This window comes from Ruegeria sp. BG11 (assembly GCF_056538565.1).
In genome coordinates this window covers 230,307-287,977 of record NZ_JBQFTH010000004.1, presented here as the reverse complement: position 1 = coordinate 287,977, position 57,671 = coordinate 230,307, and the positions used below count along the sequence as shown (strand labels likewise).

Here is a 57,671-nt window from a genome sequence, read left to right as displayed (position 1 = left end):
AATGTTGAGCTGAAGCAGGCCTGTTATTCTGCCACCGCTGCATTGCAAATGGCCTGTGCCCATGTGGCACGCAAACCTGATCGTAGGGTGCTTGTGATCGCCTCAGATATCGCGCGCTATGATCTGGACAGTTCGGGCGAGGCGACGCAGGGGGCCTCGGCCGTTGCGATGCTGGTGACGGCCGATCCGACACTATTGGAAATCGGAACAGTCTCGGGCCTGTTTACCGAAGACATCATGGATTTCTGGCGTCCCAACCACCGGCGTACACCTTTGGTTGACGGTAAATACTCGGCGCTGCGCTATCTCGGGGCGCTGGTGGAGTCCTGGCGCGATTATCAGGCGAATGGCGGCTTGCCCTACGATGGGTTTGCGCAGTTCTGCTATCACCTGCCATTCTCGCGTATGGGCGAGAAGGCGCATCTGCGTCTGGCGAAAGAGGCAAAAGCCGAGGCCGATATGCAGGCCGCTTTGCCGGGGATGATCTACAATCGTCAGGTCGGGAACAGCTATACTGCCTCGATGTACCTCGCGATCCTGTCAACGCTGGAGAACAGCGATAGCGATCTGACGGGCAAATCCTTAGGGCTGTTTTCCTATGGATCCGGCGCTACTGGCGAGTTCTTTGACGCCAAAGTGGTCGAAGGCTACCAAGACCATCTGTTGGCACCCCGCCACCGGAAAATTCTGGAGGACCGGACCGCCGTCTCATATGATGAATATGTTGCCCTTTGGCACGCGAGGAATGGCGAGGACGGGACAGATACGCCCATGCCCGATGAGGCAAAAGGGCGCTACAGATTGGCAAGCATTGACGACAACAAGCGCATCTACGTTGACCGGACCGCATGATAAAGTCTGGGCCCACGCGCCCGGAAAGCTGATCCTGTCCGGAGAGCATTCGGTTCTGTACGGCATGCCCGCGCTGGCAATGGCCGTTGCCCGCTATACCGAGGTGTCGTTTCAGCCGCTGGGCTTGGGTGAAGGTTTGAAAACCGCGTTTGAGAACCTGTCGTCAGGCGAATACTACCCTCTAAAATTGTTGTCTCAGTTCAAATCGTCTCTGGATCAGCGCTTTGATCAATTCACGCGTGGTGAGTTGGATGTCCACAAGATCCTCACGCGTCCCGATGATCTGGCGGTCTATACGCTTGCCTCGCTGTTGCATGAAAACCTCGCGACGCCCGGATCTGCGATTCCCGGCATTGGTGCGATGAACAGCAAACTGGCCCCCGGACAACTGTCCAGCCGTTCAGATCTGCCGATCGGCGCGGGTATGGGGTCGTCTGCCGCAATCGTCGCGGCAACAACGGTGTTGTTTGAAAACCTGCTGGAGCGGCCCAAAACGCTTGAAGAAAGGTATGAGCGCGTTCGGTTTTGCGAACGCCTCAAGCATGGGCGCGCGGGGCCGATTGATGCCGCCGCAGTTGTCCGAGGCGGCCTTGTGTGTGCAGGCGAAACAGGTATCGCGGCGCCGGAGTTACCGTCGGATCATGGTTTGCTGACGGGTAAGGGGTGGTATTGGGTCCTGCACGGAAGGCCCGAAAGCAGCACAGGCGAATGTGTCAGTGCGGTCACGGCCAACTACGCGCAGAACGACGCACTTTGGCAACGTTTTGGCGACTGTACGACCGCTTTTTTGACCGCGATCGTCTCGGGGCATGACCCGGACGACGCGATTTCCGAAAACCAGCGATTGTTGGAGGTGATCGGCGTCGTGCCGGACCTGTGCCAAACGTTTATCAGACAGATCGAAGGCACTGGCGGCGCGGCCAAAATCTGCGGTGCGGGGTCTGTACGCGGTGATTTCGGCGGGGTGGTTCTGGTACACATGGAGGACCACGACAAAATGGCCGATTTCATGTTGGACTATCCTCAGATGCAATGGTCCGCGTTGCGTCTGGCCTCGACGGGAGCAAAAATGGGCAAGGCCCCTGACCACAGCCCAGACGGGGCCAGTTCATGATACGGGCCAGCGCACCGGGATCGGTCATGATTACCGGAGAACATGCAGTCGTTTATGGCTCCAGAGCCATCGTGGCCGCCATTGAACAAAGACTGACGGTCACGCTGCGCCCGCGCACCGATCAATTGCTGCGTCTCTCCTCCGAGATTGCCGAAACGCAAACTGTTGACTTGGATCGGCTACAGGCAGTGGGGCCGTACAAGTTTGTCCTCGCTGCAATCGCCATGCACAGGGGTGCGATTGACGTCGGGACGGATATCTCGATCTCGTCGGAGATTGACCCGACGCTTGGGCTGGGATCATCCGCCGCCGTGACCATTGCCGCTCTGGGGGCCGTTCTAACCGTCACAGGGCAGCCGCTGAACGGTATTCACTCCATGGCCTACCAGATCATTCAGGACATTCAGGGCCGTGGCAGCGGAGCCGATCTGGCCGCCAGCTTGCAGGGCGGTATGCTGGCTTACCGCGCTCCACCAAACCCAGAGATGGTGGCACTACCTCACCCGCCGGCGATCAGCTTGCGATACTGCGGCTACAAGACCCCCACCTCGGTTGTGTTGCAAAAGGTTGCGGAACGGATGATCGGAAGAGAAGCCGAGTTCAAATCACTTTATGCGGCTATGGGCGGCTTGGCCGATCATGCCATCAGTGCCGCGAAGGACCAAGATTGGGTGGCGTTCGCAGACGACCTGACACGCTATCAAACCCGGATGGAGGATTTGGGCGTGAGCGACGAAACCTTGAACCGGATCATCAATTCGGCCCGGCAGGCCGACGGTGTCATGGCGGCCAAGATCTCCGGCTCTGGGTTGGGCGATTGCGTTCTGGCCCTGGGAACGCCGCCTGACGGGTTCACTCCGGTGACACTGGCCAGCGAAGGACTGATCATACATGACTGACGCCGTTCAGACCTTCATTGACCAAGCGATGCGAGACGCGGACGAGGTTCAAAGCTTCAGCGCCTATGCCCCAAGCAATATCGCGTTGTCGAAATATTGGGGCAAACGGGACAGAGCGTTAAACCTGCCGCTCAACAGTTCCTTGTCGATCTCGTTGGCGGAGTGGGGGTCCCACACAACTGTCGAGCCATCCCAGAGCGGGTCGGATCAGGTCTTGCTGGACGGTCAGCCTCTGCCGCCGACCTCGGAGTTCGCGTGCAAGGCGCTTGCGTTTGCGGATTTGTTTCGCGGCGGCCGCGATGTTCCGCTGATGATCTCGACCAGAAACACGATCCCGACGGCGGCCGGTCTGGCATCTTCTGCCTCCGGCTTTGCGGCTCTGACCCGTGCGCTCTGCGGCAGCTTCGGCTTGGACCTGCAAGCACAGGACATGAGCCGGATCGCCCGATTGGGCAGCGGCAGCGCAACCCGTTCGCTTTGGCATGGGTTTGTGCGCTGGGACAAGGGCGTGTGCGATGACGGTGGCGACAGCCACGGCGTGCCGCTTGATCTGGTATGGCCTGAATTCCGCATCGCCATTGTCGAGGTGGACACAGGCCCGAAACTGCACTCGTCCCGCGATGGAATGAACCACACGGTTGATACCAGCCCTCTGTTTTCCAGCTGGCCCGAGATGGCCGAGCGGGACTGCAAGACCATCGAGCAAGCGGTCATTGAGAGAGACTTTCAAACTCTGGGCCAAACGGCCGAGGCAAATGCGTTGGCCATGCACGCGACCATGCAAGCCGCACGCCCCGCGCTGACCTACCTGACAGATCAAAGCTGGGTGATCCTGCAGCGACTGTGGCAGGCCCGCACAGAAGGACTTGCAGCCTATGCCACGATGGATGCTGGGGCGAATATCAAGCTGGTTTTCCTGAAAAAAGCTGAGGCAGATGTTCTGCAGGCATTTCCTGACGCCCGCGTGATCTCCCCGTTCGATTGGCCAAACGCATAAGAAGCCGCAGCGTATCACTGAGCGGCCGCCTCTACCGCACTGTCACGCTCTGGAAGGATAGCCCGAAACGGCCGCGTGCGGTCCAATGCACGTTCATCAGGCGTTGGAGGTTGGCAATGCCCTCAACTCTTCCTGCTCTTTGGTGGGCAATAGACTTTCGCCAAAGGCTTCGCTATCCAACTTGCAGGCTCATCGCCTTGCCGAACAGGCTCAAACACTTGTAGCAAGGGCAGTGGATATGACGGCCAACCCAAACGACAGAGCCTCTATTATGAAACTCACGCAGGATCCTCATTCGATCCGGTCCGGTGACCGGGAAAAGGTTCTGGAAGTGGCCATCGGTCGCGAGGTTCGGGCCTTTCGCAAGCAACAGAACACTACTGTTGCCGAGTTGGCGCAGATTACTGGCCTGTCGATCGGGATGCTGTCCAAGATCGAAAACGGCAACACGTCGCCTTCGCTAACCACGCTGCAACTGCTGGCCGATGCGTTGTCGGTTCCGCTGACCAGCTTTTTTCGCCGTTTTGAAGAACGTCGCGACGCTGTCCACACCAAGGCCGGTGAAGGCGTCGAGTTAGAGCGTGAAGGTACGCGGGCGCATCACCAATACAACCTTCTTGGCCATTTAGGCGCCAATGGTTCGGGTGTAATTGTTGAGCCTTATCTGATCACTCTGACAGCGGAATCGGATGTTTTCCCAACCTTCCAGCATGGCGGGATTGAAACGATCTACATGCTAGAGGGTGAGGTGGACTATCGCCATGGGGAGCAGGTTTATCCGTTGAAACCCGGTGATACTCTGTTCTTCGACGCGGATGCGCCGCATGGACCGGAGCGACTGGTCAGCCTGCCAGCGCGGTACCTGTCGGTGATCAGCTACCCTTTGACAAGCTGATCCGCTTTTTATCAGAGTGCTGAAAATCAATTCGCTAGGCCTACAGCTATGTTGGCCGGGCTATTTTGCCGTGCGTAAACGTGAGCGCCCAGAAATTGGGCAAAATTTGCCTGTTAGGAAAAAACATTTCCTCTAGTTATTGATGATCCCGAGTTTTGTTGCTAGCGTACACGCGCAACGAAACACGCAAGGAGAGCTGTCTGCCATGTGCGGAATTGTCGGACTATTCCTTAAGGATCAGTCACTGTCGCCCAAGCTGGGTGAGATGCTGACGGATATGCTGATCACTATGACCGATCGTGGCCCTGACAGCGCTGGTATCGCGATTTATGGCGATCCAACTCAGGGCACTACGAAAGTCACCGTTCAGTCTGCAAACCCCGAACAGGACTTTGCCAGTCTGGCGGATGAGCTGGGTCAACGGCTGAACACGTCCGTGACCCAGACGATCAACGACACCCATGCAGTACTGGATATCCCAGGCGATCAGTTCGAGGCCGCGCGTGCTGCGCTGGCCGAAATCCGCCCCTCCGTCCGGATCATGAGCCGCGGAGAAAGCCTTGAGATCTACAAGGAGGTCGGTCTGCCCAAAGATGTTGCCGCTCGTTTTGAGCTGAGCGGCATGACCGGAACGCATGGGATCGGCCACACGCGAATGGCCACTGAATCAGCGGTGACCACGATGGGTGCGCACCCGTTCAACACTGGGGATGACCAGTGTTTGGTGCATAACGGATCGCTGTCCAATCATAACTCGCTGCGGCGCAAGCTGCGCCGTGATGGAGTACATATCCAGACTGAGAACGACACCGAGGTGGGCGCCGCTTACCTGACGTGGAAAATGATGAATGGCGCGTCTCTGGGCGAGGCGCTGGAAAGCAGCCTTGAGGATCTGGATGGGTTCTTCACATTTGTCGTTGGCACCAAGGACGGGTTCGGCGTGGTCCGTGACCCGATTGCCTGCAAACCGGCGGTCATGGCGGAAACCGATCAATATGTGGCCTTCGGCAGTGAATACCGAGCCTTGGTGAACCTGCCCGGCATTGAAGATGCCCGCGTGTGGGAGCCGGAGCCGGCGACGGTCTACTTCTGGTCCCACACAGACTTTCCCAACAAAAAGGCCGCGTAAAATGCAGACCTACGATCTTGAGGCCGACGGCCTGCGCGGGCTGAACGCGTCCTTGCAGGAGCAAAGCAAAGAGACCAACCAGACCAGCTGGGAGGTGGTGAATCCCAAGGGCAGCCACGCCATCGCGGTCGGGTTGGACGCACCGATCGAGGTGACGGTGAAGGGCTCAACCGGGTACTACTGCGCGGGCATGAACCAGCAGGCCACTGTGCGGGTCGAAGGCTCGGTTGGGCCGGGTGTGGCCGAGAATATGATGTCGGGTCAGGTCATCGTCGATGGCGATGCCAGCCAGTACGCTGGGGCCACGGGCCATGGTGGATTGCTGGTGATCAAGGGCAATGCCAGCTCGCGCTGCGGAATCTCGATGAAGGGGATCGACATCGTGGTGCATGGCAATATCGGCCATATGTCGGCCTTCATGGCGCAGGCGGGCAATCTGGTGGTTTGCGGTGATGCTGGCGACGCGCTGGGGGATTCCCTCTACGAGGCGCGGCTGTTCGTGCGCGGCTCGGTCAAAAGCCTCGGCGCGGATTGTATCGAGAAAGAGATGCGCCCCGAACATCTTGAGATCCTTAAGGATCTGCTGGACCGTGCAGGCAGCGACGCCAAACCGGAAGAGTTCAAACGCTATGGCTCGGCCCGGCAACTGTATAACTTCGACGTCGACAACTCGGCCGCTTACTAGGGATGAAGGGTATGAAAGATATGGACGATCAGACCCCGCGCACCGCGCCGATCCAGTCGGCGACCTTTTCCAACCCGATCAACGCCGAGATCCGCCGCGCGGCGGCCACCGGTATCTATGACATCCGGGGTGGAGGCGCCAAACGTAAGGTGCCGCATTTTGACGATCTGCTGTTTCTAGGCGCATCGGTCAGCCGATACCCGCTGGAAGGCTATCGTGAGCGCTGTGACACCTCGGTGACGTTGGGCACGCGTTTTGCCAAGAACCCGATCCAGCTGGATATCCCGATCACCATCGCAGGGATGAGCTTTGGTGCGCTCTCCGGCCCCGCGAAAGAGGCCTTGGGCCGCGGCGCTTCAGCGGCCGGCACTTCGACCACGACTGGCGATGGCGGCATGACGCCCGAGGAACGCGGTCATTCCAGCAAACTGGTCTATCAGTATCTGCCCTCGCGCTATGGCATGAACCCTAACGACTTGCGCAAGGCCGACGCGATTGAGATCGTAGTGGGGCAAGGCGCCAAACCCGGCGGAGGCGGCATGCTTCTGGGTCAGAAGATCAGCGACCGCGTGGCCGAAATGCGGACCTTGCCCAAAGGGATCGACCAGCGCTCGGCCTGCCGACACCCGGACTGGACCGGGCCGGATGATCTTGAGATCAAAATCCTCGAACTGCGTGAGATCACCAACTGGCTGGTGCCGATCTACGTCAAGGTCGGCGCGACACGGCCCTATTATGACACTGCGCTGGCGGTGAAGGCTGGGGCGGATGTTGTCGTCATGGACGGGATGCAGGGCGGTACGGCGGCCACGCAGGATGTGTTCATCGAACATGTGGGCATTCCGACGCTGGCCTGTATCCGACCCGCCGTGCAGGCGCTGCAGGATCTGGGGGTGCATCGCGAGGTGCAGCTTGTGATCTCGGGCGGCATTCGCACCGGGGCAGACGTGGCCAAGGCGATGGCGCTTGGCGCGGATGCGGTGGCGATTGGCACGGCGGCTCTGGTTGCCCTTGGCGACAACGACCCGAAATGGGAAGCCGAGTATCAGAAGCTGGGCACCACAACCGGGGCCTATGACGACTGGCACGAAGGGAAGGACCCCGCGGGCATTACCACTCAGGACCCAGAGCGTGCCGCACGTCTTGATCCGGTCGATGCCGGGCGACGGCTGCGCAACTACCTTAAGGTCATGACGCTAGAGGCGCAGACCATCGCGCGGGCCTGCGGCCACAATCACTTGCACAACCTCGAACCCGAGGACTTATGTGCCCTGACGATGGAGGCGGCTGCGATGGCAAAAGTGCCCCTGGCAGGCACCGACTGGTATCCGGGCAAGGCCGGGTTCTGATCTGACATTCGAAAGGCGCGGCCCCACGGGGCTGCGCCTTTCTTGTATTGGGATTGATAAACAGGGAAAGGAAGGCCGACCATGACGACAGATCTGGCAGCTTTCGCCAAGGAAAAAGGCGTTAAATACTTCATGATATCGTTCACCGATCTGTTCGGTGGACAGCGGGCCAAACTGGTGCCCGCCCAGGCCATTGCAGAGATGCAGGAAGAGGGCGCCGGTTTTGCCGGGTTCGCCACGTGGCTGGATATGACCCCCGCGCATCCCGACATGCTGGCCGTGCCAGACCCGTCCTCGGTGATACAACTGCCCTGGAAGCCCGAAGTCGCTTGGGTTGCTGGCAATTGTGTGATGGATGGGCAGGACGTGGCCCAGGCCCCTCGCAACGTGCTACGCCGTCTGATCGACGAGGCCGCCGAGATGGGCCTGCATGTAAAAACCGGCATCGAAGCCGAGTTCTTCCTGCTGACCCCCGATGGCGAGCAGATCAGCGACCCGTTCGATACCGCGGAAAAACCCTGTTATGACCAGCAGGCTGTAATGCGCCGCTATGACGTGGTGCGCGAGATCTGCGACTACATGTTGGACCTTGGCTGGGGCCCGTATCAGAACGACCACGAGGACGCCAATGGCCAGTTCGAGATGAATTGGGAATTCGATGATGTTCTGAGAACCGCCGACAAGCATTCCTTCTTCAAGTTCATGACCAAATCCGTGGCCGAGAAGCATGGGCTGCGTGCCACCTTCATGCCCAAACCGGTCGAGGGGTTGACGGGCAATGGCTGCCACGCCCATATCTCGGTTTGGGACGCCCTGGGCGCGGATGCGAAGACCAACGTGTTTGCGGGCGAAGGCGACGGCCCGACCGGAGAGGTTGGTCTTGGCGAGCAGGGCAAATACTTCCTCGGCGGCATCATGAAACATGCCAGCGCGCTGGCGGCGATCACCAACCCGACGGTGAACAGCTACAAACGCATCAACGCACCGCGCACCATGTCAGGGGCCACGTGGGCGCCCAACACCGTGACATGGACAGGCAACAACCGAACTCATATGGTGCGCATCCCCGGCCCGGGCCGATTCGAACTGCGCCTGCCCGATGGGGCGGCGAACCCATATCTGCTGCAGGCGGTGATCATCGCCGCCGGTCTGTCGGGCATCCGAAAAAAGGCTGATCCGGGACCGCGCTATGACATCGACATGTATGCCGAAGGCCACACGGTCACCGACGCGCCCAAACTGCCGTTGAACATGCTGGATGGCCTGCGCGAATACGACAAGGACGCCGAGTTGAAAGAGATGATGGGGCAGGAGTTCTCCAGCGCTTTCCTGAAGATGAAGCATCAGGAGTGGAACTCGTTTGTATCCCACTTCTCGAACTGGGAAAAACAACATACTCTCGATATCTGAGAGCAAAAAGAGGCCGCAGCAAATGCTGCGGCCTTGGTCTTTTCGGCCACGGCGTTGGTGCACAGAGCCACGCGCTAGATATGCTTATCTGTGTGGAGAAATTGGCGGCACTACAGAACCCTGAATAGGTCCTGCGCCTAAGGTTCGACGTCCTGCAAAACCGGGACCGAATGCTTTTCGAGCAATCCTGCCAGTTCCGGGCGGCATGAGCCACAGTTTGTACCCGCCTGTAATAGCCTGCCGATTTCATCGACATCACCGATGTTCTGGGCGCCGATGGCCCGGACGATCGTATTGAGTCCGACCCCAAAACAGGAGCAGACGATCGGCCCGCCATCCTCGACGCCGTTTGCGGATCGTCCGGAGAGGAGCTGATGAGGCTCGGCATCGGGCAGGGTTGCAAGATACTCCCTCATCAAGGTCACAGGTTCCCGAGATACATAGAGAACGGCAAGAACGCGCGGACCGTCTGATAGAGCGATCCTAAAAGACCCTCTCTTGGGGTCTTCGACCGATGTGGACAGGGCGTCCGGTAGGTGGAACCAGTCACGGGCCACTTTCTCCCAATCTGAGGGCATCTCACAGCCCGCCAGCTCTGTTCTGTAGCCGTTTACGGTTTTCGCCGTTGCCCGATACTCTGCCGCCGGTGACGGAGGTGTCGCGGAGACTGCAAAACCGTACCAGCCGGCCTTCATGGGTTGCAGGGACACGGCAGCGGCTTTGCTTTCGGGTTGGCCTGACACAGGATCTGTGACGCCGGGTATCAATGCATCGACACGGGCCGAGGGGGCCGTTTCGCCTGTCCAGTGGATCGGCGCGAACACCTGTCCGGGCGCGACGGCATCGGATGTATTTAGTCGGAAGATACACGCGCCCACCGCGCTTTTGACCTCGACCAAGCTGTCGGGCTCTAGCCCGAGACGATCGGCATCCTTGGGGTGAACCTTAATAAAGGGCTCAGCAAGATGCGACGACAGGCGTGGTGACAGGCCAGTGCGGGTCATGGTGTGCCATTGGTCCCGCGTACGCCCGGTGTTCAGAAGGAACGGGTAGCGGTCCGAGGCCTTCGCCTCGGGCGGTATGTGGCTGACCGGGATCAGGCGGGCTTTGCCGTCAGGGTGGAAGAACTGCCCGTCGCCAAAGAACCTCCCTCCAGTGCCGTCAGGCGTCACCGGCCAGCGGGTTGGTTGCAGCTCGGCATAGTCGTCGTCCGACAAGTCAGCATATCCAGAGATGTCGAAATCGCGCCCAAAGGGTTTGGCCACCAATGACAGGGCAGCGTATTCGCGGAAAATCTGCGCAGGCGAGGTATAATTGAACGCCTCTTGCCACCCCATACGGCGGCCCACCTCCGCGAGGATGTCCCAATCGGCCCGCGCATTGCCCGGAGGAGTCAGGACGGCGCGCTGGCGGCTGATCGTGCGGTCCGAGTTGGTGACGGTGCCGCTTTTCTCGCCCCATCCAGCTGCGGGCAACACCACATTTGCGACGCGGGCTGTGTCTGTATGTTCGGTCAGATCGCTGACAACCGTGAAGGGACAGGTTTTGATGGCGGCCTGCACCCGGTCGGCCTCGGGCATGGTGACGGCGGGGTTGGTATGGATCACCCAAAGGGCTTTGATCTGCCCCTTCTCGATCTCTCGAAACAGGTCGACGGCTTTCAGCCCCGGTTTCTTGGGCATGTTTGGTGCAGCCCAGAACTTCTGAACCGCCGCGCGGTGGCTTGTGTTTTCGATGTCCAGATGACAGGCGAGCATGTTGGCTAGCCCACCGACTTCTCTCCCGCCCATGGCGTTCGGCTGCCCGGTGACAGAAAACGGCCCCATGCCGGGTCGACCGATCCGGCCCGCGGCCAGATGGCAATTCAGGATCGCGTTGACCTTGTCCGTCCCGCTGGAGGATTGATTGACACCTTGGCTAAAGATCGTAACCACGCGCTCGGTCCCGATCCACATGTCACAGAAGGCGTCGAGGTCTTTTTGATCAAGATCGGTCGCCGCCGGGTTTTCCTTTTGCGCGGCAGCCAATGCGTCCGTGAACCCTGTCGTATGACTCAGAAAACCCGCGTCGACCTGTCCGGTTTCGTGAATGCGGCCAAGCAGATGGTTGAACACGGCCACGTCGCTGCCCGGTGCCAGAGGTAGATGCAGATCAGCCTCATCGCAACTTGCTGTTCTGCGCGGGTCAATCACGACGATCCGGGTCCCCCGCGCCTGACGTGCCGCCATGAGCCGTTGGTAAAGAACCGGATGGCACCAAGCGAGGTTTGAGCCGACCAAAACGACCAGATCGGCTTGATCCATATCCTCATAGGTTCCGGGCACGGTATCCGTGCCAAAGGCGCGTTTGTGCCCGGCCACGGTGGATGCCATGCAGAGCCGCGAATTGGTGTCGATATTCGCCGATCCGATGAACCCTTTCATCAGCTTGTTGGCGACGTAATAGTCCTCGGTCAGCAATTGCCCCGAGACGTAGAAGGCAACACTGTCCGGCCCGTGCGCCTTGATCGCAGCCGAGAACCGATCCGCGACCAGTTGAAGGGCGTCATCCCAGCCGACATCCTGACCAAACGCACGCGGGTTTCGCAGGCGGTGGTCGAGGCCGACGGTCTCACCCAAAGCCAAGCCCTTGGAGCAAAGCCGGCCATGGTTTGCCGGGTGGTCCGGGTCACCGCGCACGGCCAACCCTCCGGCCCCGTCGGGGCGCAGCAGGACGCCACAGCCAACCCCGCAATAAGCGCAGGTCGAGCGGATCTCGGGTAGGCCGGTGCCGTCCATCAGGCGGCGCTCCGGTGAGAGACTGTGCTGGCATCCAACAAGATACGCCCGCCTTCGAGACGCACCGGATAGGTGGCGATCTGCCCCTCGTCAGCGCCCTGTGCTTGGCCCGTGTTCAGGTCGAAGACCCAGTTGTGCAGAGGGCAGGTGACCGATTGCCCATGCACGATACCCTCGGACAGCGGCCCGCCTTTGTGGGGGCAGCTGTTGGTGGCGGCGAAGACCTCGGCCTCGGCGGTGCGGAAGACCGCGATACAGCCGATATGCGTTTTCACCAAACGCGCGCCGCGCAGGGGGATGTCTTCGATATGTCCGATGTCAATCCAGCTCATTCCGCGGCCTCCAGTGTGAAATCTGCGATCGGCGCATAGGTCTGCGCCTTGTCCTTGACGTGTTCCGCCCACGGGTCCTTCCGGTAGATGCTTTGGGACAGTTCGAACCGTTCGACCAGAGCGGCGCGGTTCTCCCGGTCCTCCACGACCTGAGCCTTGACCCAGTCCATGCCCACCTTGCCCAGCCATTTATACAAGCGGTCCAGATACTTGCCGCCTTCGCGATAGGCCTGAGTGACGGCCATCACGACTTCAATCGCTTCGTCTTCGGTTGGGACCTGACAGAGTAATTCAGTTTCTTTCACATCCATACCGGCGGCACCGCCGATGCTGATCTGGTAGCCAGAGTCGACGCAGACCACACCGATGTCCTTGCAGGTCGCCTCGGCGCAGTTGCGCGGGCACCCCGACACCGCCAGTTTCAACTTGTGCGGTGTCCACGACCCCCAAAGGATTTTCTCAAGCTTAATGCCAAGGCCGGTGCTGTCTTGCGTGCCAAAGCGGCAATGATCGGTGCCGACGCAGGTTTTGACCGTCCGCAGGCCCTTGGAATAGGCGTGGCCAGAGACCAGACCGGCCTGGTTCAGATCCGACCAGATGGCGGGCAAATCTTCACCTTTCACGCCCAACAAGTCGATGCGCTGACCGCCGGTGACTTTCACCGTGGGCACGTCGTATTTGTCGGCTGCATCCGCGATGGCACGCAATTCTTCGGGGGTGGTGATGCCACCCCACATACGCGGGACAACGCTGAAAGTGCCGTCTTTCTGGATGTTGGCGTGTTTGCGTTCGTTCACGAACCGGCTTTGCGGGTCGTCTTGGTATTCCAGCGGCCAGTCGGCCAGAAGATAGTAGTTGATCGCGGGACGGCAGACATGGCAGCCGTTAGGCGTTGTCCAGCCCAGCTCCTGCCAGACGGCGGCCTGGCTTTTCAACTCCTGCCCTTTGATCAGACGGCGCACATCCTCGTGCGTCAGGTCGGTGCAGCCGCAGATGGGTTGCGCCGTTGGCATTTGGAACTCATCACCCAGAGTGACCTGCAAAACTTGCTCAACCAGCCCCGTGCATGTCCCGCAGGATGCGCTGGCCTTGGTGCTTGCACGCACGGCACCCAGATCGCTGGCACCCGCGTTGATCGCTTCGACAATGTCACCTATGCATACGCCGTTGCAGCCGCAAATCTCCGCCTCAGGCGGCAATGCTGCAACGGCTGAAAGAGGGTCCGCGGTATCGCCCCCCTGATAGGCGGGCCCGAAGATCAGCGTCTCGCGCATGTCTTCAACGCTGGTGCCGTCCTTGATCAGCCCGAAGAACCAGCTGCCATCGGCCGTGTCGCCATACATGACCGCGCCGATCAGACGATCCTCTTCAATGACCAGCCGCTTGTAGACCCCGCGCGAGGGGTCGCGGAACACGATATCCTCACGCCCTGGCGCGTCCGCAAAATCCCCCGCGCTGAACAGATCGCAGCCGGTGACTTTCAACTTGGTCGAGAGGGTTTTCTGAACAAACGCAGCTTCTTCGCCCAACAGCGCCTGCGCGGCGACTTTCGCCTGATCATAGAGCGGCGCGACAAGGCCAAAGACCGCCCCGTCATGTTCGACGCATTCGCCCACGGCGTAAACATCCGGGTCCGAGGTCAGCATCTGATCATCCACATGAATACCGCGCCCTGTGGCCAGACCAGCCTCTTGCGCCAGCGCCGTATTGGGTCGGATACCCACGGCCATGACCAACAGGTCACAGGGCAATTCGGTCCCGTCGTCCAGAAGCAGCGCGCGGACTTTACCATCTTGCCCGAGGATTTCTTTCGAGTTCGCCTGCAGGCAAATCTTGATGCCTTTGTCTTCCAGCGACTTCTTCAGCAGATACCCTGCGGCTTCGTCCAGTTGACGCTCCATCAGATGGCCCATGATGTGAACCACGGTCACGTCGACCCCATGCGCAGCCATGCCCGCAGCGGCCTCAAGCCCCAGTAGGCCGCCGCCGATAACGACAACCTTGTTGGCTGAGCCCATGCCCATCATCCGCTGGGTATCTTCCAGATCACGGTAGGCAATCACGCCCTCCAAATCATGCCCGGGCAGAGGGATGATGAACGGATTTGAGCCCGTCGCAACAATCAGCTTGTCGTAGGGCACATGACCATTTGCGCCCTCGACCACCTTCATCTCGCGGTCGATTTTGGCCACCTTCTCGCCAAAGCGGCAGGAGATACCGCGCTCGGCATACCAAGTGTCGTCATGGGTGACGATTTCTTCATAGGTCTTCTCGCCCGACAGGACCGGGCTGAGCATAATGCGGTTGTAGTTCCCGCGCGGCTCGGCGTTGAACAGGGTGATGTCGAACGAATCCGGCGCGGCGTCGGTCAGGTGCTCCAGCACCCGGCCCGAGGCCATCCCTGCGCCAATGACAACAAGTCTTTGCTTCATAGTTTCACTCCGCTGCAATCGCCTTGGGGGCGGGTGTTTTAGGCTTGGCGCCGTGTTCGTATTCTTCGAGGAAATCGAGGACCTCCTGCCGGTAGGCATAGTAATCCGGATGTTCCAGCAGGGCCTTGCGGGTGCGCGGACGCGGCAGGTCGACTTTGGTGATCTTGCCGATGGTCGCTTGCGGGCCGTTGGTCATCATCACCACGCGATCGGCCAACAGGATTGCCTCATCCACGTCATGGGTCACACAGATCGCGGTCACCTTGGTGCGAGACCAGACCTCCATCAGGACTTCCTGCAATTCCCAGCGTGTGAGGCTGTCGAGCATCCCGAAGGGCTCGTCCAGCAACAGCAGCTTGGGAGACAGTGCGAAGGCGCGGGCAATACCGACCCGTTGCTTCATGCCGTTCGAGAGATCCGAGGCAGATTTGTCCATCGCATCGGCCAGTCCGACGCGTTCTAGATAGTACTCTACCACGTCCTGCCGCTCGGCCATGCTGGCCTTGGGATAAACCTTGTCGACGCCAATCGCGACGTTCTCCTTGGCGGAAAGCCAGGGGAACAGGTTTGGCGATTGGAACACCACCGCGCGTTCCGGGTCGGCCCCTTCGACGTGACGGCCATCCAACTTGATCGCGCCTTTCGAGATGTCGTTCAGACCCGCAGCCATAGTCAAAACCGTGGACTTGCCGCAGCCGGAATGGCCGATCAGCGAGATGAACTCACCCTTGTCAATCTTCAGGTCGAAATCTTTGACCACGGTCAGGGGGCCTTTGGGCGTCGGATATACTTTGTGCAGCTGCGAGAAGTCGAGGAAGCGGTTCTCGATCATCCCCTTCTGCGCCTCGGCCACCGCCGTTGGAACCCCATGAATCGGGGTGACATCCGGCAGGATACGAGAGCCTTCGACCTTGGCTTCGATCCCCACATCCATCAGGTATTTGGTGACGTCGGCGCGGAGGCGTTTGAAGGTCTCATCGTTGTTCATCGCACCCCGATCGCGTGGGCGCGGGATCGACACGCGGAATTCCTGCCCCAGTGTGCCATCAGGGTTCAAAGCGATAATCCGGTCGGCCAGAATGATCGCCTCGTCGACATCGTTGGTGATCAGCACGCAGGTCTTTTTGTCGGCCTCCCAGATGTGTTCGATCTCATCCGCCAGATTGGCGCGGGTCAGCGCATCCAGCGCTGACAAAGGCTCATCCAGCAGCAGAACCTCGGGGTTCATCGACAAAGCGCGCGCCACGTTGACTCGCTGGCGCATCCCGCCCGACAGTTCCGCCGGGCGACGCGTCGCGGCGTGGCTGAGGCCTACCATTTTCACATAGTGTGCGACTTTCTCGGCTTTCTCCGCCTTGCTGAGGCCGGGAAAGACCGTATCCACCGCCAGCCCCACATTGCCGCTGACCGTCAGCCATGGCATCAGAGAGTAGTTCTGGAAAATCACGCCCCGTTCCGGGCCCGGCCCCTTGATCGGGGTACCTTTGAACGTGACCTCACCCTTGGTCGGCGTATCCAGTCCAGCCATCAAGTTGATTAGGGACGTCTTGCCAGTGCCCGAGAAGCCGAGGATCACCAGAAACTCACCCTCTTGCACGTCAAGGTCGATGCCTTTCAGCACATCGGTGCGTGCGGTGCCTTCACCGAAGGATTTCGAGGCGTTCTTGAAGCTCAGAATGCTCATCTCGATCACCGGTTATTCGTGAAGGTAAACAGGGATTGCAGCGCGTACATCACCCGGTCCAGCAGGAAACCGATGATGCCGATGGTGAAGACCGCAACCATTATCTTTGCGAGCGAGCTGGACGACCCGTTCTGGAACTCATCCCAGACAAACTTGCCCAGACCGGGATTCTGCGCCAGCATTTCCGCCGCGATCAGGACCATCCAGCCGACGCCCAACGACAGGCGCAGGCCTGTGAAGATCAGGGGCAGGGCAGAGGGCAGCACCAGTTTGGTGATCTTGGTATAGGTGTTCATTTTCAACACCTTGGAGACATTCACTAGGTCCTTGTCGATGGAAGCAACACCCAGCGATGTATTGATCAGTGTGGGCCACAGCGAACACAAGGTGACGGTGATGGCCGAGATCAGGAAGGATTTCGCGAACCAGCCGTCATTGGTGACGTAAACGGCCGAGACGATCATGGTGACGATCGGCAGCCAGGCTAGCGGAGACACCGGTTTGAAAATCTGGATCAGCGGGTTCAGCGCGGCATTGGCTGTCGGAGACAGGCCAGCCGCGATGCCAAGCGGCACGGCGACCACTGTGGCGATCAGAAAGCCGAAAAACACCGTTTTGATCGAGGTCCAGATTTGCTGGTAATACGAAGGCGCCCCAGTAAAGGCGACCTCTTTCACCTTTTCGGGCTGACCGGCATCAATGAACTTCTGATTGCGCTTTTCGACCATCGCTTCGAATTTCGCGCGCTTGGCGGCCTTGGCCTTTGCGTCTTCGTTCAGGCTGACCATCTCGCTCCAGACTTGCGCAGGTCCGGGGACAGCACCAAGCGAGGTCTGCACCTTGGGGGCCAATGTTGCCCAGAGCAGCAGAAAGGCACAGATCGACAGCAGTGGAACGATCAACAACCGCCAAATCTCGGTCATCTGCGCGCGTGGGTTGTCTCCGGCGGCGGCCTTTAGGACGGGCGTGGCCCAGCTAAGGCCCAACACCTGGAACCACTTGTCGGCTGCGTTGATACGGGTGAAAAGGCGGGCGCGACGTTCCTCTCGGGCGGCGTCTGCGTTGAATTCGGGATCGACCGTTGTCATCTGATGTGTCCTTGCGATGGCGGGGCACTTTGGGGTCCGCGCCCGACGAGGGCCGGGCGCGGCGTTTGGGGAATTAACCTTGTACGTCGGAACCGACGATTTTCTGCTCGCCCTTCAGACCGATGGAGAGGCTTTCGAGATAGGCGTTGGGGGTGCGGCCGTCATAGGCGATACCGTCGATGATATCCTCGGCCGGAGTCGGTGCTTTGTAACCGTCGCTGTCCCAAGGGAAATCAGCCTCGTTCGCCAGCCCTTCGTCGACCAGCAAGCGCGCGGCCTCAAGGTAGATCTCGGGCTTGTAGACCGACTTGGCGACTTCGTCATACCAGCTGTCGGGCTTGGCCTCGGCGATCTGACCCCAGCGGCGCATTTGGGTCAGGTACCAAATCGCGTCCGAGTAGAACGGGTAGGTCGCATTGTAGCGGAAGAACACGTTGAAATCGGGAACCTCGCGCTTGTCGCCCTTTTCGTATTCAAACGTGCCGGTCATCGAGTTGGCAATGACATCATAATCCGCGCCAACATATTCCGGACGGCTCAGGATCTCGACCGCTTCGGGGCGGTTGGCGTTGTCGTTTTCATCCAGCCACTGCGCCGCACGGATCAGCGCTTTGGTCACGGCCAGAGTGGTGTTTGGGTACTCTTCGGCGAACTCGGCGGTGATACCAAAGACCTTCTCGGGGTTGTTCTTCCACAGCTCATAATCGGTGATGACCGGAACACCGATGCCTTTGAACACGGCCTGCTGGTTCCAAGGCTCGCCCACGCAATAGCCATAGATCGTACCAGCCTCCAACGTGGCGGGCATCTGCGGCGGAGGGGTCACGGACAGGAAGACATCCGCACCGATTTGACCAGTCACGTTTTCGGGGCTGTAATACCCCGGATGCAGACCACCAGCGGCCAGCCAGTAACGAAGCTCGTAGTTGTGGGTCGAAACTGGGAAGACCATGCCCATGTTGAACGGCTTGCCTTCGGACTTGTATTTCTCAACGACCGGTGCCAAGGCCTCAGCACTAATCGGGTGCTGCGGGCGACCGTCATCCATCTTTGGGATATTGGGCTTCATTTCTTCCCAAATCTCGTTTGAGACGGTGATGCCGTTGCCGTTCAAATCCATCGAAAACGGTGTGATGATATGCGCCTCGGTCCCGTAACCGATGGTCGCCGCCAAAGGCTGGCCCGCCAGCATGTGCGCACCGTCAAGTTGCCCGCCAATCACGCCGTCCAGCAGCACTTTCCAGTTGGCTTGCGCTTCCAACGTCACGAACAGACCCTCGTCCAGGAAATAGCCCTGTTCATAGGCGACGGCCAACGGGGCCATGTCGGTCAGCTTGATAAAGCCAAAGGTCAGCTCGTCTTTTTCCAGTTCCAGCTCGGCCAATGCCGGAGAGACAAGCGCGGTAGACGCAATAAGGCCCAGAAGTAGCTTTTTCATCTCGATCCCTTTCGGTTCAGCCCAATCGCTTTGGGCAAACAAAAAAAGCCGCCGACACACACCGCCGGGAGGATTGGCGGGTGGTCGAGCGGCTCTGCTCTTGGTGGATGCCCATTTCGGCGGGCGAATTCTTACGGTGGGCGTCGTTGCCTGCCGTTGACCCGATTAAGCCTTGCCGGGCTTGGGTCGTCATCCTTTTTCTGCAATGCAGCACTACCGAATGCTGCGCTGCAAAAAAATTAGGCAATCTTAACCGGTCGGCTCGAAAATGCGCCGGTCGAAAAAGACATTCGGGGGCAGAATCAGGCTGCCATGGGTTGAGGCCACAGCAGTCGAATTGGGCAGCGCGCCCTCCAGTTTTTCCGAGGCGCCTGGTGATTCCACGCCCAAACCCTGCAGTTCACGACGATAAAGATCGCTGCGAAAGACCTTTGCGGCTTGACGCTCGGCGGTTGTGACATCCAGCCCGTTTCGCAGCGCCAACTGATGAGCCATCCATTTCGCCTGACTGCGCCAAGGGAAGGTGGCGGCTCCGTCAAAGAACTCGACGAACCCCTCAACATGGCGCTGTTCGCCACGGGCGGAGATCGTGAACTCTCCCATCAGGGCGCGGTCGATCAGTTCGGGCGAGACGTTGAGGTAGGATTTGCGCGACAACATCTCGGACGCGGTTGTGCGGCTGTCTTCACTTGAAAGCCAACGCCCGGCGCGCCAGACCGCCCGCATCAGGCTGCCAAGCAGATGCGGCTCGTTCTCGGCCCAGTCGTTGCGCACCGCCAGAACCTTTTCTGGAGCGCAGGTCCAGATCGCCTGGCCCGGTAGAAGGAGGGTACCGACATTGTCGTCGACCGCGAAGGATCCCCAGGGTTCACCCACGCAGAAGGCGTCTATCTCTCCACCGGCGAGGGCCTGCGCCATCAATGGCGGTGGTACGGTGCGTATTTCCACCTTTTTCGAGGCCAGCGGCGTTCCCGCCACCCAGTAGCGCAGTAGTTCGACATGCATCGAGAAAGGGAAGGGGACGCCAAAGACGAGAACGTCTCCGGCGGCTTTTGCCAATGCTGCGCCGGCTTTGGCGGCATCGGCGAAATCAAAACCAAATCCCTGATGTGCTAGCCGCCCGGCCAATTGCGTGCCAACGCCAATCACGGTTCCATTCATCGATAGCACGGACACGGCCGATAGCGGCGTCGCGATGCCGCCCAGACCCAAGGCCATCGCGACCGGAACCGGAGACAGCAGATGCGCGGCATCAACATGCCCAAAGGCCAGCATGTCGCGCAGGGACGACCAGGATGGGGCAGGGCGCAGATCCAACGAAACGCCCTCGGCATGGTCGAACCCCATTTCGCGCGCGACGATTAATGGGGCGGCATCGACCAGCGGCATGTAGGCTACGGGAAGGGTGACGGTCCTCATGACAACAACCCAGAGGCCGTAACCAAAGCCTCGGCGACCTCGGCCACCCTGCGGTTCTGGTTCATCGCGGTTTTGCGCAACAGGGCATAGGCCTCATCCTCGGGCACGCCTTTGGCTTTCATCAACAATCCTTTGGCGCGGTCGATCACCTTGCGTTCTTCCAATGCGCGGCGGGTTTCAGCCAGTTCCGTCCGCATCTGGCGCAGCACCTGAAACCGGGCGATGGCCGTGTCGATCACCGGCTTGATACGCTCGGCCTGCAGGCCATCGACCACATAGGCTGAGACACCTGCCTCAACCGCAGCTTTTGCCAACCCACCGGCTGCTCCAGACACAAACATGGCGACGGGACGCTCCAGTGGGCCGGACGCGACCGTCAATTCCTCGAGCATGTCGCGCGACGGGTTGTCGATATCAATCAGGACGATATCGGGGCTGTGGGTGGCAATCTTGCGCGCCAATCCCGAGGCGTTTCCGATCACGAACACATCGACATCGCCGGACTCCTTCAGCGCATCCACGATGGCAAAGGCCCGGTCTTGGTTCTGTTCTACGACAACGACTGTCAGGTTCTGGCTCATACGGAGTCAGTTGGGCGCGCTGCATGGGGTTGGCAACAGATCGATTGCTGCGCTTGCAAAGGGACCACAAGTGTAGATCAATTTTTGGGCGAACGACGTCTGAGTGCGTATTCTTCAGGCAATCACAGGGCGTAGCTATTGGGATTGCCTAGGGGTCAGTCGCGCTCGTTCGATAAAGTCGTCGCATCAGGGTCGGGGTCAGGTACATCGGAATCTGGTAGGCCCCTATAAAGACCATGATCGGCGCAATGACCTCGGGCGGCAAAGCAACAAAGAACAGGGCAATATTGCGATTGCCTGCGATCAAAGAAATAGCCGTCGCTTGTGCTGGTGGGCCGCGCCTGCGCAACAGGCTGAACATCACGGCCTGAGCGCCAAAGTTGATCACGCAGGCAAAAGCGACCCAGAACAGCGCGATGCCGGGCGCCTCCAGTGCCGTCGCGCTGAGCGATGGCATCAGGCCAATGACAAAGACAGCCAATGTGATCGCGCCCAGCCCTTCAAGATTGCCGAGCGTGGACGCGGACGGGTTTCTGAGGACAGTCAGGCGCAAGACGATCGCGGCGGAGGCCGCAACGGCGATGGTCAGGAACAAGCGGGCCGAGGCACCGGTGACGGCGCGAATATCCTCCAGCTCTGGCATGAGCCAGAAGACGGGCAGCGCCGTCAGGGGCAAAAGCGCGGTTCCCACCACCACCAGCCGCACTGCGTGTTCCGCCGGGTGACCCATCATCAGGCACATGTTCGGGCTGCCGGAAATCGAGGGCGCTGCGGCGACGATGAGCAGTGACAGGAAGATCGGCGAACTCATCCAGCCAGCCGTGTATCCAATGGCCAGAAGCGTCAGCGGCACCGCAAGTTGCAGTGCCGCAATCGTGCGGATCACGCTATGCAGATCGGATAGCGAGCCGATGAGCGTTTTTGGCTCCATTCGCAGGACCGTCACGAAAAGCAGCAACATGACGAGCGGCGGCAGCAGCGGGCGCATCGGTTCGGCGAGGCTGGGCAAGAGCAGACCGGCAACCAGCCCCGCGACCAGTACAATGGGGCCATTGCGGGCCGCCAGATGTAGCGGGTTCAAGTGGCGCTACCCGCCGGGGCTCTGGCGCAGGTTATCAGGCAGCCAGGTGGCCAGCTCAGGGAACCAGATCAGAACAAATACCATCAGCACCATGATCAGGAACATCGGAATGGCGGCGCGGGCGATATAGCTCATCTCGTGGTTGGTCATGCCCTGCATCACAAACAGGTTGAAGCCGATGGGCGGCGTGATCTGGGCCATCTCGACGACAACGACGATGAAGATACCGAACCAGATCAGATCAATCCCTGCATCGCGGATCATCGGCTCGACCACGGCCATGGTCAGCACGACCGACGAGATGCCGTCCAGAAAACACCCCAGTATGATGTAGAAGACCAGCAGCACCATCAGCAGCTCGAACCGTGTCAGTTCCCACCCGGCAATGAGGTCGGCGAGGCCTCGGGGCAGGCCAGTGAAGCCCATCGACAACGACAGGAAGGCCGCGCCTGCAAGGATCAGGGCAATCATCGCGCTGGTGCGCGTTGCGCCCATCAAGCTTTCGGTGAAGGTCTTCCAGTTGAGCGAGCCTTGACCGGCGGCCAGCAATAGCCCTCCGATCACGCCAAAGGCGGCGGCTTCGGTTGCAGTGGCATAGCCCAGATACATCGAGCCGATCACCACCGTGATCAACAGGATCACAGGCAACAGGAAGCGAGAGTTGTGGATTTTCTCGCGGAAGCTCAGCTTGGCTTCGACGTTGGGCTGCCAGTCCTTGCCTAGTTTCGAATAGATCGCGACATAGCCCATGAACATCGCGGCCAGAACGAGGCCGGGAAGGATGCCGGCAAAGAACAGCTTTGTGATCGATTCATTGATGGTAACGCCATAGACGATCAGCGTCAGCGAGGGCGGGATCATCAGGCCCAATGTAGCCGCGCCGGTTAGGGTGCCGATGATCATACGCTCAGGGTAATTTCGCTTACGCAGTTCCGGGATCGACATTTTGCCCACGGTGGTCAGTGTGGCAGCGGATGAGCCAGATACCGCAGCGAAGACCGTGCAGCCGACGATATTGGTATGCACCAACCCGCCGGGCAGAGGGGCCATCCAAGGCGAAAGCCCTTTGAACATATCCTCGGATAATCGCGTTCGGTACAGGATTTCCCCCATCCAGATGAACATGGGCAGGGCGGTCAGGGTCCAGGACGAGGACGCGGACCAGATCGTTGTGATCATGACGTCGCCGACGGGGCGGGTCGTGAACAGCTCCATCCCGACCCAGGCGACGCCCATCAGGGCAAGGCCGACCCAAACTCCGGTGCCCAGCAGGGTGAACAGGACGAAGATGAACAGGATGATGATCGAAAGGTTTTCCATACGCTTATTCCCCCTGACTTTGGTCGGCCAGATCGGGGGTGATGCGGTGATCCCCCTTGAACAGCACGTGGAGCAGATGGTCGGTTAGTGCGATGGCGAGGATCACGGCGCCGATCAGCATGGCGGATTGAGGAATCCACAGGGCGGTTCTGTCCTGCCCCTGACTGACATCGTTGAACTTCCAGCTCCAATAGACAAAGCGGTAGGCGTACCAGCAGAAATACCACATCACCGCTGTGCCGATGGCGAAACACCAGATTTCCAGAACACGCCTGAACCCGTCTGGAACAGCATTCAACAGAATGGACACACGGATATGACTGCCTCGGTTCAGCGCGTTGGCAAAGGCCAGAAAGGACGCGGCGGCCATGGCGTACCCGGCATAGTCGGGCGCGCCGGGAAAGACCTCTCCGGTCCAGCGGGCCAGCATTTGCACTACGATCAGCAGCAAAATGGCGATCAGGCTCAGTGCGGCCAGAACGCCGGCGGCCTGATAAATGAAATCCAGAACGGACCGAAGCCCACGCATAACCGCCATACTGTCCCCGCTTGGTTTGTCTTTTTTGAGATGTTGCGGGCGGCAGAAGGACCTGCCGCCCGATTTGGCGTTATTGCTGCGCGGCGTTGAACGCATCGACGATGGCTTTGCCCTCGTCGCCTGCAGCCTCAAGCCATTCATTGGTCATGGTGACGCCGATTTCTTTTAGCTCACCCACCATCTGGTCAGAGGCCGGGCCAACGGTCATGCCACCATCGCGCAGACCCTGCAGTGTGAAGCCGGTATATTCCTTGGCACGCCAGTTGCCGGCATATTCGGCCAGTTCCGCGCAGGCTTTGATGACGTTCTTGTTGGCGTCAGACACACCCGACCAGACGTCCGAATTGACCATCACGTAGTTGCGCGGCAGCCAGGCGTCGACTTCGTAGAAGTAGTTCAGGCTTTCCCAGACTTTGCGGTCATAGCCAGTCGACCCGGAGGACACCATCGAGTCCGCCACACCCGTTGCAAAGGCCTGGCTGATCTCGGCGGCTTCAATTGTCACGGGCAGCATGCCCGTCAGCTCGGCCAGGCGCGAGGTGGCGTTGTTGTAGGACCGGAACTTGATGCCTTTCATATCGGCGACCGAGTTCACCTCATTCTTGAAATACAGCCCCTGCGGCGGCCAAGGCACGGCGTAAAGCAGCGTCAGGTTTTGCTCGGCCAGCAGGCTCTCGATCGAGGGCTTGGCCGCTTCCCACAGCTTGGCGCTGTCGTCAAAGGACGTGGCAAGGAAAGGGATCGAGTCAAAGCCGAATAGCGCGTTTTCGTTCTGGTGTCCGGACAACAGGCGCTCGCCAATCGGGGCCTGCCCGGTCTGGATCGCGCGCTTGATATCGGCGCCTTTGAACAGAGAGCCCGAGGGGTGGGTCACGATCTCAATCTCGCCGCCTGTTCCGGTTGTTACACATTTGGCGAATTCAGCACCCGTGGCCGAATGGAAATTCGAGGCCGAATAGGCCATCGGCATGTCCCATTTCTCGGCCATGGCGGGGGCGGCCGCGGCGGCGGTCAATGCGGTTGCCGCGAGAAGGCTGGTGAGTTTCTTCATGATAGTCTCCCGATTGTTATGCGTTGGACTGGCTTCTGGAGCCGAATTATTCATGTTGCGAACCGTGCTGGCGCGTAGACGCTGGTATCTGTGTTTGGCGTGCGCCCTGCGATCATCTGAGCCAGCAAACGGCCGGTTTTTGGGCCGCCGGTCAGGCCGATATGGTGGTGGCCAAAGCCCATGTAGGCTCCGGAAATACCGGGAACCTCACCGATGATCGGGATCGAGTCCGCCGGGGCCGGTCTGTGCCCCATCCATTCAATTTCCTCCTTCCATGTCACGCCGGGCAGGGCTGCGCGGGCGTTCTTGCGCAGCAATTCAAATGGCGCGCGTGAGGGCGGAGCGTCCAGCCCGCCAAATTCGACAATACCCGCCAACCGTATGCGCCCATCCATCGGTGTGGCAACAAATTTACCAGAGGCCACCATGACCGGGCTGCGGGGCATGGCCGATGGCGCGACCAGTTCCAGGTGATAACCACGCTCGCTTTCGAGCGGGACCGAGATGCCCAGCCGTTTGGCCAGAGGCCCGGACCAGACGCCCGCGCTGACGATGGCCGTGTCGCAGGCAATGGTCTCACCGCCCGCGCGCACGCCGGTGACTTTGCCTGCTTCACGGATGACATCCTCAACCTCGGCGCGCAGAATGCGCCCGCCACTGGCCTCGACATGGGCGGCAAGGTCTTTCACATAGCGGCCCGGATCTCTGATATGGCCGTGATCCGCCAGCCGGGTCGCAAATGAGATGTCGCGACTGAAGACAGGGTCATAGTCATGCAAGGCCTGCCCTTCGAGCTCATCCCAGTGAAACCCATGCTTGCGCCGGATGCCCCACCCAAAGGCGTCCCCTTCGAAATGAGCCCGGTCGCGGTAAAGGAACAGATAGTCCGACGGGACCAGCCATTTCTCCGCCCCGGTCCCTTCGGCCAGGGCCTTGTGGTCGTTCAAACTGTCGCCAATGATCGGAGTCAGGGCGGCGGCGATCCGGTCTACCTCGTGGGCTTTTGCATGGCTCAGGTAACGGGTCAGCCAAGGCACAAGCCTAGGGAGGTAACCCCATTTCATGAACAGCGGCTCAGATGGGCTGAACAGCATGCGGGGGGCTTTGCCTAGCAGGCCCGGCACTGTCACCGGAACGATCGAGCAGGAGGCAAGTACCCCGCCATTGCCATGAGACGTCCCCTCGGCAGGTCCTGCTTTGTCAATCAGGATTACATCATGTCCATCTCGCTGCAGCCAGACCGCGGCCGAGACGCCGACAATCCCGGCGCCTATGATGGCTATGGTTTTCTTGTCGCTCATGCTGCCCCCGATTTCGCAACCGCATAGTGGTTGAGCGTGGCCAGATCCGGCCTGCCGCCCAGCCCGGGGTCGTCTGGCACGATGACTTGACCGTCCCTCACCTCGAAAGGGGTTTCGAGGATATCTTCGGTCAGGAAATAGCTGGCCTGATAGAATTCGCAGCCCAAAGTGATCTCGGGCGTTGCGGCGATCATGTGGGTTCCGGCGAGATGGGCCAAGCCTGCTTCGAACATGTCGCCGCCATAGGCGCTCAGCCCATGGGTGGCGGCGATGCGGGCGACCGTCTGGCCTCGTGTCAGACCGCCAGACTTCATGATCTTGACCGAGACGCCATCGCAAATCCCCTCGCGCGCGGCGCGCTCCATGTCCTCGGGGCCAAAGACGCTTTCGTCGGCCAGCAGAGGGATGTCAATCATCTGCTTCAGCTGGGCCATCATGCCAAAGTGATGCGCGCGCACGGGTTGTTCGATGAAGTCGGGTTGAAACTGTGCCACGTCGCGCACCTGCGCCGGGGCATCCTCGACGCTCAGCCCCTGATTGTAGTCCACGCGGACGGCCATTTCTGGGTGGTTCTGGGCCAGGTATTCAAGCCGCATGATGTCGAAGGCATGATCCTTGAACCCTGTCTTGAGTTTCACGATCCGAACGCCGTCATCATGCAATCGCGCCAACAGGTCGATATCCTGCGCGAAGTCAGGATTGGCAATGGAGCAGCTCAGCGGGATCGCATCACGGCACTTGCCGCCCAGCAAGGCCCAAACCGGCAGTGAGGAGATGCGGCCAGTCATGTCCAGAAGAGCGGTCTCCAACGCGGCCTTGGCTTCGGTACAATGGGCGACTGCATAAGCGGCCTGGGCCATGATCGCGGCCCGGTCGGACAGGCGCGCGCCTAAAACCAGCGGGCGCAGATAGCGGTCCAGCGCGGCAAATGTGGCCTCGGGCGTGCCGGTAAAAACCGACCAAGGTGAGGCCTCACCAAACCCTTGCGTGCCGTCCTCAGTGGTCAATCTGAGGATGACGACCTCACAGACTCCTTCGACGGAGCCGATGCCGTGATCCCGACGCGATGTCACCGGCAGCGCAAGATGCCATAGATCATAGCCCGTAATTTTCTGTTGTAGATCAGACATCCCACCTCCGGTCAGGACGCAGCCTGCCTTGACCAGAATATCATTTCAAATACTATATATTGCTTATACTATCAGAAAAAATGATGATCCAATGTCCCTCAGATTTCGTCAGTTGCAGGCTTTTCACGCGATCATGGAGACAGGGACGGTCACCGGCGCCGCGTCAGTGCTTGGCATTTCACAGCCGGGCATCAGCAATCTTCTGTCCCAGCTAGAGCGCGAGGCGCGATTGCCATTGTTTGAGCGCACCAAAGGACGTTTGCTGCCAACGCCCGAGGCTGAGCTTCTCTATCGTGAGGTCGATACCGTGGTGCGCGGGTTGGATCACGTGGCGCAGGCCGTAACGGATTTGCAGAACAAACACCCCGGTCAGTTGCAAGTCGCCGCCCCGCATATGCTGTCATTCGGCTTCATGCCCCGCGAGATTGCGCGATTCTCGCAATCCCGTCCCAATCTGTCGGTCAGCTTTCAATCGCAATATTCGTCGAAGATTCAGGAATGGGTGACGTCGGGCCTGTTTGAGATCGGCATTGTCGAGATGCCCATTCTGCACGATACCCTAAATGCAAAGGTTTTTCGGTTTGAAACGCTGGCGACGTTTCCCGAAAACAACCCTCTGGCCGCGCATGAGGTCCTGACGCCGGAACTGCTTGAAAAGGAGCCCTTCATAGTGATGGGGCCGGAGCATCAAACCCACCGCCGGACGCGCGAGGTATTCCAGAAGGCCGGGTGCGATTGGCGGACCAAGATCCACACGCATTTGTCGGAAAACCTGCTCAGCTTCGTCAAGGAGGGCATGGGTGTAGCCCTAATCGACCCGTTTACCGTGTCGTTCGATGGCGAGGACGGCTATCAAACCCGGCAGTTTCAGCCGCCCGTGATGCTGGATCTTGCGGTCATCACCGCCAAAGGCCGCCCGCTCTCCGCCATCGGGCAGGCGTTTCTGGCGCAGTTGATGACCTCGATTGAGACCTTTGCCGAGGGCGCTGTACCAGACGAACGACAGACGAGCGGATAACGCTGTTGGCAAGTTACATGAGGATGTGAAACTGTCGGGCGGAATCGACGCTCAGAACGCAGGAGGAGGGGCAGATGATCGCAAAGGGGGGGAAATCCATCTACGGGGCGTCGGTGGGTATCTTGATGCTCGATGCGCGGTTTCCGCGCATTTCGGGCGACATGGGTAACGCGACGACCTGGCCGTTTCCGGTGCTGTATCGCATCGTGCGCGATGCCTCGCCTGACCTTGTTGTGCGGCGCGGCGCCGAGGGCATGTTGAGCGCGTTTGTTGATGCGGCCCGTGACCTTGTTCGCGATGGCGCGGACGGCATTACCACGAATTGTGGTTTTCTGTCCTTGTTCCAGCAAGAATTGTCTGAGGCCGTTCCGGTGCCGGTCGTGACCTCGTCGTTGATGCAGGTGGAGATGGTCAATCGCATTTTGCCAGCGGGAAAGCGTGCTGGGGTCCTGACCATCTCGGCCTCGACCCTGACCGAGGATCATTTGCGGAAAGCGCAGGTGCCCGAAGGAACGCCGATTGGGACGACGGAAGGGGGGCAGGAATTCACGCGCGCGATTCTGGGAAACGAGGAGGCTCTGGATGTCGAAAAGGCGCGCGCTGACAATGTCGAGGCGGCTTTGCGGCTGCAAAAAAACCATCCTGAACTGGGCGCAATCGTTCTGGAATGCACCAATATGTGCCCCTATGCAGCCGATATTCGAAATGCGACGGGAATACCTGTTTTCTCGATTGTCAGCTTTGTGACGTGGTTCCAATCCGGTCTTTTGCCGCCAAGGTTCTGAAAACGCGGCACGACACTCGGTTGGGAAAATTGAATAATAACAATGTATAAGCCAGAATTTTTCCGCCCTCGCGTCAATTACTAAAAATTTAGTTTGACAGATGCGCGGTAAATCGCTGATGTTGGTTGTCATCCGGTTCGCGCCGGAATCCATAGTTTTTGGGAGGAAACAGATGCGGAGACATCTACTTTCCGCAGTGGCGGCGGCTGCCGTCATTGCGGGGCACGGTCCCGTTTGGGCCGACGAAGCCGCAGCACAACGTTGGATCGACGACGAATTCCAGCCATCGACTCTGTCGAAAGACGAACAGATGGGCGAGATGAAGTGGTTCATCGAAGCTGCACAGCCTTATGCCGGCATGGAAATCAACGTTCTGTCGGAAGGCATTCCAACGCACTCATATGAATCCGAGGTGCTGACCAAGGCGTTCGAAGAGATCACCGGGATCAAGGTCAACCACCAGATCCTCGGCGAGGGCGAAGTGGTTCAGGCCGTTCAGACCCAGCTGCAGACGGGCCGGAACCTCTATGACGGTTACGTCAATGACAGCGACCTGATCGGGACGCACTCGCGCCTGCAACTGGCCTATCCGCTGACCGACATGATGGCAGGCGATTGGGCGGCGACGACCTCGCCGACGCTGGATTTGGATGACTTTATGGGCATTCAGTTCACCACCGGTCCGGATGGCAAGCTGTATCAGCTGCCCGACCAGCAGTTTGCGAACCTCTACTGGTTCCGCAAGGACTGGTTCGATGACGAAGCCAACAAGGCCGCATTCAAGGAAAAGTACGGCTATGACCTTGGCGTTCCGGTCAATTGGTCCGCTTACGAAGACATTGCCGAATTCTTCACCAACGATGTGAAAGAGATCGACGGTGTGACAATCTACGGTCACATGGACTACGGCAAACGCGCGCCTGACCTTGGTTGGCGTATGACCGACGCGTGGCTGTCGATGGCCGGTGCCGGTGACGTAGGTGAGCCGAATGGTATCCCCGTTGACGAATGGGGCATCCGCATGGAAGCGGGCACCTGTAACCCTGTCGGGGCCTCCGTCTCGCGCGGTGGTGCGGCCAACGGTCCGGCTGCGGTCTACGCGATCCGCAAGTGGGATGAGTGGCTGCGAGCCTATGCTCCTCCGGGTGCTGCGTCTTATGACTTCTACCAGTCGCTGCCAGCGCTTAGCCAAGGCAATGTGGCCCAGCAGATCTTCTGGTACACCGCCTTTACCGCTGACATGGTGAAGCCGAAGTCCGAAGGCAACAACACCGTGGACGACGAAGGCACGCCGCTGTGGCGGATGGCGCCCAGCCCGCACGGACCCTATTGGGAAGAAGGCCAGAAGGTCGGCTACCAAGACGTGGGTTCCTGGACGTTCCTTAAATCGACCCCCGAGGATCGTGCTCAGGCGGCTTGGCTCTATGCTCAGTTCGTGACGTCGAAGACTGTTGATGTGAAGAAGTCCCATGTGGGTCTGACCTTCATCCGCGACAGTTCGGTCAACCACGAGTCGTTCACTGAACGCGCTCCCAAGCTGGGTGGTCTGGTCGAGTTCTACCGCTCGCCTGACCGTGTGGCATGGTCGCCGACCGGCATCAACGTGCCGGATTATCCGAAGCTGGCCCAAATCTGGTGGCAGCAGATCGGTGACGTGAACTCGGGCGCCTTCACCCCGCAAGAGGCGATGGATCGTCTGGCCGAGGAAATGGACATCACCATGGCCCGTATGCAGGCCGCGGATGAAAGTGCCGGTGTCTACGGTGGCTGCGGCCCACGTCTGAACGAGCCGCAGGATCCTGCCTTCTGGCTGGAGAAAGAGGGCTCGCCCAAGGCCAAGCTTGAGAACGAAAAGCCGCAAGGCCAGACCGTCAACTATGACGAACTGGTTCAGCGCTGGCAGTCTCAGTAAGCGATTGAAACCGGGGGTGCCGATTGCGGCATCCCCATCCCAAGACCAAGACAGCGCATGGCGCTGCGGGATCGGAATTCACGGACATGATCGAACTTAAAGACGCGACCAAACGGGTCGGGAACGTCATCCATATCAAACCCACATCCTTGACGCTGCAGACCGGCCATTTCAATGTGCTGCTGGGGGCGACGGGATCGGGCAAGACCTCTCTGATCAAGATGATGGCCGGGCTGGACCCTATTGCCTCGGGCAAGGTCTTTATGGACGGGCAGGACGTCACCAAGCTGAACACGCAGAAGCGGCAGATCAGCCTGGTCCACCAGTTCTTTGTGAACTACCCGCATATGACCGTTTTCGACAATATCGCCTCACCCCTGCGCGTGGCTGGTATGGCGAAATCCGAAATCGAAGGCCGCGTGGAAGAGGCTGCCGATCTGCTTCAACTGCGCCCGATGCTGCATCGCCGCCCTCACGAGCTGTCTGGTGGTCAGCAACAACGCACCGCCTTGGCCCGCGCGATTGCGAAAGAAAGCCGCGCCGTCTTCCTGGATGAGCCGCTGGCCAACCTCGACTACAAGCTTCGTGAAGAACTGCGTGAGCAATTGCCTGATCTGTTTGCCGGGCGCGGAGCGGTAGTGGTCTACGCAACCTCGGAGCCCGAAGAGGCGCTGTTGCTAGGCGGTCATACCGCGCTGATGGAAGACGGGTATGTGACGCAGTTCGGCCCAACGGCTGATATCTACCGAAATCCCGAAAATCTGGCTGCAGCACGCGTATTCTCCGACCCCCCGATCAACGTCGCCCGCATCACGGTTTCCGGCGCACAAGCGCAGCTTGCCGGAGGCGGTGGCTGGGCGGTACAGAACATGGCCGATGGCGAATACATGGTGGCTGTGCGCCCTCATCGCGTCACACCGATCCGGACATCTGAGGCTGACGTTGAACTGACAGGCCGCGTGATCGTGACCGAACTGTCGGGCTCGGACTCCAGCGCGCATTTCCGGCATGGCTCGGACGACTGGGTGTCTTTGGCGGCAGGGGTTCACCCCTATCAGGTCGGTGAGGATCACAGTTTCTACATGAACCCGGCGCATTGCCGGTATTTCGGCCAAGACGGCCAAAGGGTGGCCTGACATGGCACAGATCAAGCTTTCCAACCTGCGACACAGCTACATGCCCGCGCCGAAAGGCCCCGAGGACTATGCGCTGAAAGAAGTCGATGTCACGTGGCGCGACGGCGGTGCCTATGCGCTGCTGGGGCCGTCTGGCTGCGGCAAGTCCACTCTGCTGAATATCATCTCGGGGCTGCTGACACCGTCTGAGGGTCAGATTCTGTTTGACGGTCAAGATGTTACGGCCCTGCCACCCGATCAGCGCAACATTGCGCAGGTGTTCCAGTTTCCGGTGATCTACGACACGATGACCGTCGGTGAAAACCTGGCCTTTCCCCTGAAAAACCGAGGCGTCGACCCCGCCAAGATCAAACGGCGCGTCGATGAGATCGCCGAGATGCTGGACGTCACGGACATGCTGAACACCCGTGCCAGCGGCCTCAGCCCGGACAACAAGCAGAAGATCTCGATGGGGCGCGGACTGGTGCGCGACGATGTGAACGCGGTGATGTTTGACGAGCCGCTGACCGTGATCGACCCGCATCTGAAATGGAAGCTGCGCTCAAAGCTGAAAGAGCTGCACCAGAAAGTACAGGCAACCATGATCTACGTGACCCACGACCAGACCGAGGCGCTGACCTTCGCGGATGAGGTGGTCGTGATGCAAGACGGCGAGGTCGTTCAGATCGGTACCCCTGTTGAGCTGTTCGAGCGCCCGCAGCACACCTTCGTTGGCCACTTCATCGGCTCCCCCGGCATGAATGTTCTGCCCTGCGAGGCCAAAGGCGACCGGGCCGTGTTCGAGGGATATGAAGTGGTGCTAGAAGGCCCTACTCACGGCGACGGAGGACGCACCGATCTGGGTATCCGCCCGGAATATGTGGGCTTCGGCGATACCGGCATTCCGGCGCATGTCACCAAAGTGTCCGATATCGGCCGCCACTATGTGGTCAGCGCGATGGTCGGCAATACGGCCCTCAAGGCGGTGACCGAACATAGTGTGCCTGAACCGGGCTCAGAGGTCTTCCTGCAATTCAAACCAGAACAATCTCGCGTTTACCGCGACGGCTGGATCGCAACCGAGGAGCGCAGCTGATGAGAACGGAAAACCAAAAAGCCTGGTTCTTTGTCCTGCCGGTGTTGGCACTGGTCGCGTTCAACGCGCTGGTGCCGATGATGACGGTGGTCAACTACTCGGTGCAGGAAACCTTCGGCAACAACCAGTTCTTCTGGGAGGGGCTTGGCTGGTTCGAGCAAATCCTGCGTTCGGACCGCTTTCAGGCCGCGCTGGGACGGCAGTTCCTGTTTACCTTCCTGATCCTTCTTATCGAAGTGCCTTTGGGTATCATCGTCGCGCTGTCGATGCCGCGCAAAGGCTTCTGGGTGCCGGTCTGTCTGGTCCTGATGGCCCTGCCGATGCTGATTCCTTGGAACGTGGTTGGCTCGATGTGGAACATCTTCACGCTGCCCAAGATCGGCCTGCTGGGCTACTTCCTGAATGACGTTCTGGGCATCAACTATGATATGACGCAACAGCCTCTGTCGGCTTGGATCACGGTCGTTGTCATGGATGTCTGGCACTGGACGTCGCTGGTTGTGCTGCTGTGCTATGCGGGCCTCGTGTCGATCCCGGACGCGTACTATCAGGCCGCGAAGATCGACGGTGCCAGCCCTTGGTCGGTGTTCCGCTATATCCAACTGCCCAAGATGAAAACCGTCCTGACCATCGCCGTTCTGCTGCGCTTCATGGACAGTTTCAACATCTATACCGAGCCTTTCGTTCTGACAGGCGGCGGCCCGGGCAACTCAACCACCTTACTTTCGATCGACCTTGTGAAGATCGCACTGGGACAGTTCGACCTTGGCCCTGCAGCTGCGATGAGCCTGATCTACTTCGCCATCACGCTGTTGGTCAGCTGGGTCTTCTACACTCTGATGACAAAGGATGACGCGCAATGAAGAAGCGGTCTCTTATCCCGATCCTCTATATCGCGTTCCTTATGCTGCCGATCTATTGGCTGGTGGCGATGTCCTTCAAGACCACGAACGAGATTCTGTCGGGCTTTTCTCTGTTCCCTCAGACCTTCACGCTGGAGAACTACACCACTATCCTCACCGATCCGACGTGGTACTGGGGCTATATCAACTCGATCATCTATGTGACGATCAACACGGTGCTGTCGGTCTGTGTGGCCTTGCCTGCGGCCTATGCGTTCTCGCGCTATCGGTTTCTGGGCGACAAGCAGCTCTTCTTCTGGCTGCTGACCAACCGTATGGCCCCGGCGGCTGTGTTCGCGCTGCCGTTCTTCCAGCTCTATTCCTCCATCGGGCTGTTTGACACCCATTTGGCCGTGGCTTTAGCGCATACGCTGTTCAACGTGCCTTTGGCGGTGTGGATTCTGGAAGGGTTCATGCGGGGTATCCCGAAAGAGCTGGACGAGACTGCCTATGTCGACGGCTATTCCTTCCCGCGTTTCTTCGTGACGATCTTCCTGCCCAACATCAAAGCGGGTGTGGGTGTTGCAGCCTTCTTCTGCTTCATGTTCTCGTGGGTCGAGATGCTCTTGGCCAAGACGCTTACGGCTGTGGAAGCCAAGCCCATCGCCGCCGTGATGACTCGTACTGCATCCAGCGCGGGGTATGAATTGGGCCTGCTGGCAGCCGCCGGAACACTGACCATCATTCCCGGCGCCATCGTCATCTGGTTTGTCCGCAACTACATCGCGCGTGGTTTCGCGATGGGACGTGTATGAGGTTCGATATGCGCAAACTTCTTATCATCCTTCCCTTCCTGCCCTCTGCGGCATTTGCCCAGCAGGCGGGTTGGGGCAGCGTCGGCCAGCAAGAGGAAAAAGGCTTTTCATGGACCGATCCGCTGTGGCCTGATTTCTGGATGGCTTGGACGCCAGCCACGCTGGCTTTGTTCGTCGGCATCTTCTCGGCCATTGCACTGATCGGCGTGCTGGAAGGGTTCAAATTCCGCGATGGCATTGAACGCAAAGGCGTGCTGGGTCTGACCACAACGCTGGGCGACCGCCTGTTCATCACGTTGCTTGGCTCGGCTTACATTTTTCTGGCTTGGCTCGGCTTCGTGGGCCAACCGGTCTGGACACCGTTGTTTCTATCAATCGGCTGGGGTTTCTTTGTTTTCTGGAAAGTTTAGGCTTTGACAAAACGCGAAAGGATGCTTGTCTGACAGGCACACCAATCATGACGACCCCAAGAGCGATGCGAAAGAAAAAGACGACAAATTTGCTGACCGAGGTTGAACTGGAGTTCATGAACGAGCTTTGGGCCCTTGGGGAAGGCTCGGTGCGTGATGTATTGGACCGCCTGCCACCGGAACGGAATCTGGCCTATACTTCAGGTGCAACGATCCTGCGTATTCTCGACGAAAAAGGTTTTGTCGAAAGTCGCAAGGACGGAAAAACCCTGATCTACAGCCCGCTTCTGGACAAGGATCGGTATCAGGCTCGCTCGCTTCAGAATCTCTCGCGGACGTTGTTTGACAACACACCAGCCTCGCTGGTTGCGCGCTTGGTGGATGATGCGGGTCTGAGCGAGGCGGATCTTGAGGATATTCGGGCATTGGTAGAAAGGAGACTGCAAAATGACAGCGGTTAAGCCGGTTCTCGATGCCTATCTCGAACTGAATTTTGTTCTGATCCTATCGGTCGTGTTGTGGTTTGCAGCCCGATTTGTCCTGTCGCGAACCTCGATGCGACTGTCCTTTTCCGATCAGTTTCGCCTGCTCAGGGCGCTAGTGCTTTGCCTTATGCTCAGCCCGGTGCTGGCCTTTGGGGTGGCGCATCTGTTCGAATTTATCTGGCCCGGTCAGCCGATGGCCATCGGCGACGTGGCCGTTGCGGCCTATCTGAGGGGTGAGATCGCACTGCCTGCAACCCAGTTTGAGACGCTGCTGAACACGCGCCAGCGCTGGGTCGAGGCCGCATTGGATGGTAGCTCAGTCTGGGCCATTGCTGCACTTGCGGCTTTGGCATTGGTATCGGCCACGCTGGTCGTCCGCGTGATCTGGGCTGCGCTACAAATTCGTCAGACGGTCTTGGACAGTTTCCTGTGGAAACGTTCAGCCAAGGTGGATGTCCGTTTGTCGGATCACATCAAAGTTCCCTTTGCCGTACGGGGCCTGCGCCGTCGTCACGTAATCCTTCCCAGCAACCTGCTGAACGATCGTCACGAATTGCGGTTCGCGATTGCCCATGAGTTCCAGCATGTTCGCAGCGGCGACGTCGAATGGGAATTGGTGCTGGAGTTTCTGCGTCCTCTGTTCTTCTGGAACCCGGCCTATCACATCCTGCGCTATCAGTTTGAGCGGCTGCGCGAGCTTGGTTGCGATCAGGCCATTGTTGCCAGACGCAGACTGGATACGGTGGACTATGCCAAGTGCCTGCTGGACTATTGCGCCCGCACGGTCTCGCGCGAGCGTCCGCAGGTCCTGAATGTTGCGCTGGTCAATGGTAACAAGGCGAAACGGGTGCTGCGACAGCGTGTGATCGCTTTGGCGGACGGACCCAAAGGGGGCCATCCGCTGCATGCGATGGTCCTGTCTTTCAGCCTGATCTTTGCGATCGTCCTAGCTTGGGGCTCGGCCAGTTTGCGCGAGACCGACGGGTGGAGCCAAGACCGGCTTATGCTTTCGACCGTGGTCAACCTTGAGCGGCTGGAACGTCGCAACAGCGGCAACTGACAAGCATCGTCTCGGTCAGACCGAGACGCCTTGAAGGACTTGATCCCGTGAAACATCCTGCTTGTGGCCTTCGAGCAGGATTTCGCCACGACGCAGCACCACAAACCGGTCGGCGAGGTCGTAGGCAAAGTCGAAATACTGCTCGACCAGTAGGATCGCCATCTGGCCCTGATCTCGCAGGTGGTGGATCACTTCGCCGATCTGCTGGATGATGTTGGGCTGAATCCCCTCGGTGGGTTCGTCCAGCAGCAAGAGCCGGGGTTTCGTGATCAGTGCCCGGGCAATAGCAAGTTGTTGTTGCTGGCCGCCGGATAGATCTCCACCGCGCCGATGCTGCATCTGGGCCAGAACCGGGAACAAATCAAAGATCTCATCCGGCACGAAATGTTCAGCTGCGGGAAGGCAGGCGAACCCGGTTTCGAGGTTCTCACGCACCGTCAGAAGCGGAAAAATCTCGCGTCCTTGCGGGACATAAGCGACACCTTTCCAGGCCATCTGATGCGCAGGCAGCGGGCCAAGGGTTTCGCCGTCCAGTGTCAGCAACCCGCCAGAGCGGGGATGGGTGCCCGAGATCGCCTTGATCAGGCTGGTCTTGCCGACCCCATTGGTGCCCATCACACAGGTCACCTCACCCCTCTCGGCCTCCATCGAGATACCGTTGAGGATTTGTGAATGGCCATAGTGCAGGGTTAGATCGTTTAGTTTCAGCATCGCTCAACGCCCCAGATAGACGTCGATGACGTCCTGATTTGATGTCACGTGGTCCAGGGACCCCTCGGCCAGAACCGATCCTTCATGCAGGACGGTGACCTTGCAGTTCAGGCGGCGGACGAACTCCATATCATGTTCAACAACCACAACGGCGCGGGTCTTGGCGGCTTGTACCAGCAGGTCGGTCGTGTGCTCGCGCTCCTGCGGGGTCATCCCGGCGGCAGGCTCGTCAACCAGCAGAAGGCGCGGTTCCTGCGCCAGCAGCATCCCGATCTCGAGCCATTGTTTTTGCCCGTGGCTGAGTTCACCGGATTTACGGTCAAGTTCGTCCTTCAGGCCGATCTCGTCCGCCAGTTCCTTGACCTTTTCCAGGTCGCTGTTCGTGGGGCGATAGAATAGGACGCCTAGCCAACCGCGTTTATTCTTGAGGGCTATCAGGAGGTTTTCTCTAACGCTTTGGTCCTCGAACACGGTGGGTTTCTGGAATTTCCGGCCGACCCCAGCCTGCGCGATTTTCGCCTCGCTCATCCGCAGTAATGAGACGGATTTTTCCCCCCAGATAACACGACCTTCGTCTGGCCGCGTCTTGCCTGTGACGATGTCCATGAAGGTCGTCTTTCCAGCCCCGTTCGGGCCGATCACGGCGCGCAGTTCGGCCTCGCCGATGTGGAAGGAGAGATTGTTGATGGCGCGGAACCCGTCGAAGGTAACCGAAACGCCGCTAACCTCTAGCAGAGTGCTCATTCCGTTGCCTCCTTTTCGCGCAAAGCGCTGTCGTCGGGTCCAAGCGGCGCACCGTGACGCTGCGGTGCACGGCGGTTGGTCCAGAGGTCGAACAGCCCTCCGATACCCTTTGGTGCAAATAGCGTGACCAGCACGAAGGAGACGCCCAGCAGCACCTGCCACCAGTCGACCCATTTGATTGTGTAGAACCCAAGTGGGATGTCTGGCGCCTGTCCGCCGGTGAACCATGTGCTGAGCAGGCTGACGAAAGCCGCCCCGATCACCGCACCATACAGGCGACCACGCCCACCAATGGCGACCCAAACAGCCAGATAGATCGAAGCGATGGGGGCCATCTCTTCGGGGTTGATGATCCCAGCTTGAGGGTAGTAGAGCGCGCCCGCGATGGCGGCGATACAGGCAGTCAGGGTGAAGACAGCCAGTTTGTAGACCTCGACCGAGTAGCCGAGGAACCGCACCCGCGCCTCGTTATCGCGGATGCCGCGGATGACCGATCCGAACTTGCCCGATACGACCCACGCCGCCAGCATATATCCCAGCCCAAGGGCCAGTGCCGAGGCCCAGAGAAACCAGACCGACACCACGTCCTGCGAGGCGGTCACACCCGGCAGGTTCTGCAAGCCCGACAGGCCATTGTTGCCGCGCAATCCGCTGTCGTTCTGGAACAGGTAGAGGGCCAACGCGAGCGTCATGGCTTGGGTCAGGATCGACAGGTAAACACCCGTCACCCGGCTGCGGAAGGCCAGCCAGCCGAAGATCAGCGCCAAAAGTCCGGGCACCAAAACGACCAGTATCAGTTGCAAGGTCAGGCTGTGGGAAAAGGCCCAGATCAGAGGGAAATCCGATGATCCAACTACGCCGAAAATCTGCGTTCCGATGGCGTCCACGACCTCGGACGGGGTAGGGGGGATTTCGGCTTGTGACAGAGACTCAACCACGATCAGACGAGTTCGTTCGTACATCAGCCACATGCCGATCATGTAGCCTCCTAGCCCGAAGAAAGCGAAATGGCCCAGCGAGAGGATGCCGGTAAAGCCCCAGACCAGATCCATCGCCACGGCAATCAGGCACAGGCACAGGGTCTTGCCCAACGTCTTGACGAAACTGGTTGAGATCACGCCGATCCCGAACCCTTCGGACAGGACGGTCACGCCCAATGTGAACAGGGACAGGATGGCCAGAAAGACAAGTACGGAGGGGTTCTTGGCGACAAAGCAGCGTTCCATGGCTCAATCCCCCGCCGCGCGGCCTTTGAGGGCGATGATGCCCCGTGGCCGGAACTGGATGAAAATGATGATGAAGATGATCATGTAGGTCTGCGCCGCGAGGGTGTTCGACGGGTTCATCCACTCGATGCCCTTTTGCAGGAAGCCAATCATGCCTGCGCCCGCCAGCGCGCCCCAGATGTTGCCGACCCCGCCGACAACCACGGTCATGAAGCTTTGCACGATATAGTCGCTGCCCAGATCAGACGTGACCTTGGCGAACAGACCAATCGCAACCCCGGCGATCCCTGCGATGCCGGAACCAAGCCCGAAGGTCAGCATATTCACCCGCCCCGGATTGATCCCCATCGACCCCGCCATGCGTGGGTTCTGAGTCACCGCGCGCATTTCTAGCCCCAGCCGGGTGCGCTTCATGATGTAAAGGAAAAGTCCCAGAAAGATCAGCGCCAGAACGAAGATCGCGATACGGATATAGCTGATCGAGACCACATCGTTCAGCACCCACGCCCCGTCCAGCCAGCCGGGCGCGGTCAGCGGTCGGGCCTGCGTACCAAAGATGTTCTTGGCCAGCTGTTGGAGGGCAATCGAGATGCCGAACGTCGCCAGCAGCGTCTCCAACGGGCGCGAATAGAGCCAGCGGATCACCAACCGCTCCATCGCGACGCCCATGGCGAAGGTGACCGCGAAGGCCATGGGGATGGCGACGATGATTGAGAGCGTATGGTCGGGGATGAACTGCTGCACGACGTAGCCGGTGTAGGCGCCCATCATGATGAACTCACCGTGGGCCATGTTGATCACACCCATCACGCCAAAGGTGATAGCCAGACCGATGGCAGCGAGGAAATAGATCGACGCCAATGAGATTGCGTCCAGTGTCAGGTCGAGGGTCTGGTTCAAACCGACCTTCAGCTCGATCTGTTCCAGCGCCTTTTCGGCTGCGGTTGTGATTTCGGGTGAGGGTTCGGCATAGGTCTCAAAGAAGACATGCGTTTCCAACGCAGAATCGATGTCGGCCTCGGTGATCAAAGCAGGCACGAGGCCGGCTTCGGCTAAAACAGCGTAAGCCTGAGCACGCGTGGTGTCAGAGTTCAGCTGCGCGACAGGAATGCCCCCCACGCGGCCTCCGTCGATATTGGCGGCCAGTGCGGCGCGTATGTCGTCGGGCGATGTGCGCGGTGCGGCAAGTTCATTGGCAACCAACAGATCATATGCCTCGCCCCTCGTCAGGGCTTCTGATCCGGGATCTAGAATGGCGGCGATATTCGCATCAGAGGGCAGATCTGTGCCCGTATGTCGATTCGTCACGACCAAAGGGTTCAGAGCCGCGCGGACGTCCACCCCCAGATCGTCGGACATGTCTTCAATCGCAGCCACACGTGCTGCGGTATCTTCGTCGTAGCCGATGGTCAGCAACCGCTCGAGACGTTGCTTCTGCGCTTTCAGATCGGCATTGGGCTCGTCCTCAATCGAGGCGCGCAGCGGCACCAGCAGAGCGCCTTCGGGATCGCGTTGAATAGAAGTCAAAGCTGCCAGACGTTTTGCCCGGTCCGGGTCGGTCAGTTGGAACTGGACCAAAGCTGTTCCAATCATCGCGCGGATGCCGCTATTGGGTTTCAACTGCTTCAGGTCGGATTTCTCGAACGTTCCAACGACCTCTCCGGTGTCGAAATCGGTCAGCTCATACGAGCGGCCCTCGGCCTTTTTACCTGCAAAGAACAGGCCGTCCGACTTGCGCATCCACACGTCTTTGGCGGCCCATGTCTCAAGCATCACCTGCGCTTGCGGTAGACCGCTGCTGGCAATCGCATCAATCGCCGGTTTGATCGTCTTGCGCGAGCTTTTGGTGATGATTTCCTGATGCTCTTGCAGGATCGGTTGCAAACCGCTCTCTTGCGCATTGGCCGTTAGGCAGGCGCATAGGATTGCGAGACCCGCAAGGAATAGTCGTAACATGTGGTGAAACCCGAGGTGTCTTTAGGGCAAGGCGGGCGATGATACCCGCCTTGCGAGAAGGTTAGTAGTTCGACAGGGTCTGAACGCAGGTTTTGGTCTCGGTGTTGTACATACCGCAACCCAGGTCTTTCCAATCCGAGATCAGAACCGCCGATTCTGGCAGGAAGTCGGTCCATGCATCACCTGGAACGACGTCTGTTTCGCTGATGATATCGAACTGGCCATCTTCCTGAATCTCACCGATCAGAACCGGCTTGGCCAGGTGGTGGTTCGGCAGCATTACGGCAGTGCCACCTGTCAGATTCGGGAATTCCTGCCCGTACATGGCCGAGCGGACAGCGTCGACCTCGGTCGAGCCCGCCTCGGTCGCGGCGTTCACCCACATGTTGAAGCCGATGTAATGCGCCTCCATCGGGTCGTTGGTCACGCGGTCTTCACCCATGGTGGCTTTCCACGTCTCAACGAATTCGGCGTTCACGTCGGTATCTGCCGACTGGAAGTAGTTCCACGCGGCCAGGTGGCCGACCAGGTTGGTGGTATCCAGACCCGAGAGTTCTTCCTCACCGACTGAGAAGGCTACGACCGGGATGTCATCCGCCGAAACGCCCGCGGCCGCCAGCTCCTTGTAGAAGCCAATGTTTGCATCGCCATTGATGGTCGAGATCACGCCGACCTTCTTACCATCCGCACCCAGCGCAACAACGTCCGCCACGATCTTGGACCAGTCAGAATGACCAAAGGGGGTGTAGTTGACGAAGATATCCTCGTCCGCGATGCCTTTACCCTTCAGATAGCTTTCCAGAATATTGTTGGTGGTCCTGGGGTAGACATAGTCTGTGCCGAGCAGAGCGAATTTCTCAACACCCAGCTCATCCAGGAAGTAGTCAGTCGCAGGGATCGCCTGCTGGTTCGGGGCGGCACCGGTGTAAAAGACGTTTTTCGAGGATTCTTCGCCTTCATACTGAACCGGGTAGAACAGCAGGCCGTTCAACTCTTCGATCACCGGCAGAACCGATTTCCGGCTAACCGAGGTCCAATTGCCAAAGATCACGTCCACTTCATGCACGGTCAGAAGCTCGCGCGCTTTTTCAGCAAATAGCGGCCAGTCCGAAGCCGGGTCGACAACAACCGCCTCAAGCTGCTTGCCCAGCAGGCCGCCCTTGGCGTTTTGCTGGTCGATCAGCATCAGCATCGTGTCTTTCAGCGTGGTTTCCGAGATTGCCATCGTGCCGGACAGCGAATGCAGCACGCCAACCTTGATTGTGTCTTCAGCCGACAGTGCGGCGGTGGCCATGGCAGCAAATACCAGTGATCCGGCGAGCGTGGATTTGAGCGATTTCATGTAATCCTCCTGGGCGGGGCCGGGAGAGAGGGCTTGCACAAAGGCGCGTTTCTCTTCTACCTGATCCCCGCAACTGTTGTTGCGTTATCGTGTGGCGGTTGTGTCCGAGGTCCAATTCGCGCAGCCGTCACACACCCTTCGAGATGTTTCCCCCGACGAGCACCCATACGGTTTCTGCATCGCGGCAATCTTGGCAACCTGTCGGTCAGGTAAATGCAAAAATCAGCTGCATCTGATTAATTTTTAATCCATTGCCTGAGGGTGTGCCAAAAATTTGGTCACCTGCATCGGTTTTGTGGTCGATTGCGACACCCAAGAATGGTTTTCCGCCATCCCAGACACGAAACACAGGGCATGAACTGACGCCTCGGGGGTGCCCAATTACGCAACTTGCCCATATAACGCCCATCACGGACAAAACCCCTCCCCGTGCTAAGGGGGCCGTGTCTATCAGCACCAAACCGTTGGGCAGGCGGTCGGTTCTGGACGTATTCCGTCAATCTGGTTCTTTTAAGTGCTTGTTCCCGCGCGCAGAATCGCACGCGTTGGACGCGGTTCTGCTGAATACAGCGGGTGGCGTCACCGGTGGGGATGCGTTTCGGTTTTCCGGAACAGCGGGTGAAGGCACCACGCTGACGATAACGACGCAGGCGTGTGAGCGCGCCTACAAGGCTCAGCCCGGCCCCTATGGTCAGGTCGTTAATCATCTGACCGTCGCGTCCGGCGCTCGCATGAACTGGCTGCCGCAAGAGACAATCCTGTTCAACGGCAGTGCTCTGGATCGTCGACTATTGGTCGAAATGGAGCCGGACGCGACTTTGCTGATGGTCGAGCCTTTAGTCTTTGGGCGCGCGGCGATGGGCGAAACCCTGACGGATATCCGTCTGCGGGACCGGATCGAAATTCGACGCGTTAGAGCCCCTCTTTTCTTGGATGCAATGCGATTTGCCGGCGACCTGCACGCCCATCTCGCGAAACCTCATATCGCAGACGGGGCGGGTGCAATGGCGCTGGTCGTCTTTGCCTGCAGGTCGGCCGAGGGACAGTTGGACACGGTGCGCCAGATGCTGCCCGATACAGCGGGTGCCACGCTGATCCAAGACGATCTGCTGGTGATCAGGATGCTGGCCGAAAACAGCTTTGCCCTGCGCCGTGCGCTTATGCCGGTTCTGCGGCAACTCAACAACAACACTCTTCCCCGATGCTGGATGATCTGAGATGAACCTGACCCCCCGCGAAAAAGACAAACTGATGGTCGCCATGGCCGCCGAAGTTGCCCGCAAGCGCCTTGCCCGAGGCGTCAGGCTGAACCATCCTGAGGCCATCGCCCTGATCACCGACGCTGTGGTCGAAGGTGCGCGCGACGGTCGTTCTGTGGCTGACATGATGCAGGCCGGAGCCGAAGTGATCACCCGGAATCAATGCATGGAGGGCGTGCCCGAGATGATCCACGAGGTTCAAGTCGAAGCCACCTTTCCCGACGGCACCAAGCTTGTGACCGTCCACAACCCCATTCGCTAACAAAGGAACCAAGACATGACCCGTATGCTTTTCCCCGCCCTGATCGTTGCCGGCCCTGCCGCAGCCCATACCGATACGCATATCCATGCGCACGGCTCGGACTATGCGACCCTTGGCGTTGGTCTGGCGGTTGCCGCACTGGCCGCAATCGCGCTGATGGTAAAGTTGAACAAATGATCCCCGGAGAGCTGTTCCCGGCCGAGGGTGAGATCACCCTGAATGCAAGTGCCAAGGCAATCACCCTGATGGTCGCCAATACCGGCGACCGCCCGGTTCAGGTCGGCTCGCACTATCATTTCGCCGAAACCAACCCGGCGCTCGACTTCGACCGTGCGGCGGCACATGGGCTGCGTCTGGACATCGCCCCTGGCACCGCCGTTCGGTTCGAGCCGGGTCAGGCGCGTGAGGTCTCTCTAATCCCCATCGGAGGCGCGCGAAAAGTCTATGGGTTTAATCAAAAGGTCATGGGGTCGCTCTGATGCCAGCAACAATCAAACGTTCTGACTATGCCGCCATGTTCGGCCCCACCACTGGTGACAAGCTGCGGCTGGCCGATACCGATCTGGTGATTGAGGTTGAGCGCGATCTGACCGCTGAACGCTCGGGCGCTGCCGCCACCGGGGGGACTGGCGACAATGCGCTGCTCTACGGCGAAGAGGTCAAGTTCGGCGGTGGCAAGGTGATCCGCGATGGGATGGGGCAGTCTCAGGCCACTCGGGCCGAGGGGGCCGTAGATACGGTAATCACCAATGCGCTGATCGTTGACCACTCGGGTATCTACAAGGCGGATGTGGGTCTGAAAGACGGGCGTATCGCCAAGATCGGCAAGGCCGGGAACCCCGATACCCAACCTGGCGTAGATATCATCATCGGTCCCGGCACCGAGGCCATTGCGGGCGAGGGGCGCATCCTGACCGCAGGTGGCTTCGACAGCCATATCCACTTCATCTGCCCGCAACAGATCGAGGATGCGCTGCATTCCGGCCTGACCACTATGCTGGGCGGCGGTACCGGCCCTGCGCATGGCACTCTGGCGACCACCTGCACACCTGGGCCTTGGCATATCGGGCGGATGTTGCAGGCCGCCGACGCGTTTCCGATGAACCTGGCTTTTGCTGGCAAGGGAAATGCCTCACTGCCTGCCGCGCTGGAGGAGCAGGTCAACGCAGGGGCCTGCGCTCTGAAACTGCATGAGGATTGGGGCACCACCCCCGCCGCCATCGATTGCTGCCTTTCAGTGGCCGATGCGATGGACGTGCAGGTCATGATCCACACCGACACGCTGAACGAATCTGGCTTTGTCGAGAACACCGTGGGCGCCATGAAGGGCCGCACGATCCACGCCTTCCACACCGAAGGCGCAGGCGGTGGCCACGCCCCCGACATCATCAAGATCTGCGGCGAAAACCACGTTCTGCCGTCCTCAACCAATCCCACACGGCCATTCACCGTGAACACGGTGGAAGAGCATCTGGATATGCTGATGGTGTGCCACCACCTCGACAAATCCATCCCCGAGGACGTGGCCTTCGCCGAAAGCCGCATCCGGCGTGAGACGATCGCGGCCGAGGACATCCTCCACGACATGGGCGCGTTCAGCATCATCGCTTCGGACAGTCAGGCGATGGGTCGGGTCGGAGAGGTTCTGATCCGTACATGGCAGACCGCCGACAAGATGAAAAAACAACGCGGCCGCCTGCCCGAGGAAACCGGCGACAATGACAACCTGCGCGTTCGTCGTTACATCGCGAAATACACTATCAACCCGGCGATTGCGCATGGCCTGAGTCATCAGATCGGCAGTATCGAGGAAGGCAAACGCGCCGATCTGGTCCTGTGGAACCCGGCCTTTTTCGGGGTGAAGCCCGAGATGGTCTTGTTGGGTGGCACCATCGCCTGTGCGCAGATGGGCGACCCGAATGCCTCGATCCCAACGCCGCAGCCGGTCTATAGCCGCCCCATGTTCGGAGCTTACGGCCGGTCGGTTGAGAACTCGGCGATCACATTTGTCTCGGAGGCCGCGCAAGCGGGCGGGATCGGTGATACACTGGGACTGGCGAAACAAACCGTCGCCGTGCGCAACACGCGCGATATCGGCAAGCAGGATTTGCTGCTGAATGATGCAACGCCCCAGATCGAGGTTAATCCGGAAACCTATGAGGTCCGAGCCGATGGGGAGTTGCTCACCTGTCAACCTGCCGAAGTGCTGCCGATGGCGCAGCGCTATTTCATGTTCTGATTTGAAAAGGAGGCCACGATGACCACTGCGATCAAAACCGCCCGAATCTATCACGATCACCACCACGATCCGGCGCATGCTCAGGTCTCGCTGGACTATGACGGGCGTTTCCTGCGCCGTAAAATGCTGGCCACAGATGATGGTGAGTCCTTTTTGGTCGATCTGGCGCACACGAAATCCCTCGACCATGGTGGGGTTCTGGTGCTGGAGGATGGGCGCGAGATTGAAATCATCGCCGCACCGGAAGAGTTGCTGGAAATCAGCGGGGACAATCTGCTGCATCTTGCCTGGCATATTGGCAATCGCCACACCCCCTGTCAGATCGAAGCTGACCGGCTCCTGATACAACGCGATCATGTCATTCGCGATATGCTGTTGAAACTGGGGGCCGAAATCCAAGAGGTCGTTGAACCCTTCACCCCCGAAGGTGGCGCTTATGGTCATGGCAGGACACATGGCCACGCCCACTAATTCCGATATCCTGACCTTGGTGCAGTGGTTGTCTCCGGCCTATCCGGTTGGCGGCTTCGCATATTCTCATGGGTTGGAGGCCGCGATTGAACTCGGTTCGGTTGCCAGCCCTCAGGATACGGGCGCCTGGGTGTCGGACGTATTGGAGCATAGCTCTGGCTGGAACGACGCGCTTTTTCTGGGGGCGGCTTACGCCGCCGAAACCCCGGTCGATTTGACCGACATCGACGCCACAGCCCGCGCGTTCAGCGCTTCATCCGAGCGGTTGATGGAAACCAGTTTGCTCGGGCAGGCGTTTGGAGCCGTGACCGGGGATGTCTGGGGCTTGGACTTGCAGCGCCTGACCTACCCGGTGGCGGTGGGGCGTGCGGCACGATTGCAGAATTTGCCCCTGCCATTGGTGACAGAGATGTTTCTGCAGGCGTTCCTGAGCAATCTGGTGGCCTGCGCAACGCGCCTTGTGCCCTTGGGTCAAACCGATGCGCAGCGGCTGATACGGGATCTGACACCCCTCTGTGCAACGATTGCCGCAAAGGCGCAGGACGCGGGTCTGGAGGACCTCAGTTCGACGACCTTCCTCCCGGATATCGCGGCAATGAAGCATGAAACACAGTATTCAAGGATTTTCCGAACATGAGCAGTACGAACGGCCCCCTTCGTGTCGGCATCGGAGGCCCCGTCGGCGCGGGCAAAACCACCCTGACTGCCGCGCTTTCTGAGGCGCTACGCGATGTCTGTTCGGTGGGCGTGATCACTAACGACATCTACACGCAGGAGGACGCCGAGGCGCTGATGCGGATGCAGATCCTGCCTCAGGACAGGATCATCGGCGTTGAAACCGGCGGTTGCCCGCATACCGCGATCCGAGAGGACGCCTCGATCAACCTTGCGGCTGTGGCGGAAATGCAGTCGCGCCACCCGGAAATTGACATCGTGCTGATCGAAAGCGGCGGCGACAACCTGTCGGCGACGTTCAGCCCGGAATTGGCGGATGTGACGCTGTATGTGATTGATGTGGCTGCGGGCGAAGAAATCCCGCGCAAGGGTGGGCCCGCGATCACGAAATCGGATCTGTTGATCATCAATAAAACGGATCTCGCGCCACATGTAGGCGCGTCGCTAGAGGTGATGGAAGAAGACGCCACACGCATGCGCAAGGGTCGGCCGTTTTTGTTCGCCTCCTTGCGTCAACGGCAGGGCGTGCCCGAAATCGTCAGCGCACTGGCTGCGATTGGTGGGCTTGAAACGGCCTGAAGGAGAGCAGTCGCCGCAGATCGGTGTGGCGACTGTCATTTCTAATTCGGAGTGGGGCGCTAACTGGATGTTGGCCGGGGTAATCAGGCCCCGACATTTACCACCATCTTGCCGAAATTCTCACCGCGCAGCAGCTGGTTGAGTGCTTCGGGCGCGGTCTCTAGCCCTTCGACCATGTGTTCGCGGTATTTGACCGATCCGTCCTGAATCCAACCGGTCATATCCCGGACAAACTCCTTGTAGAGCGAGGCCGGGAAGCTGTCGAAGATGATGAACCCCTGAGCCTTCACCTTCATCCGTAGCAGCGTGCCCATGATCGCAGGCCCCATATCCGGACCGTCCGGCAAGCCAGGCAGGTTGTACCACGAGACCACGCCGCAGATCGGGATGCGCGCAAAAGCGTTCAGTAGGGGCAGGACGCCATATAGAACCTTGCCGCCGACATTTTCGAAGTAAACGTCAATTCCATCCGGGCAGGCGGCCCGCAACTGATCGGCAAAGTCGGCGGCCTTGTGGTCGATACAGGCGTCGAAGCCCAGATGTTCCACCACATGCGCGCATTTCTCGGCCCCGCCCGCAACGCCAACGACCCGGCACCCTTTGATCTTGGCGATCTGTCCGACGGTTGCTCCGACTGGGCCGGAAGCGGCAGCAACGACCACAGTTTCTCCGGGCTTGGGTTCGCCGATCTGTAGCAACCCGGCATAAGCGGTGTAGCCGGGCATACCCAGAATACCCAACGCCCAGGACGGGTTTTGGGGCGCTTTGCCCATGTTAATTACCTCGGTCCCGTCCGAGATCGCGTAGTCCTGCCAGCCACTGCCAGACAGTACGTAGTCGCCCGCTTCGAATCCATCGAGGTTCGAGGTCACAACCTGTCCCATAACCTGTCCGGTCATGACCCCGCCAATCGCCACAGGCTCGGCATAGGATTTTGCGTCATTCATCCGTCCGCGCATATACGGGTCGAGCGACAAATAGCAGGTGCGGATCAGCATCTCTCCTGCGCCCGGAGTTGGAATATCCGTCGTCTCAAGCCGCAGCGTATTGTCGTCGGGTTCCCCCTTCGGGCGTTCGTTCAGAACGATGCGGCGGTTTGTGTCTGCGGTCTGGGGCATGGTCTTCTCTCTCTACTGAGGCTGGTTTGTCGCGCCGGCACGTCACAAGGATCGGGGCGTCGGATTTTGTGACACCGTTCTGTATTTCGGGCGGCGCGTCAATCTTTTCACACCGTTCTGCCGTAGGGTTTGCGCAGCAAAACAGCAGGGTTGAAGATTGCCGCGGGTTATACGTTTTCTGGCGCGTTTTGCGTTTGACTGCACCGCAAAAAAATTTAAGCCTTCGCAAAGAGATAGCCCCCAAACCAAACCTTCCCATGCAATCCAGCTTAGAAACACCAGTGACGTTGGGCCGCCGACCCGGGCATCCTTACAGGAAGGCCTACGATTGGTGGCCGCCCCCATCCCAGCGCTGAGATTAAACCCGAATTTCAACTCAACGCGAAAGACTGACATGACAACTCAAACTCTCTCGAAACCGGTTCAGGTTGAACTGGCCGAAACACATGTGCGTATCACTTGGCCCGACCATATGACCGGGGATTTCCCATTCATCTGGCTACGCGAAAACGACCCTGCTGGGTTCCACCCACAGACGCAGGAGCGCCTGACCGACCTCACCGCCATTGCGCTGGATATCAAACCCGTGCAGGCCTTCCGGTCCGACAACAGCCTGCTTGTTGTCTGGGCCGAGGATCAGGCACCCACCATCTTTGATCTGGACTGGCTGCGCGATCGCCGCCCCGGCCAACCTGCTTTTGACCCGGCTGATACCGGTTTTGTCACATGGCGGGCCGAGCTTTCGCCCGCCGGTATCCCGCGCGCGAATGCCGATGGGGTTCTGACCCAAGACAGCGCTTTGAAGACCTGGCTGATTGCAGCGCGTCAATACGGGCTGAGCATCGTGGACCATCTAGCCGACAGCACCGAGGCTGGCATGGATGTCGCGCGCCGGATCGGCTTTCTGCGCGAGACCAATTTTGGGCTGACCTTCGAGGTCAAGTCCAAACCCAACCCGAATAACCTTGCCTATACGCCGGTCGCGCTTCCGCTGCACACCGATCTGACCAATCAGGAACTGCCTCCGGGGTTCCAGTTCCTGCACTGTCTCGCAAACGAGGCTGAGGGCGGTGAGTCGCTGTTCTGCGATGGCTATGCGGTGGCAGAGGACCTGAAATTGGAAGACCCCGATGCCTTTGACGCCCTGTGCGACATCTCGATCCCGTTCCGCTTTCATGACGGAGAAACGGACATCCGCTCGCGTAAACGGGTCATCACCTGCGATGAAAACGGCGACGTGATCGAGATCTGCTTTAACGCGCATCTGGCGGATTTCCTTGATATCGAGCCCGCTCTCATGCCGCTCTACTACCGCGCCTATCAGAAGTTCATGGCGATGACGCGCGACCCCAAATACCTGCTTCAGCTCAAGTTGAAGGGCGGCGAAATGGTGGTCTTTGACAACCGTCGTGTACTGCACGGGCGTTCGGCCTTCGATCCCAATACAGGCCACCGTCACCTGCACGGCTGCTACGTGGACCGTGGTGAATTCAAAAGTCGTCTGCGCGTTCTGTCGCGTTAAACGCCTGACAAAAGAGCAGCGCCGTCTTGGGGCGGCGCTGCCCACTACACCCTGTTGCGGAAAGCCGATGGTGTGTGCCCGAACTCAGCCTTGAAAGCGCGGGTCATGGCGCTGGCGTTTTCATAGCCCGACCGACCGGCGATTTCGGCGACGGATTGCTCGGTCTCTTCGGTCAGCCTGCGCGCAAGGTTCAGACGCAACCGACGATAGAGCGCCTGCGGTGTGGTTTTCAGGTCCGCCTGAACGCGCATTTCCAGCCGTTTCTGAGTGCAGCCCGCTTTGCGCGCGACCTGCGTGATCGACAGCGGTGTTTCCAGGTTTGCCTGCATGATTGCCAGGGCGCGATTCACCAGAGTGTCTTCGGTTTGCATCGGTAGGGCATAGTGGTCGCTTCGGCCGCGGCTCATCAGCAGATGGGCGACCTCCATCGACAACAGCGGGCCGTGATCCTTGCGGATAAGCGCAAGCGCTAGATCAAACGCCGCCATCGCGCCAGAACAGGTCAGACGCGCGCCGTCAACGACGTAGCGCTCTTGCACGACGTCCACGGCGGGAAAGGCTTCTTCAAATCTGGAAAGCTCGTCCCAGTGAATGGTCGCGCGGTGCCCATCGAGCAACCCGGCTTGCGCCATCAACCAGCTACCTGTGTCCAGCCCCGCCACCTGAGCGTGCCTCTTTGCAGCCGCCAACAGGGCGCGCAGGGTCGAGGGCGTGCCCAATTGCAAGAACCCGTAGGAGGGCATCACGACCAGAACATCCCCTCGCTGGTCGGTCAGGGCGGCATCCGGCGTCACCGCAAGCCCGCTGGAGCTGTGGACGGATTCTCCGCCAACGGAACAGAACCGCCACTCATACAAAGACTGTCGGGACAGAGTGTTGGCCGCCCGCAGAGGCTCGACCATGTTGGCGAGGCAGTGGTTCGAGAATCCATCGAACAGCAGAATGTTAAATCTGTGACTCAAAATTTTACCAACTTTGCATGATAGATGGCGAAAACTGCATGCCGTGACCATGAGGAATCTCGTTTCCTGCGTCAATCACCTATCCAAGGATATCGCGCCATGCAGTTTGGTCTCACCGAAGAACAGGACATGATCGTCTCGACAGTCCGCAGCTTTGTCGAAAACGAAATCTACCCGCATGAAGCCGAGGTCGAACGCACCGGTCAGGTGCCCCATGAGCTGGGCCAAGAGATCAAACAGAAATGCATCGACCTAGGCTTTTATGCCTGCAACTTCCCCGAAGAGGTTGGCGGCGCAGGCCTTTCACATCTCGATTTTACGCTGGTCGAACGCGAGCTGGGTCGTGGATCGATGGCTCTGACTCATTTCTTTGGCCGCCCGCAAAACATCCTGATGGCTTGCAACGATGAACAGCGCGAACACTATCTACTGCCTGCAGTGCGCGGCGAAAGGATGGATGCGCTGGCGATGACCGAACCGGATGCGGGGTCGGACGTGCGCGGGATGAAGTGTCAGGCTGTGAAGGATGGGGGCGATTGGGTCATCAACGGCTCCAAACACTTCATTTCGGGCGCGGAACACGCGGATTTCTTCATCGTCTTCATTGCGACCGGCGTGGATGAAACACCAAAAGGGCCCAAAAAGCGGATCACAACCTTCCTGGTGGATCGCGGCACGCCCGGGTTTGAGGTGCGCGAGGGGTATAACTCGGTCAGTCACAAGGGCTACAAAAACTACATCCTCTACTTCGACAATTGTCGCCTGCCTGACGCGCAGGTTCTGGGCGAGGTCGATGGTGGTTTCGCTGTCATGAACGAGTGGCTCTACGCGACTCGTCTGACGGTTGCGGCCTTCTCGGTTGGTCGGGCGCGGCGCTGTTTCGACTATGCACTGAACTATGCTGCCGAGCGCAAGCAGTTCGGCCAGCCCATCGGTAAATTCCAGGGCATTGGGTTCCAGATCGCCGATATGATCACCGAGATTGATGCCGCAGACTGGCTGACGCTGTCGGCTGCCTGGCGCCTGGACAAAAACCTGCCTTCGAACCGCGAGATCGCCTCGGCCAAGCTTTATGCCTCGGAAATGCTGGCGCGTGTCACCGACGCGACGTTGCAAATCTATGGCGGTATGGGCCTGATGGACGACTTTCCGATCGAACGCTTCTGGCGTGACGCGCGGGTCGAGCGGATCTGGGATGGCACCAGCGAAATCCAGCGTCACATCATCAGCCGTGATCTTCTGCGTCCGTTGGGCGCCTGACGATGACCAAAGACCTCACCCGGCTTTTGCGCCCGAACTCCATCGCCGTGATCGGCGGTGGTGCTTGGTGTCAGCAGGTCATTCTGCAATCTGAACGCATGGGCTATGCGGGTCAGATCTGGCCTATTCATCCCAAAGCGACCGAGATCGCTGGCCATAGGGCCTATGCCAGTCTCGAAGACCTGCCAGCACCGCCAGATGCCGTTTTCATTGGCATCAACCGCCATGCCACGAATGAGGCGGTTCGCACCCTTTCTGCCACCGGCGCCGGCGGTGCTGTATGTTTTGCGTCAGGCTTTTCCGAGGCCGTGGCCGAGGATGACACAGGGGGCGATCTGCAAGCACAACTGGTCGCAGCTGCGGGCGACATGCCCATTCTGGGACCCAATTGCTATGGTTTCATCAACGCGTTGGATGCGGCTTTGCTGTGGCCCGACCAGCACGGGGCCAAGCCGGTCGAGTCCGGCGTTGCGATCCTAACGCAAAGCTCGAACATCTCGATCAACTTGACCATGCAGAAACGCGCGCTGCCCATCGCCTATATGGTGACCTGCGGGAACATGGCGCAGACCAGTCAGGCGCAGATTGCCTCGGCCTTGCTGGACGATCCGCGTGTGACTGCCGTTGGCCTGCACATCGAAGGCTTCAAGGATATCCGTGAATGGGAGGCGTTGGCAGCGAAGGCCTATTCTAAGAGTATCCCTCTGGTGGCGCTCAAGGTCGGTGCGTCCGAGCAGGCTCAGTCCGCAACCGTGTCGCATACCGCCTCTCTGGCCGGAAGCGACGCGGGTGCGCAGGCCCTTTTGGAGCGTCTCGGCATTCCACGCCTATCCGCCTTGCCCGATTTTCTGGAGACGCTGAAACTGCTGCATTGCTATGGCCCGCTTTCGGGCAGCAACATAGCCTCGATCAGCTGTTCCGGGGGGGAGGCGAGTCTGATCGCGGACATGGCTGTTGGAACCGGGCTATCCTTCCCGCGCCTAAGCGACGGTCAGAAAGCCCACCTGCGAGAGGCACTCGGACCGATGGTGGCGCTAAATAACCCACTGGACTACCACACTTATATTTGGCGGGATGAAGCGGCGATGGCGCGGGCCTGGACCGGGATGACGGGTGATGACATTGATCTGACGTTCTCGATCCTCGACTATCCAACCACGGATGCGAGCGACTGGGTCTATGCCTCGCGTGCGGCAATGAAAGTGCGTGCGGAGACCGGCGGGCGATTTGCCGTTGCCGCGACTTTGCCCGAGTTGATGCCCGAAGATGTAGCGCAAGAGCTTATGGACGGCGGCGTGGTGCCCTTCATGGGGCTGCGCGAAGCTCTTGCCGCAACCGAAGCGGCGGGCCAGATCACAGCTCCTTCAGACACACCGGTCACACTGCCCGGAACGGCCGAGGCCAATCGGACTCTCACCGAAGGCGAGTCCAAACGCGTTCTGGCCGAGCACGGATTGCGCATCCCGCAAAACCGCACAGTCGCAGGTGCCGACCAGGCTCGTGCTGCCGCTCAGGACATGGACGCACCCTTTGCGGTCAAGGGCGTGGGGCTGGCTCATAAGTCAGAACACGCGGCCGTGCGATTGGGTGTTCTTTCCGAAGATGTGCCCGATGTCGCCGCAGATATCGGAACCACAGAAATTCTGATCGAAGAGATGATCACCGGAACAGTGGTCGAGCTTCTTGTGGGCGTGGTGCGCGATCCGGCGCATGGGTTTGTCCTGACCCTGGGCGCAGGCGGTGTGCTGACCGAAGTGCTGCGCGATACCGCCTCCCTGCTGGTGCCCAGTTCTGCTGATGACATCCGCGGTGCTTTGGGCAAATTGAAGATTGCACCGCTTCTGGCAGGCTATCGCGGTCAACCGGCGGCTGATATGGATGCCATCGTGGCCGCTGTTGAGGCCGTTCAGGCCTATGTCATGCAAAACGCCGACACGCTTGGCGAGGTCGAAATCAACCCGCTCCTCTGCACGCCCGACAAGGCGGTGGCCGTGGATGCCCTCATCAGAAAGGCCTGAGATATGGACCCGATCAAAACCCGCCGTGATGGCGCGATTCTTGAGGTCACATTGGACCGGCCCAAAGCCAATGCCATTGATCTGGCGACCAGCCGCATCATGGGTGACGTCTTTGCCGAGTTCCGCGACGACCCGGACCTGCGCGTCGCGATCCTGACAGGTGCGGGAGAGAAGTTCTTTTGCCCCGGATGGGACCTGAAAGCCGCAGCCGATGGCGATGCGGTCGATGGGGACTATGGTGTTGGCGGTTTTGGCGGTCTGCAGGAATTGCGCGACATGAACAAACCCGTCATTGCAGCCGTGAACGGCATTGCCTGCGGCGGAGGTCTGGAGCTTGCGCTGTCCGCCGACATGATCTTGGCTGCGGACCATGCGAGTTTTGCGCTGCCGGAAATCCGCTCGGGTACCGTGGCGGATGCGGCCAGTGTCAAACTGCCTAAACGCATCCCGTATCACATCGCGATGGAGTTGCTGCTGACGGGCCGCTGGTTCGACGCGGAGGAAGCCAACCGCTGGGGTTTGGTGAATGAGATTGTGACCGCGGATCAGCTGATGGATCGTGCGTGGGAACTCGCCCGCCTGTTGGCCTCGGGCCCACCGCTGGTCTATGCCGCGATCAAAGAGGTCGTGCGCGATGCCGAAGACAGCAAATTCCAAGACGCCATGAACCGTATTACCAAACGGCAGCTGCGTACCGTCGATACTCTCTATGCCAGTGAGGACCAGCTGGAAGGCGCGCGCGCGTTTGCGGAAAAGCGTGATCCTGTGTGGAAAGGCAAGTAAGCAAATCTGGGGTCTGAACCCTCTCGGCGGCTCTGTCTTTTATGGGGCCGCAACACCTAAGTAGCTGTGCCCAACGGTTCCTTGGGAGGCCAGCCAATGGATTGCGTTCGCGTGTCACAGTGCATTAGGACATGCCTGTCCCACAGGGCGTTAGCGACACAAACTGCACGCAGCCAAACTGAAATCCATGCCAAGTAATCCATGAATTGTTCAGCGCGCGACAGAAACTGTTGCCTGAATCCGGCTGCATGTGAACAATTAGACTTGACTATGTGTCATTTATTTTTCCTAACTAACCAGTCAATCAAAAAAACAGGGAGGCTCCAGTGAAAGCCCTAACAACCATTTCAACCCTTGCCATTCTGGCATCTGCCGGGGCGGCATTGGCCAATTGCGACGAGGTCGTATTCTCGGATGTCGGCTGGACCGATATCACTGCGACCACTGCCGCAACGACAACAATTCTTGACGCTTTGGGGTACGATACCGAGATCAAGATCCTTTCCGTTCCAGTGACTTACACCTCGATGGCCGAAGGCGATATCGACGTGTTCCTGGGCAACTGGATGCCGACCATGGAAGGCGATATCGCACCGTATCGCGAAGAGGGAACGGTTGAAACCGTGCGCGCGAACTTGGAAGGCGCCAAGTACACGCTGGCCGTCAACGCGGCTGCCGCCGAGTTGGGCATCAAGGATTTCGCCGATATTTCAGCGCACTCCGACGCTTTGGACGGCAAAATCTTCGGAATCGAGCCGGGCAATGACGGCAACCGCCTGATTCAATCCATGATCGATGGCGATTCGTTTGGCCTCTCTGGTTTCGAAGTCGCAGAAAGCTCCGAGCAGGGCATGCTGGCGCAGGTGGATCGCGCCTCGCGCAAGGGCGATCCGATCGTGTTCCTTGGTTGGGAACCGCACCCGATGAACGCCAATTTCGAGATGTCCTACCTGACCGGTGGCGATGAGTTCTTTGGCCCCAACTTCGGCGGCGCGACCGTGTTCACCAACACCCGCAAAGGCTATGCAGAAGAATGCCCGAATGTCGGCGCACTGCTGAACAACCTGGAATTTTCGCTGGCGATGGAAAACGAGATCATGGCCGCGATACTGGATGGTGGCGAAGACCCGGCAGATGCAGCCAGCGCATGGCTGAAAGCCAACCCGGATGCCTATACCCCATGGCTGGACGGTGTCACGACCCGTGACGGTGGCGACGCAGTCGCCGCAGTAAACGCAGCACTGGGTCAATAACCTTAAACGCCCTTCGCCGCATGTCTGTGGCGGAGGGCTTTTTTGTGGCCTGATCTCAGGCCCGGAATACTCTGAAAGGCAGACAGATGGATTGGCTGACCGACAACAAGATACCCGTCGGCAAGACGGCCCGAGCGGTTTTTGAATGGCTCCAAGAAATAGGGGAGCCATTTTTCGATTGGTTGTCCTGGGTTCTTGAGGCGCTGATTGATGGCATATTGTGGGTGCTGCAAACCCCGCATCCTTTGATC

General features: G+C 59.3%; 54 protein-coding genes (2 of these 54 cut by a window edge). 33 read left to right on the top strand and 21 right to left on the bottom strand.

Annotated features, from left to right (window positions below):
* The 9 genes from ACR0JF_RS08985 to glnT all read left to right on the top strand — a co-directional run.
* Window positions 1-852: the 3' portion of a hydroxymethylglutaryl-CoA synthase gene (locus ACR0JF_RS08985; protein WP_480669162.1), read on the top strand. 315 nt of this gene lie to the left of the window's left edge; the window shows 852 of its 1,167 coding nt (coding positions 316-1,167); its start codon lies beyond the left edge, outside the window; it ends in the stop codon at window positions 850-852.
* The gene (locus ACR0JF_RS08980) at window positions 836-1,966 is read left to right on the top strand and encodes a GHMP family kinase ATP-binding protein (RefSeq protein ID WP_170658988.1); all 1,131 of its coding nucleotides are present in this window, start codon (window positions 836-838) and stop codon (window positions 1,964-1,966) included. The genes ACR0JF_RS08985 and ACR0JF_RS08980 overlap by 17 nt, the downstream gene beginning before the upstream one ends.
* On the top strand, window positions 1,963-2,865 hold the full coding sequence (locus ACR0JF_RS08975; protein ID WP_170658990.1) for a GHMP family kinase ATP-binding protein: 903 nt from the start codon (window positions 1,963-1,965) through the stop codon (window positions 2,863-2,865). The genes ACR0JF_RS08980 and ACR0JF_RS08975 overlap by 4 nt, the downstream gene beginning before the upstream one ends.
* Window positions 2,858-3,862 (top strand): diphosphomevalonate decarboxylase, encoded by a 1,005-nt coding sequence (gene mvaD, locus ACR0JF_RS08970; protein ID WP_480669160.1) that lies wholly within the window; start codon window positions 2,858-2,860, stop codon window positions 3,860-3,862. Before ACR0JF_RS08975 ends, mvaD begins: the two co-directional genes overlap by 8 nt.
* A 271-nt stretch (window positions 3,863-4,133) precedes the next feature.
* Entirely contained in the window at window positions 4,134-4,757 is a 624-nt protein-coding gene (locus ACR0JF_RS08965) for a helix-turn-helix domain-containing protein (RefSeq protein WP_170658999.1), read from the top strand.
* Between the two features lie 205 nt (window positions 4,758-4,962).
* Window positions 4,963-5,886: a class II glutamine amidotransferase gene (locus ACR0JF_RS08960; protein ID WP_170659001.1), complete on the top strand. Its 924-nt coding sequence runs from the start codon at window positions 4,963-4,965 to the stop codon at window positions 5,884-5,886.
* Between the two features lies 1 nt (window position 5,887).
* Entirely contained in the window at window positions 5,888-6,571 is a 684-nt protein-coding gene (locus tag ACR0JF_RS08955) for a GltB/FmdC/FwdC-like GXGXG domain-containing protein (protein WP_170659003.1), read from the top strand.
* A 20-nt stretch (window positions 6,572-6,591) separates the two neighbouring features.
* Window positions 6,592-7,920, top strand: a complete 1,329-nt coding sequence (locus ACR0JF_RS08950) for an FMN-binding glutamate synthase family protein (RefSeq protein ID WP_170659419.1) — start codon at window positions 6,592-6,594, stop codon at window positions 7,918-7,920.
* A gap of 81 nt (window positions 7,921-8,001) precedes the next feature.
* Entirely contained in the window at window positions 8,002-9,330 is a 1,329-nt protein-coding gene (gene glnT, locus ACR0JF_RS08945; RefSeq protein ID WP_170659005.1) for a type III glutamate--ammonia ligase, read from the top strand.
* A 137-nt stretch (window positions 9,331-9,467) separates the two neighbouring features.
* On the opposite strand, the gene ACR0JF_RS08940 is transcribed toward glnT, so the two are convergent.
* The 14 genes from ACR0JF_RS08940 to ACR0JF_RS08875 form a co-directional block, all read right to left on the bottom strand.
* On the bottom strand, window positions 9,468-12,107 hold the full coding sequence (locus ACR0JF_RS08940; RefSeq protein ID WP_170659007.1) for a nitrate reductase: 2,640 nt from the start codon (window positions 12,105-12,107) through the stop codon (window positions 9,468-9,470).
* Window positions 12,107-12,439 carry a nitrite reductase small subunit NirD gene (nirD, locus tag ACR0JF_RS08935; protein WP_170479032.1) on the bottom strand — a complete coding sequence of 111 codons (333 nt, stop codon included), beginning with the start codon at window positions 12,437-12,439 and terminating at the stop codon, window positions 12,107-12,109. Before nirD ends, ACR0JF_RS08940 begins: the two co-directional genes overlap by 1 nt.
* Window positions 12,436-14,871 carry a nitrite reductase large subunit NirB gene (gene nirB / locus ACR0JF_RS08930; RefSeq protein ID WP_170659008.1) on the bottom strand — a complete coding sequence of 812 codons (2,436 nt, stop codon included), beginning with the start codon at window positions 14,869-14,871 and terminating at the stop codon, window positions 12,436-12,438. The genes nirD and nirB overlap by 4 nt, the downstream gene beginning before the upstream one ends.
* A 4-nt stretch (window positions 14,872-14,875) precedes the next feature.
* A complete protein-coding gene (locus ACR0JF_RS08925; protein ID WP_170659009.1) occupies window positions 14,876-16,555 on the bottom strand; it encodes an ABC transporter ATP-binding protein in 1,680 nt (559 codons plus the stop codon).
* 5 nt (window positions 16,556-16,560) lie between these two features.
* The gene (locus ACR0JF_RS08920; RefSeq protein WP_170549248.1) at window positions 16,561-17,643 is read right to left on the bottom strand and encodes an ABC transporter permease; all 1,083 of its coding nucleotides are present in this window, start codon (window positions 17,641-17,643) and stop codon (window positions 16,561-16,563) included.
* Between the two features lie 73 nt (window positions 17,644-17,716).
* The gene (locus ACR0JF_RS08915) at window positions 17,717-19,081 is read right to left on the bottom strand and encodes a CmpA/NrtA family ABC transporter substrate-binding protein (RefSeq protein WP_170659010.1); all 1,365 of its coding nucleotides are present in this window, start codon (window positions 19,079-19,081) and stop codon (window positions 17,717-17,719) included.
* 249 nt (window positions 19,082-19,330) lie between these two features.
* Window positions 19,331-20,500 carry an ABC transporter substrate-binding protein gene (locus ACR0JF_RS08910; protein ID WP_170659011.1) on the bottom strand — a complete coding sequence of 390 codons (1,170 nt, stop codon included), beginning with the start codon at window positions 20,498-20,500 and terminating at the stop codon, window positions 19,331-19,333.
* Window positions 20,497-21,081 carry an ANTAR domain-containing response regulator gene (locus ACR0JF_RS08905; protein WP_170467312.1) on the bottom strand — a complete coding sequence of 195 codons (585 nt, stop codon included), beginning with the start codon at window positions 21,079-21,081 and terminating at the stop codon, window positions 20,497-20,499. Before ACR0JF_RS08905 ends, ACR0JF_RS08910 begins: the two co-directional genes overlap by 4 nt.
* A gap of 148 nt (window positions 21,082-21,229) precedes the next feature.
* Window positions 21,230-22,162 carry a hypothetical protein gene (locus ACR0JF_RS08900; protein ID WP_170659012.1) on the bottom strand — a complete coding sequence of 311 codons (933 nt, stop codon included), beginning with the start codon at window positions 22,160-22,162 and terminating at the stop codon, window positions 21,230-21,232.
* A gap of 6 nt (window positions 22,163-22,168) precedes the next feature.
* Window positions 22,169-23,482, bottom strand: coding sequence for a TRAP transporter large permease subunit (locus ACR0JF_RS08895; RefSeq protein WP_170549260.1), 1,314 nt, complete (start codon window positions 23,480-23,482; stop codon window positions 22,169-22,171).
* Between the two features lie 4 nt (window positions 23,483-23,486).
* Window positions 23,487-24,011: a TRAP transporter small permease gene (locus tag ACR0JF_RS08890; RefSeq protein ID WP_419738744.1), complete on the bottom strand. Its 525-nt coding sequence runs from the start codon at window positions 24,009-24,011 to the stop codon at window positions 23,487-23,489.
* Window positions 24,012-24,090: 79 nt separating this feature from the next.
* Entirely contained in the window at window positions 24,091-25,071 is a 981-nt protein-coding gene (locus tag ACR0JF_RS08885) for a TRAP transporter substrate-binding protein (RefSeq protein WP_170378565.1), read from the bottom strand.
* 50 nt (window positions 25,072-25,121) lie between these two features.
* A complete protein-coding gene (locus ACR0JF_RS08880) occupies window positions 25,122-26,372 on the bottom strand; it encodes an NAD(P)/FAD-dependent oxidoreductase (protein WP_170659013.1) in 1,251 nt (416 codons plus the stop codon).
* Entirely contained in the window at window positions 26,369-27,502 is a 1,134-nt protein-coding gene (locus tag ACR0JF_RS08875) for an enolase C-terminal domain-like protein (RefSeq protein WP_170659014.1), read from the bottom strand. The genes ACR0JF_RS08880 and ACR0JF_RS08875 overlap by 4 nt, the downstream gene beginning before the upstream one ends.
* A 91-nt stretch (window positions 27,503-27,593) precedes the next feature.
* Between ACR0JF_RS08875 and ACR0JF_RS08870 the strand changes: the two genes are divergently transcribed.
* The 10 genes from ACR0JF_RS08870 to ACR0JF_RS08825 all read left to right on the top strand — a co-directional run bounded on the left by ACR0JF_RS08870 (window position 27,594) and on the right by ACR0JF_RS08825 (window position 37,040).
* Window positions 27,594-28,520: a LysR family transcriptional regulator gene (locus ACR0JF_RS08870; protein WP_170659015.1), complete on the top strand. Its 927-nt coding sequence runs from the start codon at window positions 27,594-27,596 to the stop codon at window positions 28,518-28,520.
* A gap of 74 nt (window positions 28,521-28,594) precedes the next feature.
* Window positions 28,595-29,305, top strand: coding sequence for an aspartate/glutamate racemase family protein (locus ACR0JF_RS08865; protein WP_170659016.1), 711 nt, complete (start codon window positions 28,595-28,597; stop codon window positions 29,303-29,305).
* 172 nt (window positions 29,306-29,477) lie between these two features.
* Window positions 29,478-31,217 carry an ABC transporter substrate-binding protein gene (locus ACR0JF_RS08860; RefSeq protein ID WP_170378557.1) on the top strand — a complete coding sequence of 580 codons (1,740 nt, stop codon included), beginning with the start codon at window positions 29,478-29,480 and terminating at the stop codon, window positions 31,215-31,217.
* A gap of 86 nt (window positions 31,218-31,303) precedes the next feature.
* Window positions 31,304-32,353 (top strand): ABC transporter ATP-binding protein, encoded by a 1,050-nt coding sequence (locus ACR0JF_RS08855; RefSeq protein ID WP_170461603.1) that lies wholly within the window; start codon window positions 31,304-31,306, stop codon window positions 32,351-32,353.
* Window position 32,354: 1 nt separating this feature from the next.
* Entirely contained in the window at window positions 32,355-33,428 is a 1,074-nt protein-coding gene (locus ACR0JF_RS08850; RefSeq protein WP_170659017.1) for an ABC transporter ATP-binding protein, read from the top strand.
* Window positions 33,428-34,291 carry a carbohydrate ABC transporter permease gene (locus tag ACR0JF_RS08845; protein ID WP_085807799.1) on the top strand — a complete coding sequence of 288 codons (864 nt, stop codon included), beginning with the start codon at window positions 33,428-33,430 and terminating at the stop codon, window positions 34,289-34,291. The genes ACR0JF_RS08850 and ACR0JF_RS08845 overlap by 1 nt, the downstream gene beginning before the upstream one ends.
* On the top strand, window positions 34,288-35,085 hold the full coding sequence (locus ACR0JF_RS08840; RefSeq protein WP_170378551.1) for a carbohydrate ABC transporter permease: 798 nt from the start codon (window positions 34,288-34,290) through the stop codon (window positions 35,083-35,085). Before ACR0JF_RS08845 ends, ACR0JF_RS08840 begins: the two co-directional genes overlap by 4 nt.
* An 8-nt stretch (window positions 35,086-35,093) precedes the next feature.
* Entirely contained in the window at window positions 35,094-35,495 is a 402-nt protein-coding gene (locus tag ACR0JF_RS08835) for a DUF2160 domain-containing protein (RefSeq protein WP_170378549.1), read from the top strand.
* Window positions 35,496-35,560: 65 nt separating this feature from the next.
* Entirely contained in the window at window positions 35,561-35,956 is a 396-nt protein-coding gene (locus ACR0JF_RS08830) for a BlaI/MecI/CopY family transcriptional regulator (RefSeq protein WP_170378547.1), read from the top strand.
* Window positions 35,943-37,040: a M56 family metallopeptidase gene (locus tag ACR0JF_RS08825; RefSeq protein ID WP_170659018.1), complete on the top strand. Its 1,098-nt coding sequence runs from the start codon at window positions 35,943-35,945 to the stop codon at window positions 37,038-37,040. The genes ACR0JF_RS08830 and ACR0JF_RS08825 overlap by 14 nt, the downstream gene beginning before the upstream one ends.
* A gap of 15 nt (window positions 37,041-37,055) precedes the next feature.
* On the opposite strand, the gene urtE is transcribed toward ACR0JF_RS08825, so the two are convergent.
* The 5 genes from urtE to urtA all read right to left on the bottom strand — a co-directional run bounded on the left by urtE (window position 37,056) and on the right by urtA (window position 43,019).
* Complete coding sequence (urtE, locus tag ACR0JF_RS08820) at window positions 37,056-37,751, bottom strand: urea ABC transporter ATP-binding subunit UrtE (protein ID WP_170659019.1); 696 nt, start codon at window positions 37,749-37,751, stop codon at window positions 37,056-37,058.
* A gap of 3 nt (window positions 37,752-37,754) precedes the next feature.
* Window positions 37,755-38,495, bottom strand: a complete 741-nt coding sequence (gene urtD, locus ACR0JF_RS08815) for an urea ABC transporter ATP-binding protein UrtD (protein ID WP_170659020.1) — start codon at window positions 38,493-38,495, stop codon at window positions 37,755-37,757.
* Window positions 38,492-39,721 carry an urea ABC transporter permease subunit UrtC gene (gene urtC / locus ACR0JF_RS08810; protein ID WP_170659021.1) on the bottom strand — a complete coding sequence of 410 codons (1,230 nt, stop codon included), beginning with the start codon at window positions 39,719-39,721 and terminating at the stop codon, window positions 38,492-38,494. Before urtC ends, urtD begins: the two co-directional genes overlap by 4 nt.
* 3 nt (window positions 39,722-39,724) lie before the next feature.
* Window positions 39,725-41,677, bottom strand: coding sequence for an urea ABC transporter permease subunit UrtB (gene urtB / locus ACR0JF_RS08805; RefSeq protein ID WP_170659022.1), 1,953 nt, complete (start codon window positions 41,675-41,677; stop codon window positions 39,725-39,727).
* Between the two features lie 61 nt (window positions 41,678-41,738).
* Window positions 41,739-43,019 (bottom strand): urea ABC transporter substrate-binding protein, encoded by a 1,281-nt coding sequence (gene urtA, locus ACR0JF_RS08800; protein ID WP_170659023.1) that lies wholly within the window; start codon window positions 43,017-43,019, stop codon window positions 41,739-41,741.
* A gap of 443 nt (window positions 43,020-43,462) precedes the next feature.
* Here urtA and ACR0JF_RS08795 point away from each other — a divergent pair, with 443 nt between their 5' ends.
* From ACR0JF_RS08795 to ureG, 8 genes are read left to right on the top strand one after another with little or no spacing between them, the layout of a single operon-like run.
* Window positions 43,463-44,236, top strand: a complete 774-nt coding sequence (locus ACR0JF_RS08795) for an urease accessory protein UreD (RefSeq protein ID WP_170659024.1) — start codon at window positions 43,463-43,465, stop codon at window positions 44,234-44,236.
* A gap of 1 nt (window position 44,237) precedes the next feature.
* Window positions 44,238-44,540 (top strand): urease subunit gamma, encoded by a 303-nt coding sequence (locus ACR0JF_RS08790; protein ID WP_170659025.1) that lies wholly within the window; start codon window positions 44,238-44,240, stop codon window positions 44,538-44,540.
* A 15-nt stretch (window positions 44,541-44,555) separates the two neighbouring features.
* A complete protein-coding gene (locus ACR0JF_RS08785; RefSeq protein ID WP_170659026.1) occupies window positions 44,556-44,717 on the top strand; it encodes a hypothetical protein in 162 nt (53 codons plus the stop codon).
* On the top strand, window positions 44,714-45,019 hold the full coding sequence (locus ACR0JF_RS08780; RefSeq protein WP_170643278.1) for an urease subunit beta: 306 nt from the start codon (window positions 44,714-44,716) through the stop codon (window positions 45,017-45,019). Before ACR0JF_RS08785 ends, ACR0JF_RS08780 begins: the two co-directional genes overlap by 4 nt.
* Entirely contained in the window at window positions 45,019-46,779 is a 1,761-nt protein-coding gene (ureC, locus tag ACR0JF_RS08775) for an urease subunit alpha (RefSeq protein WP_170659027.1), read from the top strand. Before ACR0JF_RS08780 ends, ureC begins: the two co-directional genes overlap by 1 nt.
* Window positions 46,780-46,797: 18 nt before the next feature.
* A complete protein-coding gene (ureE, locus tag ACR0JF_RS08770) occupies window positions 46,798-47,250 on the top strand; it encodes an urease accessory protein UreE (RefSeq protein WP_170378524.1) in 453 nt (150 codons plus the stop codon).
* On the top strand, window positions 47,234-47,887 hold the full coding sequence (locus tag ACR0JF_RS08765; protein WP_170659420.1) for an urease accessory UreF family protein: 654 nt from the start codon (window positions 47,234-47,236) through the stop codon (window positions 47,885-47,887). Before ureE ends, ACR0JF_RS08765 begins: the two co-directional genes overlap by 17 nt.
* A complete protein-coding gene (ureG, locus tag ACR0JF_RS08760; RefSeq protein ID WP_170378520.1) occupies window positions 47,884-48,504 on the top strand; it encodes an urease accessory protein UreG in 621 nt (206 codons plus the stop codon). The genes ACR0JF_RS08765 and ureG overlap by 4 nt, the downstream gene beginning before the upstream one ends.
* 83 nt (window positions 48,505-48,587) lie before the next feature.
* Here ureG and ACR0JF_RS08755 read toward each other — a convergent pair whose 3' ends face one another.
* Window positions 48,588-49,622, bottom strand: coding sequence for an MDR family NADP-dependent oxidoreductase (locus tag ACR0JF_RS08755; RefSeq protein ID WP_170659028.1), 1,035 nt, complete (start codon window positions 49,620-49,622; stop codon window positions 48,588-48,590).
* Window positions 49,623-50,016: 394 nt separating this feature from the next.
* Here ACR0JF_RS08755 and ACR0JF_RS08750 point away from each other — a divergent pair, with 394 nt between their 5' ends.
* Window positions 50,017-51,144 carry a TauD/TfdA family dioxygenase gene (locus tag ACR0JF_RS08750; protein ID WP_170659029.1) on the top strand — a complete coding sequence of 376 codons (1,128 nt, stop codon included), beginning with the start codon at window positions 50,017-50,019 and terminating at the stop codon, window positions 51,142-51,144.
* A gap of 44 nt (window positions 51,145-51,188) precedes the next feature.
* On the opposite strand, the gene ACR0JF_RS08745 is transcribed toward ACR0JF_RS08750, so the two are convergent.
* The gene (locus tag ACR0JF_RS08745; RefSeq protein WP_480669149.1) at window positions 51,189-52,106 is read right to left on the bottom strand and encodes a GlxA family transcriptional regulator; all 918 of its coding nucleotides are present in this window, start codon (window positions 52,104-52,106) and stop codon (window positions 51,189-51,191) included.
* Between the two features lie 99 nt (window positions 52,107-52,205).
* On the opposite strand from ACR0JF_RS08745, the gene ACR0JF_RS08740 reads away from it, so the two are divergent.
* From ACR0JF_RS08740 to choW, 5 genes are all read left to right on the top strand, one after another.
* Entirely contained in the window at window positions 52,206-53,366 is a 1,161-nt protein-coding gene (locus ACR0JF_RS08740) for an acyl-CoA dehydrogenase family protein (RefSeq protein ID WP_170659030.1), read from the top strand.
* Between the two features lie 2 nt (window positions 53,367-53,368).
* Entirely contained in the window at window positions 53,369-55,384 is a 2,016-nt protein-coding gene (locus ACR0JF_RS08735; RefSeq protein WP_170659031.1) for an acetate--CoA ligase family protein, read from the top strand.
* 3 nt (window positions 55,385-55,387) lie between these two features.
* A complete protein-coding gene (locus ACR0JF_RS08730) occupies window positions 55,388-56,167 on the top strand; it encodes a carnitinyl-CoA dehydratase (protein ID WP_170378506.1) in 780 nt (259 codons plus the stop codon).
* Between the two features lie 326 nt (window positions 56,168-56,493).
* Complete coding sequence (gene choX / locus ACR0JF_RS08725) at window positions 56,494-57,420, top strand: choline ABC transporter substrate-binding protein (protein WP_170659032.1); 927 nt, start codon at window positions 56,494-56,496, stop codon at window positions 57,418-57,420.
* An 86-nt stretch (window positions 57,421-57,506) separates the two neighbouring features.
* Window positions 57,507-57,671, top strand: partial view of a choline ABC transporter permease subunit gene (choW, locus tag ACR0JF_RS08720; protein WP_170378502.1) — the 5' portion only. It continues 666 nt past the right edge of the window; the window shows 165 of its 831 coding nt (coding positions 1-165); the start codon lies at window positions 57,507-57,509; its stop codon lies off the right edge, out of view.

Bases quoted from the DNA above. Each gene is read 5' to 3' on its own strand.
- ACR0JF_RS08975 (WP_170658990.1), top strand. From the start codon at position 1,963: ATGATACGGGCCAGCGCACCGGGATCGGTCATGATTACCGGAGAACAT.
- mvaD (WP_480669160.1), top strand. From the start codon at position 2,858: ATGACTGACGCCGTTCAGACCTTCATTGACCAAGCGATGCGAGACGCG.
- ACR0JF_RS08965 (WP_170658999.1), top strand. From the start codon at position 4,134: ATGAAACTCACGCAGGATCCTCATTCGATCCGGTCCGGTGACCGGGAA.
- ACR0JF_RS08960 (WP_170659001.1), top strand. From the start codon at position 4,963: ATGTGCGGAATTGTCGGACTATTCCTTAAGGATCAGTCACTGTCGCCC.
- ACR0JF_RS08955 (WP_170659003.1), top strand. From the start codon at position 5,888: ATGCAGACCTACGATCTTGAGGCCGACGGCCTGCGCGGGCTGAACGCG.
- ACR0JF_RS08950 (WP_170659419.1), top strand. From the start codon at position 6,592: ATGGACGATCAGACCCCGCGCACCGCGCCGATCCAGTCGGCGACCTTT.
- glnT (WP_170659005.1), top strand. From the start codon at position 8,002: ATGACGACAGATCTGGCAGCTTTCGCCAAGGAAAAAGGCGTTAAATAC.
- ACR0JF_RS08940 (WP_170659007.1), bottom strand. From the start codon at position 12,107: ATGGACGGCACCGGCCTACCCGAGATCCGCTCGACCTGCGCTTATTGC.
- nirD (WP_170479032.1), bottom strand. From the start codon at position 12,439: ATGAGCTGGATTGACATCGGACATATCGAAGACATCCCCCTGCGCGGC.
- nirB (WP_170659008.1), bottom strand. From the start codon at position 14,871: ATGAAGCAAAGACTTGTTGTCATTGGCGCAGGGATGGCCTCGGGCCGG.
- ACR0JF_RS08925 (WP_170659009.1), bottom strand. From the start codon at position 16,555: ATGAGCATTCTGAGCTTCAAGAACGCCTCGAAATCCTTCGGTGAAGGC.
- ACR0JF_RS08920 (WP_170549248.1), bottom strand. From the start codon at position 17,643: ATGACAACGGTCGATCCCGAATTCAACGCAGACGCCGCCCGAGAGGAA.
- ACR0JF_RS08915 (WP_170659010.1), bottom strand. From the start codon at position 19,081: ATGAAAAAGCTACTTCTGGGCCTTATTGCGTCTACCGCGCTTGTCTCT.
- ACR0JF_RS08910 (WP_170659011.1), bottom strand. From the start codon at position 20,500: ATGAGGACCGTCACCCTTCCCGTAGCCTACATGCCGCTGGTCGATGCC.
- ACR0JF_RS08905 (WP_170467312.1), bottom strand. From the start codon at position 21,081: ATGAGCCAGAACCTGACAGTCGTTGTCGTAGAACAGAACCAAGACCGG.
- ACR0JF_RS08895 (WP_170549260.1), bottom strand. From the start codon at position 23,482: ATGGAAAACCTTTCGATCATCATCCTGTTCATCTTCGTCCTGTTCACC.
- ACR0JF_RS08890 (WP_419738744.1), bottom strand. From the start codon at position 24,011: ATGCGTGGGCTTCGGTCCGTTCTGGATTTCATTTATCAGGCCGCCGGC.
- ACR0JF_RS08885 (WP_170378565.1), bottom strand. From the start codon at position 25,071: ATGAAGAAACTCACCAGCCTTCTCGCGGCAACCGCATTGACCGCCGCC.
- ACR0JF_RS08880 (WP_170659013.1), bottom strand. From the start codon at position 26,372: ATGAGCGACAAGAAAACCATAGCCATCATAGGCGCCGGGATTGTCGGC.
- ACR0JF_RS08875 (WP_170659014.1), bottom strand. From the start codon at position 27,502: ATGTCTGATCTACAACAGAAAATTACGGGCTATGATCTATGGCATCTT.
- ACR0JF_RS08870 (WP_170659015.1), top strand. From the start codon at position 27,594: ATGTCCCTCAGATTTCGTCAGTTGCAGGCTTTTCACGCGATCATGGAG.
- ACR0JF_RS08865 (WP_170659016.1), top strand. From the start codon at position 28,595: ATGATCGCAAAGGGGGGGAAATCCATCTACGGGGCGTCGGTGGGTATC.
- ACR0JF_RS08860 (WP_170378557.1), top strand. From the start codon at position 29,478: ATGCGGAGACATCTACTTTCCGCAGTGGCGGCGGCTGCCGTCATTGCG.
- ACR0JF_RS08855 (WP_170461603.1), top strand. From the start codon at position 31,304: ATGATCGAACTTAAAGACGCGACCAAACGGGTCGGGAACGTCATCCAT.
- ACR0JF_RS08850 (WP_170659017.1), top strand. From the start codon at position 32,355: ATGGCACAGATCAAGCTTTCCAACCTGCGACACAGCTACATGCCCGCG.
- ACR0JF_RS08845 (WP_085807799.1), top strand. From the start codon at position 33,428: ATGAGAACGGAAAACCAAAAAGCCTGGTTCTTTGTCCTGCCGGTGTTG.
- ACR0JF_RS08840 (WP_170378551.1), top strand. From the start codon at position 34,288: ATGAAGAAGCGGTCTCTTATCCCGATCCTCTATATCGCGTTCCTTATG.
- ACR0JF_RS08835 (WP_170378549.1), top strand. From the start codon at position 35,094: ATGCGCAAACTTCTTATCATCCTTCCCTTCCTGCCCTCTGCGGCATTT.
- ACR0JF_RS08830 (WP_170378547.1), top strand. From the start codon at position 35,561: ATGCGAAAGAAAAAGACGACAAATTTGCTGACCGAGGTTGAACTGGAG.
- ACR0JF_RS08825 (WP_170659018.1), top strand. From the start codon at position 35,943: ATGACAGCGGTTAAGCCGGTTCTCGATGCCTATCTCGAACTGAATTTT.
- urtE (WP_170659019.1), bottom strand. From the start codon at position 37,751: ATGCTGAAACTAAACGATCTAACCCTGCACTATGGCCATTCACAAATC.
- urtD (WP_170659020.1), bottom strand. From the start codon at position 38,495: ATGAGCACTCTGCTAGAGGTTAGCGGCGTTTCGGTTACCTTCGACGGG.
- urtC (WP_170659021.1), bottom strand. From the start codon at position 39,721: ATGGAACGCTGCTTTGTCGCCAAGAACCCCTCCGTACTTGTCTTTCTG.
- urtB (WP_170659022.1), bottom strand. From the start codon at position 41,677: ATGTTACGACTATTCCTTGCGGGTCTCGCAATCCTATGCGCCTGCCTA.
- urtA (WP_170659023.1), bottom strand. From the start codon at position 43,019: ATGAAATCGCTCAAATCCACGCTCGCCGGATCACTGGTATTTGCTGCC.
- ACR0JF_RS08790 (WP_170659025.1), top strand. From the start codon at position 44,238: ATGAACCTGACCCCCCGCGAAAAAGACAAACTGATGGTCGCCATGGCC.
- ACR0JF_RS08785 (WP_170659026.1), top strand. From the start codon at position 44,556: ATGACCCGTATGCTTTTCCCCGCCCTGATCGTTGCCGGCCCTGCCGCA.
- ACR0JF_RS08780 (WP_170643278.1), top strand. From the start codon at position 44,714: ATGATCCCCGGAGAGCTGTTCCCGGCCGAGGGTGAGATCACCCTGAAT.
- ureC (WP_170659027.1), top strand. From the start codon at position 45,019: ATGCCAGCAACAATCAAACGTTCTGACTATGCCGCCATGTTCGGCCCC.
- ureE (WP_170378524.1), top strand. From the start codon at position 46,798: ATGACCACTGCGATCAAAACCGCCCGAATCTATCACGATCACCACCAC.
- ACR0JF_RS08765 (WP_170659420.1), top strand. From the start codon at position 47,234: ATGGCCACGCCCACTAATTCCGATATCCTGACCTTGGTGCAGTGGTTG.
- ureG (WP_170378520.1), top strand. From the start codon at position 47,884: ATGAGCAGTACGAACGGCCCCCTTCGTGTCGGCATCGGAGGCCCCGTC.
- ACR0JF_RS08755 (WP_170659028.1), bottom strand. From the start codon at position 49,622: ATGCCCCAGACCGCAGACACAAACCGCCGCATCGTTCTGAACGAACGC.
- ACR0JF_RS08750 (WP_170659029.1), top strand. From the start codon at position 50,017: ATGACAACTCAAACTCTCTCGAAACCGGTTCAGGTTGAACTGGCCGAA.
- ACR0JF_RS08740 (WP_170659030.1), top strand. From the start codon at position 52,206: ATGCAGTTTGGTCTCACCGAAGAACAGGACATGATCGTCTCGACAGTC.
- ACR0JF_RS08735 (WP_170659031.1), top strand. From the start codon at position 53,369: ATGACCAAAGACCTCACCCGGCTTTTGCGCCCGAACTCCATCGCCGTG.
- ACR0JF_RS08730 (WP_170378506.1), top strand. From the start codon at position 55,388: ATGGACCCGATCAAAACCCGCCGTGATGGCGCGATTCTTGAGGTCACA.